Origin of the sequence: Nocardioides sp. WS12 (assembly GCF_014108865.1) — a bacterium.
GTDB lineage: Bacteria > Actinomycetota > Actinomycetes > Propionibacteriales > Nocardioidaceae > Nocardioides.
Genome location: NZ_CP053928.1, coordinates 3,918,438 through 3,974,161, shown reverse-complemented (window position 1 = coordinate 3,974,161; position 55,724 = coordinate 3,918,438). Strand labels below are relative to the sequence as shown.

The window sequence follows — 55,724 nt, the reverse complement described above, 5'->3', positions numbered from 1 at the left end:
GGCGGCGCCCTGGACCGTCGCGATGGTCCAGGTCCACACGCTCAGGCCGCTCATCGCATGCACGTCGTGCCGCTTGTCGATGGTCCTGCGTGCGTGCGGCATGAACTGGGCGACGTCGATGACGCCCACCAGCAGGCCCAGGGCAACGCTCATGCCGTCCGCCTCCTCGCCCGCTGGAGCAGGCCGAAGATCAGCGTCGCGCAGACCAGATTGAGCACCCCGGCGGCCACCACGGGCACCGCGTGGGCACTGTGCCCGTAGACCACCAGCAGGGCGTTGAACACGATCGCAATGGCGTACGCCGACGCGCTGATCGCCGCGAGGGCGTCGACGTCGCGCCGCAACCTCACGACCCGCACGGCCTGCGGGGCCCACATGCTGGCGGAGCCCACCGCGCCGACGTACCCGATGGCTTCGAACATGGGACAAAGCCTGACACGGGGCCTGAAGCCCCGACTCGTCAGTCCGTGGCGTTCTCCTCGCGCAGTCGCGGCTCGGTGCGGTTCTCCGGACGAACGCCCAACTTGTCGGCGTAGAACTCGCGCACGAAGTCCATGTCCTTGACGACGTCGTCGGACGGGCTGAAGGTCGGGCCCATGCCGAGGGTTCGGGTGGGGGAGTCGATGAAGCCGAGGCTGATCGGGAGACCGGTCTGCTGGGAGATCTTGTAGAAACCGGGCTTCCAGTACTCGCCCTTGCCGCGGGTGCCCTCGGCCGCGATCACGAGCAGGAAGGGCTGGTCGCCCTCGGCCTCCTGGAGCAGGGCGCGGATCGTGGCGCCGGGGTTCTTGCGGTCCAGCGGGATGCCGCCGGTCTTGCGCATCAACCAGCCGACGGGCCCCTTGAAGAAACTCTCCTTGATCAGGACCTGGGGGCTCCTGCCCCCGGACCACGCGATCAGCAGCATCGCGACCCAGTCCCAGTTCGACGTGTGCGGAGCGCCGACGAGGATGCCGGTTTCCGGTACCTCGCCGACGAGGCGCCACCTCGTCGTACGCAGTGCGCCGCGGGCGAAGGCGCGTCGGACCCTCATCTTGTGTGCCATGTCGCGACGCTATCGGCTCGCGCCGTCGGCAAGGAGATCGGGGACTCGCCGAAACTAGTCTTGACTCATTCAAGATTAGTGGCAGACTGGCCGACATGACCCAGCCCGACTTCTCGCACCAACTGCGGGACGTCGCGCTCCGGGTCACCCAGCCGCGGCTGGCCGTGCTGCAGGCGGTCCACGCGAACCCGCACGCCGACACCGAGTCGGTGATCGCCGCCTCGCGCACCCTGCTGCCGGAGGTTTCCCACCAGGCCGTCTACGACTGCCTGCGCACCCTCACCGAGGCCGGCCTGGTGCGCCGGATCATGCCCGCCAACTCGGTGGCGCGCTACGAGACGCGCACTGGCGACAACCACCACCACGCGGTCTGCCGCTCCTGCGGCGAGATCGCCGACGTGGACTGCGCGGTCGGCCACGTGCCCTGCCTCACCGCATCGAACTCCCACGGTTTCGTCATCAACGAGGCCGAGGTCATCTATTGGGGCCTGTGCCCCGACTGTTCCATCGCATCTCCCCGCCCCTGATAGGTCTCCCGAAAGGAAACCCATGTCCGACGAGTCTGCCCCCCTGGTCACCGATGAGCCCCAGGACGGTGGCGGTGCTGCGAAGTGCCCCGTGATGAACGGTGGTCTCACCCACCCCACGCAGGGAGCTCCGAACCACCAGTGGTGGCCGAACAAGCTGAACCTCAAGATCCTGGCGAAGAACCCGACCGTCACCGACCCGTACGGCGGTGACTTCGACTACAAGAGCGCCTTCCTTGCCCTGGACCTGGCGGCCGTCAAGGCCGACATCGCCGCGACGCTGACCGACTCGAAGGACTTCTGGCCGGCCGACTTCGGCCACTACGGCCCGCTCTACGTGCGGATGGCCTGGCACTCGGCCGGCACCTACCGTGCCCAGGACGGTCGCGGCGGCGGCGGCACCGGCCAGCAGCGCTTCGCCCCGATCAACTCGTGGCCGGACAACGGCAACCTCGACAAGGCCCGTCGCCTGCTGTGGCCGGTGAAGAAGAAGTACGGCCGCTCCCTCTCGTGGGGTGACCTGATGATCCTCGCCGGCAACGTCGCGATGGAGGACATGGGCTTCCCGACCGCAGGCTTCGCCGGCGGCCGTCCCGACGTGTGGGAGGCCGACGACGACATCTACTGGGGTCCGGAGTCGGAGTGGCTCGAGGACGAGCGCTACACCGGTGAGCGCGACCTCGAGGACCCGCTCGCGGCGGTCCAGATGGGCCTGATCTACGTCAACCCGGAAGGCCCGAGCGGCAACCCGGACCCGCTGGCCTCGGCCATCGACATCAAGGACACCTTCGGCCGGATGGGTATGACCGTCGAGGAGACCGTCGCGCTGATCGCCGGCGGCCACACCTTCGGCAAGACCCACGGTGCGGGGGACGCCGACCTCGTCGGTGCGGAGCCGGAAGCCGGCTTGATCGAGCAGCAGGGCCTGGGCTGGAAGTCGGAATACGCCTCGGGCAAGGGGATCGACGCGATCACTTCCGGCCTCGAGGTCACCTGGACCTACCACCCGACCCGCTGGGACAACGAGTTCTTCCACATCCTGTTCGCCTACGAGTGGGAGCTGTTCAAGTCCCCGGCCGGCGCGAACCAGTGGCGCCCGGTCAACGGCGGCGGCGCGGACCTCGTCCCCGAGTCCTTCGGTGACGGCAAGCGCGAGCCGCGGATGCTCACCTCCGACATCGCGTTGCGGGTCGACCCGGAGATGGAAGCCATCTCGCGCAAGTTCAAGGAGGACCAGGCCGCGTTCACCGACGCGTTCGGCCGCGCCTGGTTCAAGCTGACCCACCGCGACATGGGCCCGAAGGCGCGCTACCTCGGCCCCGAGGTGCCCGCCGAGGACTTCATCTGGCAGGACCCGATCCCCGCCGGTGCACCCCTCGACGACGCCGCCGTGGCCGCGCTCAAGCAGGCTGTCGCCGACTCGGGCCTCACCGTCTCCCAGCTGGTCTCGACGGCCTGGGCGTCGGCGTCGACCTTCCGGACCTCCGACAAGCGCGGTGGCGCCAACGGTGCCCGGATCGCCCTCGAGCCGCAGAAGTCGTGGGCGATCAACCAGCCGGCCGCGCTGGCCACCGTGCTCGCGAAGCTCCAGGAGATCGCGACCGCGAACGGCGCCTCGCTGGCCGACACGATCGTGCTCGCCGGCTCGGTGGGTGTCGAGCAGGCAGCCCGTGCGGGTGGCGTCGAGGTCGCCGTCACCACGACGACCGGCCGTGGGGACGCGACCCAGGAGCAGACCGACATCGAGCTCACGAACTTCCTCGAGCCGAAGGCGGACGGCTTCCGGAACTACCTCGCCAAGTCGAGCAAGTTCCCTGCCGAGTTCACCCTCATCGACCGGGCGAACCTGCTCGGCGTGAGCGCTCCGGAGCTGACCGCCCTCATCGGTGGCCTGCGGATGCTGGGCACCAACTGGGACGGCTCCGACCTGGGTGTGTTCACCACGACGCCGGGCGCGCTGACGAACGACTTCTTCGTCAACCTGCTCGAACTCGGCACCACGTGGACCGCCACGGACGACTCGCAGGAGGTCTTCACGGCCACCACCGAGTCGGGTGCGACCTGGACCGGCAGCCGCAACGACCTGGTCTTCGGCTCGAACTCCGAACTGCGCGCCCTCGCCGAGGTCTACGCCAGCGACGACGCGAAGGAGAAGTTCGTCAACGACTTCGTCGCCGCGTGGGTCAAGGTCATGGACGCCGACCGGTTCGACCTGCGCTGATCCACCCTTCCTGAAAACGGTGCTGGCATGCTGGGTGCATGACCGAGGCTCCTGACAACAGCACCATCAGCTACGTCCACGTCCCGGATCTCCGTCGTTACGAGATCCGGGACGTCGACGTTCTGGCCGGTTTCACGCAGTACCGGCTGCCCGACGACGTCCACGTCGACTTCGTCCACACGGAGGTCGACGACGCGTACGGCGGCCGCGGCCTTGCCGGCGAGCTCGTGGCGTTCGCGCTCGCCGACGTACGCGCCCAGGGGAAGCGGATCATCGCGCACTGCCCCTACGTGGCGCGGTGGCTGACGAAGCACCCGGAGTACGACGACATCACGGACCCGGTCGCGTGAGGAAGGGCTTCTATCTCGACAAGGCCGCACCAGCGGTCTACCAGGCCGCCACCGGGCTCTCCCAGGCTGCCGGTGACGCAGCAGAGGCTGCCGGGATCGGTCGGGTCCTGGTCGAACTGATCAACATGCGGGTCTCCCAGATCAACGGCTGTGCCTACTGTCTCGACCTGCACCACCGCCAGGCCGTGGAGGCCGGCGAGACGGAACGGCGCCTCGCTGTCCTGTCGACCTGGTCGGAGACCAGCCTGTTCACCGAGCAGGAGCAGGCCGCGTTGCAGTTGGCGGAATCGATCACTCAGTTGCCCGAACTCCTCGAGCGTCGCTACGTCGAGGACGAGGCGCGTGCCGTGTTGGGCGATGCGGCCTATGCCGCGGTGGCCTGGGTGGCCATCACGATGAATGCCTTCAACCGGATCTCGATCACCAGCCACCATCCGGTCAGATGAGGACGTGGGCGACGCCCACCAGTGCACCCGCGGCGATGAACCACACGCTGTTGAGTTTCGTGCGCCACAGCAGCCCGAGGGTGGCGAGGAACAGCGCGATCGTCAGCGGATCGACCAGTGAGGTCCGTCCGAGCTGAAGCGAGACGCCTGCCATCAGCGCCAGCGCAGTGGCGTTGACGCCATCGAGCAGCGCCGACGTCCAGGCGCGGGAACGCAGCCAGTCGGTGAGCCGGGTGAGCAGCCCGACGAACACGAACGACGGCAGGAAGATCGCCACGGTGGCGAGGAACGCGCCGGGGAAGCCTGCGACGACGTAGCCGAGGAAGGTCGCAGCCGTGAACAGCGGCCCGGGGGTCACCTGCCCGATCGACACGGCGTCGATCAGTTGTTGCTGGGTGACCCAGCCGAGGCGGTCGACGAAGTCGCCCTCGAGGAACGTGAGCAGGACGTAGCCGCTGCCGTAGAGCACCGAGCCGATCTTGAGCATCGTGAAGAACAACTGGGCCAGCTGGGTGCTGCTCGGATCGGTGAAGACGGGCGAGCCGGCGAGCAGCGGGATTCCCAGCAGGTGGTGTCGCTCGCCGCGGCCCTGGAACAGCGTCTGACCGGCCCTGGCGACGGCGGCCAGCACGGCACCGGCGAACAGGACGATGAGCTCGTTCACCCCCAGCAGGTACGACGCCAGGGCGGCCGCCGCGAGCAGGACCAGCCACGGCGACTTGAGCACCGTCTTCCCGAGACCCACGAGCGCCCACGCGATGATCGCGACGACGACTGGCACGACGCCGTACAGGACACCCTCGATGGCAGGAGTGTCGCCGTACTCGACGTAGGCCCACGCGAGCGCGGTGACCATCAGCGCCGCCGGGAGGATGAAGCCGAGGCCGGCCAGGACCAGTCCGCGCCAACGGGCCCGCTCGTGGCCCAGGTGCATGGCGAGCTCGGTCGAGTTGGGCCCCGGGATCAGGTTGGTGGCGCCCATCAGGTCGGCGAAGCGCTGGTCCGTGACCCACTTTCGGCGGCGTACGAATTCCTCGCGCATCAGCGCGACGTGCGCCGCCGGACCGCCGAACGCGATGACGCCGAGCCGCAGGAAGACGCCCGCCACCTCCCGCGCCGAGCCGGTGGGTCGGGGGTCCATGGGCGCCATCATGCCGTGCCGCGCCGGGTGATCAGGCACGGCCTTCCGTGCTTCACCGACACGCAACCTGCTGGCCCGGAGGGGTTCACCGGCGACTGGTCGGCTGCGCCCATGACCTCCGTCGTTCCCGAGAACCGGCCCCTGCTCGCGCTCGCCCCGATGGGCAACCGCCACGGATCCCGGTCGCACCTGACCTGCTTCTTCCGCTGCGGCAACGCCTGTGACCAGCCCGAGCCGAACACGACCAACCACGCCCACATCCAGGACGAGATCGCCAAGGCCGTCGGCCGTCGCAGCGTCCTGCGTGGCGGCGCCGTCACCGCGGGCGCGCTCCTCGTCGGTGGCCTCGTGCACTCCGCCGGCCCGGCCGCCGCTGGACCCGGCGCCCAGCGCCCCGGCGCTCCGTCGGGCCGCGGCTCCCTCGGCCAGGCGCTCTTCACATCGGTCGAGCCGAACAAGCGTGACGCGTTCACGACCGCCAAGGGCTTCGACCACAGCGTCGTCATCCGCTGGGGTGACCCGGTGGTCAAGGGTGCGCCCGACTTCGACGCCCACGCCCAGACGGTCGAGTCCGCCCGGTCGCAGTTCGGCTACAACTGCGACTACGTCGGCCTGCTGCCGCTCAACGACGACGAGGCCCTGCTGGTAGTCAACCACGAGTACACCGACGAGAACCTGATGTTCCCGACGGGCGAGTACACCGCGGACGAGGTCAAGCGGATCGCGATCGCGAACCACGGCATGTCGGTCGTCCGCGTCCGCCGCCACAACCTCCCGGGTTCGTGGAAGCGCGCCGGCCTCGGCCAGGCGAAGGAGAACCGCCGTATCCACGACGCGACGACCTTCGAGCTCGTCGGCCCGGCCGCGGGCGACGCCCGCCTGAAGACCACCGCGGACAGCGAGGGTCGCTGGGTCCTCGGCACCTTCAACAACTGCGCAGGCGGCACCACCCCGTGGGGCACGGTCCTGTCGGGCGAGGAGAATTTCAACCAGTACTTCGACAAGGGCGCCGGCCTCGACACCCGCTACACGGCGCAGTACGCGCGCTACGGCGTGAACGGCTCCGGTCGCGGCTGGAGCAGCGTCGACCCGCGCTTCGACCTGTCGAAGGAGCCGCACGAGCCCCACCGCTTCGGCTGGATCGTGGAGATCGACCCGTTCGACCCGAGCTCCACGCCCAGGAAGCACACGATGCTGGGCCGCTTCAAGCACGAGGGCGCCAACATCGCCATCTCGGACGAGGGCTACGCCGTCGCCTACATGGGTGACGACGAGCGGGGCGACTACCTCTACAAGTTCGTCTCGGCCGAGAAGTACGACGGCGCCGGCACCAAGGCCGCGAAGCAGCACAACCTGACGCTGCTCACCCAGGGCACCCTGTACGTCGCCAAGCTGGTCGGCGACGGCACCGAGGACGGTCTCTTCGACGGCACCGGCACCTGGCTGCCGCTCACGACGGACACGCAGTCCTTCGTGCCCGGCATGTCTGTCGCCGACGTACTCCTCTTCACGCGGCAGGCCTCCGACAAGCTGACGCCGACCAAGATGGACCGTCCCGAGGACGTCGAGGCCAACCCGATCAACGGCAAGGTCTACGCGGCGCTGACCAACAACTCGAACCGCGGCTCGGGCTCGATGCCGGTCGACGAGGCCAACCCGCTCGCGACCTCGCAGGTCCGGGCGAGCATCGCGGCGCCGCTGACGAATGCCAGCGGCAACCGCAACGGCTACGTCCTCGAGATGACGCCGGATGGCAGCGACCACGCGTCGCTCACGTTCACCTGGGACCTGTTCCTGGTGTGCGGTGACCCGGCCGCGCCGGAGACCTGGTTCGGTGGCTTCGACAAGACCAAGGTCAGCCCGATCAGCTGCCCGGACAATGTCTCGTTCGACACCGTCGGCAACCTGTGGATCTCCACCGACGGCAACGTCCTCGGCAGCAACGACGGCGTCTTCCGGGTGCCGGTCGCCGGCCCGAACCGTGGCCAGGTGCAGCAGATCTGCACCGTGCCCAAGGGCGCGGAGGCCTGCGGCCCGCTGGTCACCGACAACGACCGCTCGCTGTTCGTCGCGGTGCAGCACCCCGGCGAGATCGACGGCGCCACGTTCGAGGACCAGGCCAGCACGTGGCCGCACACCGACGCGTTCCCGCGTCCGTCCGTCGTGGTCGTCTACGCGAGTCGTTGATTGATCAGGTGATCGTCATCCCGCCGTCGACGGCGAGTGTCTGGCCGGTGATGTAGCCGGCCGCGTCGGAGGCGAGGAAGACCGCCGTTGCCGCGAGTTCCCGCGGGTCGCCCTTGCGGCCCGCGGGAATCCGCGGTGCCTGGGATTCGAGGTAGCCCGGGGGATAGGTGTCGGTCATCTCCGACAGGAAGAAGCCGGGTGCGATCGCGTTGACGCGGATGCCCTTGCGTCCGGTCCACTGCTGCGCGAGGTCGCGGGTCAGGCCGATGATCGCGGCCTTCGAGGCGGCGTAGGCGGCCTGGGGGAGTCCGGCGGTCGTGAGACCGAGGACGGACGAGATGTTGATGATGCTCGATCCGGGCTGCATCACCCGGCCGCAGGCCTGGGCCATCCAGTAGCTGCCGTTGAGGTTGATGTCGATGACCTGGCGGAACTGCTCCGGGGTCTCGCGTGTCGCGGGGACCGCTGTGCCCACGCCTGCGTTGTTGATGAGGATGTCGACGCGACCGAACTCGGCCATCGCGGCGTCGATCAGGGCCTGGCAGGACGCCGGGTCGGCCACGTCGGTCGCCACGCTCAGGGCTCGGCGACCGGCCGCCTCGATCAGTGCGGCGGTGTCGGCGAGGCGTTCGACGCGACGGGCACCGATCGCGACGTCGGCGCCGGCCTCGGCCAGCGCCTTCGCGAAGTCGACGCCGAGCCCCGAGCTGGCGCCGGTGACGACGGCAACCTTGCCGTCGAGCCTGAACATGGAGGAGAGATCGCTCATGAACGGCACGGTAGCCGTTCCATGGGCCGGGAGACCGGGCGCGGGCGTGCAGACGCGCGACAGTAAGGTTCACCTAACCAGTTGTCGAACCCGGGAGCGCCGTGCAGCCCATTGATCGTCCGCTCCGCGCGTTGTGGAATCGCTACGACCGACTCCGTGGGCGGTTCCTGCTCGCCGTCCTGATGTCGACGATCAACAAGGTCGCCGACGTGATGCCCGAGTTGCTCATCGGAGCGGCGGTCGACGTCGTCGTACGCGGGTCGGATTCGTTCGCCGGTGAACTGCTGGGCGTGGAGTCGCGGTACGCGCAGTTGGCCTGGATCGCGGCCTTCAATGTCGTGGTCTGGGTCATCGAGTCCGCGTCCGAGTACGTCGCCAGCCTGCTGTGGCGCGGACTGGCGCAGACCGTCGAGCACGAGTTGCGGGTCGACGCCTACGACCATGCGCAGCACCTGCACCTGGGCTGGCACGAGTCGCGGCCGCAGGGCACCACGCTCGCGACGCTCAACGACGACGTGAACCAGTTGGAGCGGTTCCTCGACGTCGGGTTCCCGGCGATCCTGCAGACCTTCCTCAACATCGTGCTCGTCGGTGCCGTGTTCGCGATCGCGTCGTGGGAGTTGCTTCTCTACGCGTTCCTCCCGATCCCGATCATCGTGCTGGGTTCACTGGTCTTCCAGAAGCGCCTGGAGCCTCTCTACGACAAGGTTCGAGGGGCCGTTGCCGACCTGTCCGGCGCGCTCAGCGCCAACCTCGCCGGTATCGCCACGATCAAGGCCTTCACTGCCGAGGACCGCGAACGCGAGCGGATCGAAGGCGTGTCAGCGGCGTACCGCGACGCCAACGTGCGGGCGATCCGCTCGTCGGCGGCCTTCGTGCCGCTGGTGCGGATGGCAATCCTCGCCGGCTTCACCTGCACCCTGCTGCTGGGCGGATGGGCGACGCTCCGTGGAGACCTCGAGATCGGGCTCTACTCCGTACTGGTCTTCATGACCCAGCGCCTGCTCTGGCCGATGACCGACGTCGCCGAGGTGCTCGACCTCTACCAGCGCGGTCGCGCGTCGACCGCCCGCATCCTTGCGCTGCTGCACGAGCCGGTGACCGTGCCGGCCGGGACCGCGACGTTGACCAAGCCGGTCGGTGGCCGGGTCGAGTTGAAGGGTGTCCGGGCCGGGTACGCCGACGGGCCGGACGTGTTGCACGGCATCGATCTCGTCGTCCCTGCAGGGGAGACGCATGCGATCGTCGGTTCCACCGGTGCCGGCAAGTCCACGCTGTTGCGACTGGTGCTGCGCTTCGACGACGCGCGGGAGGGCCAGGTGTTGCTCGACGGCGCCGATGTGCGCGATCTCGACTGGGACTCGCTCCGCGGTTCCATGGGGTACGTCGCCCAGGACGTCTATCTCTTCTCCGGCACCATCGGCGAGAACATCGCCTACGGCCGCCCGGGCGCGACGCAGGCCGAGATCCGCGAAGCCGCCGACGCGGCTGCCGTGGCTGACTTCATCGAAGGCCTGGCCGAGGGCTATGACACGTGGGTGGGGGAGCGCGGGATCACCCTGTCCGGTGGCCAGCGCCAGCGGATCGCGCTGGCCCGTGCCCTGCTGCGCGATCCGGCCATCCTGGTGCTCGACGAGGCCACCAGCGCGGTCGACAACGAGACCGAAGCGGCCATCCAGTCATCCCTGCGGCGGGCGGCCGAACGGTGCACCACGATCGTGGTCGCCCACCGGCTGTCGACCGTCAGGCACGCCCACCGGATCTGGGTCCTGGACGGCGGCCGGGTCGCCGAAGCGGGCACCCACGATGAACTGGTCGCGCTCGGCGGCAGCTATGCCGCCCTGTGGCGCGTCCAGACGGGTGAGGCCGTGGCCTGACTCAGGCCTCGTCACGACTATCCTTTGGCCGTGAGTGAAACGGTCGCGCCCTCCCCTTCGCCCTCCTCCAATGTGATGGCAGAAGTCCACTACGACGTCCATGCCGTCGAGGAGAAGTGGCTTCCGGTCTGGGAAGAGCTCGATCCCTTCCGTGCCGACGACGCCGCCGTCCTGTCCGGTGAGCGGGAGAAGCGCTACGCGCTGACGATGTTCCCGTACCCGAGCGGTGACCTGCACATGGGCCACGCCGAGGTGTTCGCGCTGCACGACGTGATCTCCCGTTACTGGCGGTTCCGTGGCTACGAAGTGCTCAACCCGATGGGCTGGGACTCCTTCGGCCTGCCCGCCGAGAACGCCGCCATCAAGAACAACGAGCACCCGGCGACGTACACCTATGCCAACATCGAGACGCAGTTCGAGTCGATGAAGCGCTACGGCATCAGCTTCGACTGGTCCCGTCGGCTGCACACCTCGGACCCCGAGTACTACAAGTGGACCCAGTGGCTGTTCCTGAAGTTCCGCGAGAAGGGCCTGGCCTACCGCAAGAACAGCCCGGTCAACTGGTGCCCCAACGACCAGACCGTGCTGGCCAACGAGCAGGTCCTGGCCGACGGCACCTGCGAGCGCTGTGGCGCCGAGGTCACCAAGCGCGAGCTGACCCAGTGGTACTTCAAGACCACCCAGTACGCCCAGGAACTGCACGACTCCCTCGATGACATGCAGGACCGCTGGATCGGCAAGGTCATCAACGCTCAGCGCAACTGGATCGGCCGTTCCGAGGGTGCGCACGTCACGTTCCCCGTGGTCGGCACCGACCAGGAGATCGACGTCTTCACGACCCGCCCGGACACGCTGTTCGGCGCGACGTTCATGGTCGTGGCGGCCGACGCCCCGCTGGCCGCGACGCTGGTGACCGACGAGAACCGGTCGGCGTACGAGACCTACCTGGACGGCATCCGCAAGGCATCCGACATCGACCGGCTGGCGACGGACCGACCGAAGACCGGTGTCTTCCTCGGTGTCCACGCGGTCAACCCGGTCGACGGCCGGGAGATCCCGGTGTGGGCGTCCGACTACGTGCTGGCCGACTACGGCACCGGCGCGATCATGGCCGTGCCCGGACAGGACCAGCGCGACTGGGACTTCGCGACGGCGTATGACCTGCCGATCATCCGGACCGTGCGGCCGCCCGAGGACTTCGAGGGCGACGCGTTCACCGGCATCGGTCCCGCGATCAACTCGGCCAACGACGAGATCTCGCTCGACGGGCTGGCAGTCGCCGAGGCCAAGGCTGCGATCATCGACTGGCTCGAGGCCAAGGCCAGTGGTGAGCGGACGGTCAACTTCCGGCTGCGTGACTGGCTGCTGTCGCGCCAGCGCTACTGGGGTGCGCCCATCCCGATCATCCACTGCCCGGTGGACGGCGAAGTGGCGGTCCCCGAGGACCAGCTGCCCGTCGAACTGCCCGAGCTGCGCGGCGCCGACCTGAAGCCGAAGGGCACCTCGCCCCTCGGTGCGGCGACCGAGTGGGTCAACGTCAGCTGTCCGACCTGTGGCGGTCCGGCCCAGCGGGACACCGACACGATGGACACCTTCGTCGACTCGTCCTGGTACTTCTTCCGCTACCTGTCGGCCCACGACGCCACGCAGGCGTTCGACACGACGCTCGCCAACGCGTGGGGTCCCATCGACCTCTACATCGGTGGGTCCGAACACGCCGTCCTGCACCTGCTCTACGCGCGCTTCTTCACCAAGGTGCTGCGCGACCTGGGCATGATCGACTGGGACGAGCCGTTCTCGGCGTACCTCTCCCAGGGCACGGTCATCAACGACGGCCACAAGATGAGCAAGTCGCTCGGCAACGGCGTCAACCTCGGTGAGCAGCTGGAGAAGTTCGGCGTCGACGCGGTGCGCCTGACCCTGGTCTTTGCGAGCCCGCCCGAGGACGACATCGACTGGGCCGACATGTCGCCGGCCGGTTCGGCGAAGTTCCTGCAGCGCGCCTGGCGCCTGTCCGGCGACGTGACGTCAGCTCCGGGTGTCGACGCCGCGGGTGGTGACGTCGCGCTGCGCAAGGTGACGCACAAGACCGTCAACGAGGCGGCGATCCTGCTCGAGTCGTACCGCTTCAACGTGATGGTCGCGCGCACCATGGAGCTGGTCAACGCCACCCGCAAGGCCATCGACTCGGGCTGCGGCCCGGCCGACCCGGCGGTGCGCGAGGCGGCGGAGACCGTCGCGATCCTGCTGTCGCTGGTGGCGCCGTACACGGCCGAGGAGATGTGGGACCGGCTCGGCCACCAGCCGTCCGTCGCCCAGGTCGCGTGGCCGGTCGTCGATCCCGCGCTGCTGGTCGAGGACTCCGTCACTGCCGTCGTCCAGATCCAGGGCAAGGTCCGCGGTCGCCTCGAGGTCTCGCCGGACATCAGTGAGGCCGACCTCGAAGCCCTCGCCCTGGCCGACGACGCGGTGATCAAGGCCATCGACGGCCGCGAGGTCCGCAAGGTCATCGTCCGGGCGCCCAAGCTCGTCAACATCGTGGTGTAGCCGTGGGTTCGTCCATCGCCATCGTCACCGACTCGACGGCTCACCTGCAGCCCGGCGCCGAAGAGGCGTGCGGTGTCACGGTCGTGCCGTTGCAGGTCGTCATCGACGACGAGGTGTACGACGAGGGGTCGCCCGAGGCGACGCCCGCGAAGGTGGCGGAGGCGCTGCGGGAGAAGCGTGCGGTCAGCACCTCGCGACCGCCGCCGGCCGTGTTCTCCGACCTCTACGAGAAGCTCGCGGCTGACGGGGCGACGGAGATCATCTCCATCCACCTCTCGGCCGAGGTCAGCGGGACCTTCGAGTCGGCGGTCGTGGCCTCGCGGAACGCGCCGGTGCCCGTGACATGCATCGACACCCGTCAGGTCGGCATTGCCATCGGCTACGCAGTGGAGTCGGCGGCGGCAGTCCTGGAGGCCGGCGGTACGGCGGCAGCCGCAGCCGAAGCGGCCCGCACGCGCGCGGCGGCGGCAACCTCGCTGTTCTACGTCGACACCCTGGAGTACCTCCGCCGGGGCGGGCGCGTCGGCGGCGCGGCAGCCGTCTTCGGTGGCGCACTCGCGGTCAAGCCGTTGCTCGGGATCGTCGACGGTGTGATCGCACCTCGCGCAAAGGTCCGCACCTCGGGCAAGGCGATCGCCCGCCTGGAGGCGATGGCGATCGAGGCCGCCGGTGACCACTTCGTCGAACTGTGCGTGGCCCACCTCGAGGCGGAGGACCGCGCCGCGGCCCTCGCCGAGCGACTCGCGGATCGCCTCGGCGAGCAACTGGTGCCGACCCGCGACGGCCGCCGGGTGCGGCGCATGGAGTTCGGCGGGGTGCTCGGCGCCCACGTCGGCCCCGGCATGCTCGCGGTCTGCGTTGCCCCGCTGACCTGACGGCCATCTGTTGTCCACAGCCCGCTGGTTCCGGCGGAGTTGTCCACAGGGGTGAGGGCGCGGGCCGCAGCGGTCGGTGAATCCTGCCTACCGTGCGGGCATGCATCCTCGACTCGCGTTGATCGCCGACGGACTCGCGCCGGACGGTCCGCCGTCTCCGCAGGTCGAGCCGGTCGAGCCGGTCGAGAACTGGTGGGCCGACCACACCCGGGTGGCCGAGGAGGCCGCTCCGTCACCTCCTGCCGGTGACCTGCCGCCTGCGCTTCCCGTGCCCGGTCGGCACGCCGCGCGGCGGCGCGTTCGGCTGGTGCCGCGCGGGTTGCCGGTGCTCGCTCCCGTCCACGTCGCGGTGGTCGCCGTGATGGTCGCGGTCGCGCTTGCGGTCACGACGTGGTGGGTTGCCCGGGATCAGCCCGTGAGTTCCGGCCCGCCTGCCGCGGCGGGGGAGTCGGTGGAACCGCTGCTCGCCGCCGCGACACCGACCGCGACACCGACCGGGTCGCCGGGAGTGGCCGACGGCACGGTGACCGTGGATGTTGCCGGCAAGGTACGACGCCCCGGCATCGTCGTACTCGACAAGGGGGCGCGGGTGACCGATGCGCTCTCCGCTGCCGGCGGTGCCAAGCGGGGCGTCGACGTGACGCCGCTCAATCTCGCGCGGGTGCTTGTCGACGGTGAGCAGATCGTGGTCGGGGCGCCTGCCGGTGCCGCGCCTGCCCCTGCGCCAGGTGGTGGTGCGGCGGCGCCGGGTGCGGCCGGCCCGCTGGTCAACCTGAACCTGGCGAGCCAGACCGAGCTGGAGGGGCTGCCGCAGGTCGGGCCGGTCACTGCACAGTCGATCATCGCGTGGCGCGAGCAGCGGGGCGGGTTCACCAGCGTCGACGAGCTCCTCGAGGTGGACGGCATCGGCCAGAAGACCCTCGAGCGACTCGCTCCCCACGTCACGGTCTGATCGGGTGGTTCGCTCAGGTGGCGCCGAGCAGGGCCCGGTGCAGCACCGCGATCAGTTCGCCGCGGGTGATCATGCCGACCAGACGCCCGTCGTCGTCGACGACCGGCACGTTCTTGTAGCCCTCGCTGGTCATCACCGGCACCAGGTCGGCGACCGGGGTGCTGGCCAGGATGGTGGTGACGTCGGGGCGCATGATCGAGTCGACGGTCTCGAGTTCGACCAGGTCGCGGGTGAAGAGGTCGATGATCGACAGCACGCCGATGACGCGGCGCTCGCTGTCGATGACGGGGAGCGTCTTGACCTGGCGCTGCACGATGAGGGCGCGGGCCCGGTAGATCGACTCGAACGGGTGGGCCACGGCCACGTCGGTGTTCATGATCCGGGAGACGGGGATGGAGCCCAGCCGCCGGTCGAGGGCGTGCGTCTCGGCGTCGCGCACGATGGCGACGATGTCGGCGGGGAGGACGTCGAGACGGTCGGCGAGCCGCTTCATGGCCTCTTCCACGTCGGGGGTGGTGATGCCGAGTTCGCTCGCCGCGGAGGCCGGTGTGGGTGCGGGCGGTCGGTGGGGGTAGCGGCGGCCGGTCAGGTTGTTGACCACCAGCGCGATCACCAGGAGCGCGAGGGTGTTGACGGCAACCGGGGCAAACACGAACAGCGGCCCCTGGTCGGCGATCGCGGGGGTCGCGGTCGCTGCGAGCAGCGCGCAGGCGCCGCCGGGTGGGTGCAGGCAGTTGAGCAGCATCATCACGCCGATCGCGGCCCCGACGCCGACCGCCGCGGCGATCAGGACGTCATCGATCAGCCAGTACGCCGTGAGGCCCACCGCGGTCGAGATCAGGTTGCCGCCGACCACCGGCCACGGCTGGGCGAGCGGGCTCGCCGGCACGGCGAAGAGCAGCACGGCGCAGGCACCCATCGGGGCCACGATGAACGGCAGCAACTCCGGTCCGCCGGGCACCGCCCGCGCGGTCGCGCCGGCCACCGCGATGCCCAACAAGGCCCCCGCGGCACCACGGGCCATTTCCGACGTCGAGTAGCGGCTCACCCGGGGAACCCTAGGTGGTGACCGCGGACCCCGCGGTGACGGCCGAGCCCCGACCGGTGCGCCACGACTTCCGGATGCCCGCGCTCGCTGCCGCCGCCTGGGGCGCCGGGGTGGCGGCTGCCGGGTTGGACACGTCGGCCGTCTGGCTGCTCCTGGCGCTGGTCCTCGGGGTGGTCGTCGCCGCGGTGGGTGGCTCCCGGTTCGCGACCGCGGCGCTGCTCCTGGCCGCTGCGGTCGTGACGAGCACCCTGCTGCGCCACGCATCGGTGTCGGCGAGCCCGCTCCACCACTGGGCGGCGGACCGGGCCACTGCGGAACTGGTGGCGACCGTCGTCTCCGACCCGCGGCGGGTCGAGGGGCAATGGGGCGACCAGGTCGTCGTACGACTGCGGGTGGAGGAGGTGACCGCGCGCGGGGTCCGGCAGCGACTCGGTGGCACGGTGGTGGTGCTGGGCGATCCGGCGTGGGCGGAGGTGACGCTGGGGGAGCGTGTCGAGGCCAAGGGCCGCCTGGCGCCGTCGGACCGGGCCGAGGAGGCGGCTCTGCTGACCGGAGCCCGCCCGCCGGTACGGATCCGGGGCCCCGACGTCTGGTGGCGGGCGTCGGCCGCCTTGCGGGCCTCGATCCGGGAGGCCGTGGCGCACCGTCCGACTGATCAGGCAGGTCTGGTGCCCGCGCTGGTCGACGGGGACGACGCCAGCCTGCCCGCTGCGGTCGAGGAGGACTTCCGGACGACCGGTCTGACGCATCTGACCGCGGTCAGCGGAACGAACCTCACCCTCGTGGTGGGCGCATTGCTGTTGCTCGCCCGCGCTCTCGGCGTACGACGACGCTGGCTGGTGCTCGTCGGGTTGCTCGGGATCGTGGGCTTCGTCCTGCTCGCCCGGACCGAACCGAGCGTGCTCCGTGCGGCCGCCATGGGCACCGTCGGGCTCTTCGCCTTCGGACCCGACGGACGACGCCGCGGCCTCCGCGCGCTCGGGGTGGCCGTGACTGCCCTCGTGCTCGTGCAGCCAGCGCTCGCCGTGTCCGCTGGCTTCGCCCTGTCCGTGCTGGCGACGGCCGGCATCGTGCTGCTCGGTCCGCCCCTGTCGGAGGCCCTTGCGCGCTGGCTGCCGCGGGGCCTGGCCGAGGCGATCGCCGTACCCACTGCGGCGCAACTGGCCTGCACGCCGGTCATCGCGGTGTTGTCCGGACAGGTGAGCCTGGTGGCGGTCGTGGCCAACCTGCTGGCCGGGCCACTGGTGGGGCCGGCGACGGTGCTGGGCCTGCTCGGCGGCCTGGTCGGCCTCGTCCTGCCCGTCCTGGGACGGCTGTGCGGCACGGGCGCCGGTTGGTGCGTCGGCTGGATCATCGCGGTGGCCCGCCACGGGGCTGCGCTGCCGGGCGCCACGATCGGGTGGGGCACGAGCGCGCTCGCGATCGCGCTGCTCGTGGTGCTGTGCGTGCTGGTGGCCGTGGTCCTGCCGGCGGTCCTGCGTCGACGCGGGCTGGGGGCTGCCCTCGGGGTGGGCCTGCTCTTGATCGTGCTGGGCGTCCCCGGCCGGATCTGGTCGGCACCCGGCTTCGGGTGGCCGCCCGAGGGCTGGGTCCTGGTGGCCTGCGACGTGGGGCAGGGCGACGGGCTGGTTCTGTCGGTCGCACCCCGCACCGCGATCGTGATCGACGCGGGGCCCGACCCGGATGCGATCGATGGCTGTCTGGACCGGTTGTCGATCGACCGGGTACCACTGGTGGTGCTCACGCACTTCCACGCCGACCATGTCGACGGGCTCGAGGGGGTGCTGCACGGCCGACGTGTCTCCGCGATCGAGACGACGCCCGTCCTCGATCCGCCGGAATCGGTCCGCGATGTCCAGCGGATCGCGGATGCAGCGCGGATCCCGGTCGCGCCGGCGTCGTACGCGTCCACCCGGAGGTACGGCGCCGCGGTGCTCCAGGTCCTGCACCCCGACATTCCCGTACCGGTCAACGGTGCGGGCGACGGGAGTTCGGCCAATGACGCCAGTGTCGTGCTGCTCGCGGAGGTGGCCGGCGTACGGATCCTGCTCACCGGCGATGTGGAGCCGCCCGGTCAGGCGGAGCTGTCGCGACGGGTCCCGGACCTCGACATCGACGTCCTCAAGGTCCCGCATCACGGCAGCGCCCACCAGGACTACGCCTGGCTGGCATCCCTGGACCCCGAGTTCGCGCTCGTGTCCGTGGGTGCCGACAACGACTACGGCCACCCGGCGCCGCGGGTCCTGGACACCCTCGACCACGCCGAGGCAGAAGTCCTGCGCACCGACACCGGTGGCGACGTCGCGATCGTGGTCGGACCTGACGGCACGATCGCCACCGCCACCCGGAGGTGACGTCGGAGGCGTATGGGAAGGTGGGCGCATGCGGGCCGAGGACGTGTTGGGACGGGTCATCCTGGTCACCGGCAAGGAGGAGTTCCTCGGCGCCCGGACGGTCGATGACGTGAAGGCTGCTGTCCGTGCGTTCGACGCCGAGACCGAGTTCGCGGACAGCGCTGCCGCCGACCTGACGCTTGCCTCGCTCGGCGAGATGTCCGCCCCGTCGCTGTTCTCGGCGATCCGCTGCGTCGTGGTACGCGGGTTCGAGAATCTCCCCGACGAGTCCGTCGAGGGCGTGCTGAGCTACGCCGCCGCACCCGTCGAGGACGTTGCGCTGGTGCTCGTGCATGGCGGTGGTCCCAAGGGCAGCGGCGTGCTGACCAAGCTGCGCAAGCTCCCCGCCGTCACCGAGCACAAGTCCGAGGAGCTCAAGCCGGGGGACTTCCCCGCCTTCGTCGCCAACGAGGTACGACGATGGGGCGCCACGATCGAGCGCGACGCCGCCGACGTGCTGATCGAGTCGATCGGCCGCGACCTGCGCTCGCTCGCCGGCGGCGCCCACCAGTTGGCCAACGACTTCCCGGGGGAGCGGATCAGCGAAGCGCAGGTCCGCCGCTACTTCGGTGGCCGGGCCGAGGCCAAGTCCTTCGCCGTCGCCGACGCTGCGTTCGCCGGCCGCGACCGGGCCGCGCTCGAAGAGCTGCGCTGGGCCCTCGACGCTGGCACCCCGGCGGTGCTGGTCACCTCGGCGTTCGCGGGCAGCGCCCGCGGACTGGCGCGGCTGGTGAGTGCGCCGCGCGGCATGCGGGAGGCGGACCTGGCCCGCGAGGTCGGCGTACCGCCGTGGAAGCTGCGCTCGCTGCGCGATCAGGCTCGCGGCTGGAACGAACCCGGACTGGCCCGCGCGATCCGCGCGGTCGCCCAGGCCGACGCCGACATCAAGGGCGCGGCCAGCGATGCGTCGTACGCCCTTGAGCGACTGGTGTTGACCATCACGTCGCTGCGTCGGGGCTGACCCGAAGGTCAGGCTTCAGGAAAACGGAAAGGGAGCCCTCGCACAGCGAGGACTCCCTTGAACTCCGGACCGGAGTGGATCAGAGAGAAGCAGCCTTCTTGGAGATCGAGGACTTGCGGTTCGCGGCCTGGTTCTTGTGAATGACGCCCTTGGACGCGGCCTTGTCGAGCTTCTTGGTGGCCTCGCGCGCGGCGGCGATGGCCTTGTCCTTGTCGCCGGACTCGGCGGCCTCACGGAACTTGCGGATCGCAGACTTCAGGCCGGTCTTGACGGCCTTGTTGCGCTCGTGCGCCTTCTCGTTCTGCTTGTTGCGCTTGATCTGGCTCTTGATGTTCGCCACGGTTAACTGCCTCTGTGTCGTATGGAAATGCTGGTCTGGTCCGGAGTGCGTGCCCCGGTGGGCCGTGCCCGAGGGGCAGGCGACAACACAGGAGACGCGACCAGTAAGGCTAACAGCGGGGGAACACCGCCCCCAAATCGGGCGAGGCGCTCGTCCGGCGTGGCTGTTGTGCCCGACCGGCCCAGTCTGCGAGATTGCGCGCGTGCCCGCACCATCGCCGCCGCCGTTCCCCCTCGGTGCCCTCATGATCCTGCCCGGCACCCTCTTCTGGGTCCTGGTGATTCTCGGCGCGACGCGGGAGGACAACCGGTACGTCGCGGCCGCGTTCGTGGTCGGTGGCGCCGGCCTGGCCGTCTTCGCCGTGCTCAAGGTGCGTGAGTCCCGCGCCAGGCGGGTGCACCGCGACCGGGCCATCGAGTCCGGCACGCGCACGACGGCCAGGATCGCCGCCACCCGGGTGCGCGGCAGCCTCAACAACGACCCGTACGTCGTCTTCACCCTCGACGTGAACGCTGAGTCGGGGGATCCGTACCGCGTCGAACTCACCGAGCTGGTCTCCCAGCTCGCCATCCCGCGGATCCTGCCGGACACCGTGATCGACGTGTGGGTGCACCCGGAGGACCGGGAGTACGTCGTCATCGACCCGGCCGCGCTCGGCCGTGGCTGAGCGCGGCCAGGACGGTCAGCTCGGGAGGCCGAACGCGTACAACTTGTTGTTCGGGGTGCCGAACCCGAAGTTGCTGTAGCCCGAACCCAGTAGACGGTTCCGTTGGAGATCGCGGCGCCGGACAGGCACGAGCCGCCGCTCGCGAACTCCCACAGCACTGCACCCGTCGCCCCGTTCATCGCGTACATGTAGCCGTCGGGGTCGAGGGAGCAACCGAACACGATGCCGTTCGCAGTCGTCACCGGACCGGAGGCGCCACCTCCGTGCGGCGGGGTCGTCTGCCACAGGATCTGGCCGGTCGCGGCGTTGAGCCCGGTCCACACGCCGTTGGTCGTCACCGTGTCATCGGGGAGCGTCCATGGCACGAGGTTGCTGTTCGCGTTCGCGGTGTAGATCCGCCCGGCGTCCACGGCCGAGCCCCACTGCAGGCCTCCCGCCGTTCCTCCGGGGCCGGCCTGGGTGACCCAGCGAACGGTTCCTGTGGCCGCGTCGAGCGCCCAGTACTGGCCGCTCTTCTGCCCGGCTCCGACGACGTCGACCGATTTGCCTCCGCTCGTCTTGACGGTGAAGAGCGCGGGCGCCTGCCCGAAGTCGTAGTCGGGACCTGCCGGGTCGGGGCAGAGGTCGCCGTCTCCGAAGAACGGGATGCAGTCGACGGTCCAGGCGTCGTAGGGAATGGCCCGGGTCGCCCACTTCACCGCGCCGGTGTTCAGGTCGAGCGCCAGGATCGAGTCGAAGAAGTCGTTGGCAGGCAGGCACGCCGCTTGCTCCGTGCTGCTGCTCGCGTCCTTGACGCACTGGAGCACGTCCGGGGGCACCGAGTAGTTGTTGCCGGTGGCGATCAGCACCTGCTTGCGCTTGGTGTCGATGGCCGGCGAACTGCCCCACAACGCGTTGCCGGTGTAGCCGTCCGGTGCCATGTAGGTCTTCCAGACAATGGCGCCGGTGGCGAGGTCGATCGCCAGCATGCTGCCGCGGAACGAGAGCTGATAACCCGGTACGAAGGCAGCGAGCGCCTCCTCCTGGGACGCGACGCCGACGTACAACAGACCACCGAAGGCGGTCGGGGACTGCGTGATGATCGCCGCGGGATGCGCGTCGGCGACGGTGCTCCAGACGAGTTCACCGGTGGCGCGGCTGAAGGCCATCACCTTGCCGCCGGGACCGCCGCCGGGTACGAGGATGCTGCCCTGCGTGCCCACGATCACCAGCGACTCGGTCACTGTCGGCGTCGCCCGCACCTTGTCGAACGGAACACCGCTCGCCGCCGCGATGCTGACCTGCCACTCCTGCAGACCTGTCTTCGCGTTGATCGCGTACAGGTTGCCGGCCCAGTCAGGCACGTAGACGTGACCGTTGTAGATCGCGGGCGTCGCCGACACGTCGCCCCCGGTCGTGAACTCCCATTTCCTCGTCAGTCCACTGACGTTGCTGACCGTCAACTTCGACTCGGACGGCTGCGACCTCGTGTTCCGGTAGTCGCCACCAGCGTTGGTCCAGTTGGCACCCCCCGGTGCGGCATCGGCCACCGTCAGCGGGATGAGCAGGAGCGCCGCCGCTGCGGCGCCCATCGACATCAGACTCTTCTTCATGGTCCATGGCTCCCTCGGTTGGGATCCCCCGACGGGGGACCCTCGGGCCCGAGATCCTCGGCGCCGACCGAGGCGTTTTGACACGACGCCGCATCGAATCGAAAGGAAGGTCCTCACAAACGACCACGGCTTGGCACGGGCGAGGCCGCGGACCGGGCGCGACGTCGTACTGCGATACCTCGCCGATGAGCTGACGGCTTCTGAACGCGGCGCGACCTACACTGGATGTGTGGCGTCGCGATCCGAAAGACTCGAACTGGCAATCGCTGTCTCAGCGCTGGTTCTGGTCTTCGCAAGCTGGGCAATAAATGGCTTCGAGAGTGATTGGCTGTACCTGTACGCAGGGCTCACAACCTTGTTGATCCCAGGTTTCTGGTTTCTCAGGAAGAGGGCCAAGAGCTTGCGCGGATAGGCGGTCGGTTTCGGCTCGATGAGTTTGCCTGCCGCGTCCGGTCTCCCCGCGTATGACTGAGCAGACCAGCCCCCAGCCGAACGGCCCGGCGTCGTACTTCCCGTCGATTGAGAAGAAGTACGGCCGATCGATCGCCGACTGGCAGCAGATCCTGCGGACTCATCCCGAGTACGGCGCCGGCGCGCGGCACACCGATCTCGTCGCGTTCCTCAAGACCGAGCACGAACTGGGGCACGGACATGCGAACGCCCTGGTGGCGCACACGCTCCGCGAGGACGCCTGAGCGCCCACCCCCTCAGTACTGCCAGCCCCGCCGCTCGGCCAGCCAGTCGTCGATGACGTTGCGCTGCCACGCCTGGGCCTGGCGGATGTACGGCGACGTGGACGGCACCGGTTGCGCGGCCGACACGGAGAAGTAGGCGAGCACGAGGGCCAGCACCACATCGATGTCCTCAGCAGGCACGAGGGACAGCAGGGGGTGCGCGGCGATGTGGGCCTCGACGTCGAGCCCGTCGCCGCGGGGGCCGATCAGCAAGAACAGCGAGTCGAGCCAGGCGGCGCCGACCACGGGCCAGTTCCAGTCGCACAGCACCGCACGGCCATCGGACAGAACAAGGATGTTGTCGTCGCGGATGTCGGTGTGGACGAGCGTGTCTCCACCGACCACCTCCAGGTAGCGGTCAGCCAGCACCTTGAGATCGGCAGCCCGCGGGTGGTCGATCTGGTCCCACAGCGCCGGCCAGTCGCCGAACTCCTCCGCCGCACTGCTCAGATCGCCCGGAGCCGGGGTCAGCACCTTCGCCATCGTCATGGCCATGGCCGATGCGGCAGCCAGGTCGTCCTCAGTCCAGGGACGCAGCGGCGCCCGCCCGTCGACGTACTCGGTCGAGAGGAGGACCCACTCACCGTCGTCCTCGGCCCACAGGAGTCGCGGCGCCGGCACTTCCCGAGGCAGCAACCGCAGCTTCCGCGTCTCCTCGCGGTACGACTCGGCGAACATCCGCTGGGCCTTCGTCGACGCAGCCTTGACGAAGTGCACGGACCCGTCGGCGCACGTCAGAACCGACGCGAAGCCCGGTGTGAATCCGCCGCCCTGGGAGACGTCTTCGACGACTGCGGAGCCGAGGTGGCCCTCCACCATTGACCGGATGTACGGCGGCAGGTGGACCCAGTCGAGGCGTCGGGCCGTCCGGCCGTGGGGGATCCGGTTCGGAATCACCCGCACATCATGTCGCCCGCGGTGGGCTCAGCGCGGCGCCGGGTCCAGCGTCCGCGTGTACAGGGCCACGCCGGAGACGTCGCGAAGGTGCACCGTCAACTGCCCCGACGAACCCGAGATCTCCACTTCGCCGAAGTACTGGTGTCCCAGGGCCGGTGACGTGTTCGCGGTCGGCGGCGCTGCGACGAAGTCCGCGACCGGCCCGAACGTGCGGTCGAGAGCATTCGGTCCGAAGGCGCCAGCGTTGAGTGGACCCGACACGAACTCCCAGAACGGGTCGAACTCCTGGTAGGCAGCGCGGTCGGGGGAGTAGTGGTGCGCTGCCGTGTAGTGGACGTCGGCGGTCAGCCAGACGTGGTTGCGGATCCCGGCCCGCGACAGGGCCGTCAACACGCGGGCGATGTCGATCTCGCGGCCCAGCGGAGCGCCGGGATCGCCCTGTGCGATGCCCTCCTGCGCGGCAGAACCGTCGGGCACGATCAGTCCCAGGGGCAGGTCGGCGGCGATCACCTTCCACGTTGCCCGCGACTTCTTGAGTTCCTCGATGAGCCAGGAGGTCTGACGGTCGCCGAGCACGCCACCGTCGCCGACGGGCTCCTTGTCGGCGCTGTTCGCGTCCTTGTGGGTGCGCATGTCGAGGACGAACACGTCCAGGTGCGGGCCGTAGTGGATGACCCGGTAGACCCGGCCCTCAGGATCCGGCGAGATGTCGGCCACCGGTACGTACTCGTGGAACGCCCGGCTCGCCCGGGCAGCGAGGACGTCGACCCGCTTCTCCGTGTAACGCGCGTCCTCGAGGATCTCGCCGGGGTACCAGTTGTTGGTGACCTCGTGGTCGTCCCACTGCCCGACCTGTGAGGTCTCGGCGAGGAATGCCCGCCAGTTGTCGGCCATCAGGTTGTAGCGGAATTGGCCGCGGTACTCGTCCAGCGTCTCCGCGACCTTGGTCTTCTCCGGGATGACCAGGTTGTGCCAGGTGGAGCCGTCCGGCAGCGCCACCGACGACTGCACCGGCCCGTCGGCGTACACGGTGTCGCCGCTGCAGAGGAAGAAGTCGGCGTCGCGGGCCCGCATCGCGTCGGCGATCCGGAAGCCGCCGTACTCCGGGTTGACGCCCCAGCCCTGGCCGGCGATGTCGCCGGACCACAGGAACCGGACGTCGTCATGGTCGGCGGGGGCAGTCCGGAACCGGCCGACGGTCGGGGCGCTGGCGACGTGACTGGAGGAGAGGTCGACGGCGCGGATCCGGTAGTGGACGTCGGTGCCGGCGGGCAGGCCGCGCAGCGGGATCGTGCCGGTGAGGTCGGTCGCCGGCGTCACCACGGGTCCGGGGACCCGGCGGACGCGACGGAAGTCGGGGTCGCGGCTGATCTCGGCGACCAGGCGCGAGGGCCGGTCGGCCTTCGACCACAACAGGGCCGAGCCGGCGCGGACATCACCGGACTGCACGCCGAGCGGCAACACGGGCCGACCGCTGTGCACGAGCAGGGGTGCGGCCGCGGAGCGGCTGCTGAACAGCGCAATTCCACCGGTGACGAGACCGGCTCCGGCTGCTCCGCGGAGCAGCGTGCGGCGGTCGGTACGGGTAGGGGCGGGGGTCTGGGGGATGGCCGAGTCCATGGCTCCAACCTGACGTCGTACGACGAACGCGGAGCCGCCCTGCAGGCGAGGGCGGGGTGAACCGGCGGCGAACGGTTGAGGCGCCGACGCACTGGGTAGCCTCGCGGCTGTGAATGACCAGCAGTCGTCCGGACAAATGCCAGCACCGCCCGTGGTCTACCTGCCCGTGGAGACCGATGCCGACGGCAAGGTCACGGACTTCAAGATGCTCCAGCTCGGCGACGGCCGCATTGCCCTGCTGGGCTACACCGCACTCGACCGCTTCATCGACGCGTGGGGCGACTACCAGTCCTGGTTGCTGTTCGAGACCAGCAAGGTCGACGAGATCAAGGAAGCGAAGCACTTCGACGTGAAGCTGCTCGATGTCGAGGTGCCTGCAGAGTTCCGTCCCGGTCCGCCGGCGGAGGCCCAGGCATGACGCTGCGTCTCGACGCGGGCGCCGCGGCCACCATCTCCGGGGGTCACGACGACGCCGCCGCCAAGATCGACGAAGCGGCCACGGGCGCGCCCGCAGAGGTCGACGCCGGCTACGGCGCTGCCCACGTCGCCGACATCCTCGCTGCCGTCAGTGAGACGGCGGGCGAGATCGCGGTGATCAACACCGGCATCGCCCTGCTCGTGCGCGACTGTGCCGACGACCTCGGCCTCACCGAGGAAGCGATTTCTGCTGAGTTCGACCGGATGGGCAGGCTCGCGTGAGCCTGGACACCAAGGTCGAGGGTTCGCCGGCGGCGGTGACGACCGCGGCCAACTGGCTGCGCGACACACTCGCGAGCAAGCTCGAGAAGGCTGGCGACGAGCAGCAGGACGCCCGCAACTACGCCCAGGGCGCGTGGGAGGGCGAGACCTATTCGTCGTACCGGAACGTCTCCGGCGACATCATGCGCGCCAACGACAAGCACGAGGACCGCGTCAAGCGGGCCGCGACGGCTCTCGACGACTACGCCGCCAAGCTCAAGCGCCTCGAGAGCGACATGAAGGCGATCCGGACCCGTGCGACCGAGGGCGGGTTGACGGTCACCGGCACCGTGATCTCGGAGCCGGCGGCTGCGCCGACGACTCCGTACGAGGTCGGCTCGCCCGAAGAGACGGCGTACAACACCGCGATCGCCCGGATCGAGGTCTGGAACGGCCTCGTCACGGACGCGGCCGAGGACTACCAGACCTTCGTCGACTGGGTCGACGCGAACATGCCGGCCGACGTCGCCGACGCCAAGAAGAAGGACGCCTCGGACACCCTCTTCGAGGCGATCGCCGCGCTGTTCCCCAACTTCGCGGGTGGAGCAGGAGCGGGCCTCGCAGGGGGCAAACTGCTCAACAAGGCCAACGACTACAAGGCAGCCGCGACCGAGTTCCGCCGCAAGACCCGGGTGTCGGGCAACCCGGCGATCCGCAACCGCCTCAAGACGCCCGCGGGACAGTCCCAACTTGATGACCTGCTCAAGAACGCAGACCTGTTCGGGAAGGGCGCCAAGTTCCTGGGCGGCCCGGCCGGCATCCTGATCGACGTCGGCTTCGGCATCTACGAGGGGACGCAGACGGGCGACTGGACCCGCGTCGCGGTGACCACCGGGACCAGCATCGCCGTCGGGGTCGGGGTCGGCCTCCTCGTTGCGGCTGGCGTCGTGACGGCACCCGCGTGGGCCGTCGTCCTCGCCGGCGGCGCGCTGGCCGCGGGCGCCTCCTGGGTGGCCGGCACGGTCTACGACAACTGGGACGACATCACCGACTGGACCTCGAACACCTGGGACGACGCGACGGGCGCCATCGGCGACGCGTGGGACTCGGTGACTCCGTGGTGAGCCAGGCGCGACTGATTCCCCGATGGTGGGTGGCGATCGTGGTCACAATGCTGTTCCTGGCGACGCTGGTCGGTCTGGTCATCACCCTTGTGGCCAACGGTGCGCTCGCCTGGTCCGGCGCGAGCATGTTGGTCGCCTTCGCTGCCCTCCTCGTCGCGGCCGTCTCCGCGCTGGTTCGTCCGCGGCGACGTCGGGAGCCTGAGGTGGCGGTCGACGGCACCCGGATCTTCCGTGCTCCGATGCTCACCGTGGTGGGACTGCTCGTGGCCTGGTTGATGCTCCTGGCGACGGCCGCGCTGTGGGCCTACCTGGCGCTGACGGACTTCGCGGCCCTCGAGTCACCCGGGTTCTCCCTCGTGACGATCGTCGCGGCGCTCGCCTCGCTCCCCGACGTCCTCCGTCTGGTCACCGGCCGACTTCACCGCTGGACCCTCGAGTTGGGTCCCGAGACGCTGACCTACCGCGGCTACCGGGCCGATGTCACGGTGCGTTGCCGCGACATCCGTGGCGCCGCGATCCAGCAGCGCAACCCTGCCGGGGTCCGGATCGACCTACGCGCGAGCGCCGACGACATCGTGGTGCCGATCACCGCGTTCGCCGTCCCGGCCGAGCAGTTGGTCGAGGAGATCCATCGCGCCCGCAAGGCGGCCTCGGCCCGCTGAGCCCCGAACCGGGTTCCACGGATGCAGCGTGGAATTAGCGAACCCGCCAGCCTCGGCGACAATGGGTGGACCATGGCAGCCTCCACTCCGAAGCCCGGTCGTACCGACCCCGCGATCATCCGCAACTTCTGCATCATCGCGCACATTGATCACGGCAAGTCGACCCTCGCGGACCAGATGCTCCGGCTCACCGGAGTCGTCGACGCGCGGGCTGCCCGGGCGCAGTACCTCGACCGGATGGACATCGAGCGCGAGCGCGGCATCACGATCAAGAGCCAGGCCGTGCGGATGCCGTGGACGGTTCCGGACGCCAACGAGGAAGGCGCCGAGCCCGGCACCTACATCCTCAACATGATCGACACCCCTGGCCACGTGGACTTCACCTACGAGGTGTCCCGTTCGCTCGAGGCGTGCGAGGCCGCCGTACTCCTCGTCGACGCGGCGCAGGGCATCGAGGCGCAGACCCTCGCGAACCTCTACCTCGCGATGGGCGCCGATCTCCACATCATCCCGGTGCTCAACAAGATCGACCTGCCGAGCGCCAACGTCGAGAAGTACGCCGCCGAACTGGCCGGACTCGTCGGCTGCGACGTGTCTGACGTGCTGCTCACCAGCGCCAAGACCGGCGTGGGCGTCGAGACGCTGCTCAACGAGATCGTCAAGCAGACACCGCCGCCCGTCGGCGACGCCGACAAGCCGGCTCGCGCGCTGATCTTCGACTCGGTCTACGACACCTACCGCGGCGTGGTCACCTACGTCCGGGTCGTCGACGGCAGCCTCAGCCACCGCGACCGGATCAAGATGATGTCGACCGGTGCCGTGCACGAGATGCTCGAGGTCGGCGTGATCAGCCCCGAGCCCGTGAAGTCCGGCGAGATCGGGGTCGGCGAGGTCGGCTACCTGATCACCGGTGTGAAGGATGTCCGTCAGTCGCGGGTCGGTGACACGGTCACCTCCCAGCACCACGGCGCGACCGAGGCGCTCGGTGGCTACAAGCACCCGAACCCGATGGTCTACGCCGGTCTGTACCCGATCGACGGCGACGACTACCCGGTCCTGCGTGACGCCCTGGAGAAGCTGCAGCTCAACGACGCTGCCCTGACCTTCGAGCCCGAGACCTCCGGCGCCCTCGGCTTCGGCTTCCGGGTCGGCTTCCTCGGCCTGCTCCACATGGAGATCACCCGGGACCGCCTCGAGCGCGAGTCCAACCTCGACCTGATCTCGACCGCGCCCAACGTGGTCTACGAGGTCGTGATGGAGGACGGCAAGAAGATCGAGGTCACGAACCCGAGCGAGTACCCCGACGGCGGCAAGATCGCCGAGGTGCGCGAGCCGGTCGTGCGGGCCACGATCCTGTCGCCGTCCGACTACATCGGCACGATCATGGAGCTGTGCCAGACCAAGCGCGGCACGCTGCAGGGCATGGACTACCTCTCCGAGGACCGCGTCGAGATGCGCTACGTCCTGCCGATGGGCGAGATCGTCTTCGACTTCTTCGACCAGCTCAAGTCCCGCACCAAGGGCTACGCCTCGCTCGACTACGAACGCACCGGCGAGCAGGCCGCCGACCTGGTGAAGGTCGACATCCTGCTGCAGGGCGAGCCCGTCGACGCCTTCTCCGCGATCATCCACAAGGACGCTGCCTACGCGTACGGCGTGATGATGGCCGGCAAGCTCAAGGACCTCATCCCGCGCCAGCAGTTCGAGGTGCCGATCCAGGCCGCGATCGGTGCCCGCGTGATCGCCCGCGAGAACATCCGCGCGATCCGCAAGGACGTCCTTGCCAAGTGCTACGGCGGTGACATCACCCGTAAGCGCAAGCTGCTCGAGAAGCAGAAGGAAGGCAAGAAGCGGATGAAGATGGTCGGCCGCGTCGAGGTGCCCCAGGAGGCCTTCGTCGCTGCGCTGTCCACCACCGGTCCTGCCGGGGACAAGCCGAAGAAGTAGGCACAGTGACCGAAGAGGCGCGCCGGTGGCGCAGTGCTGCCGTCGTGGTCGGCCTGACCGGCCTGGTCGCAGCGAGCTTCGTCAGTTGCGAGGACAACCCCGACAACCGGGCTGTCTGCGTCGACCCGACGGAGCAGGTGCGGGTCGATGACGCCCAGTGCGACGACTCCGCCGATGACTACGACGGCCATTCGACCGGTCACTACTGGTACTACCTGCGCTCGGGGAGCACCGCCCCCGGCGTGGGCGACAGCTATCGGCCCGGCGCCGGCACCTACGACTCGTCGTCGCTGAGCGGCTCGGTGGAACGTGGTGGGGTGGATGCCAATGGCGGCACCATCAAGCGCGGCGGTTTCGGCGGCTTCCACTTCTCCGGATCCTGAACGGCTCGGCTTCGGACAAACGAAGAGACAAGGATTCCCATGGACGATCTCCTTCCCGCCCTCGGGTACGGCATGGCGTACGGCCTTCTCGGCACGATCGTGCTGACGGCCGGCTGGTTCGTGCTCGATCTGCTGACCCCGGGCCGTCTCGGAGAGCACCTGCGGGTGTCCCACAGCGCCGGGCTCGTCGCGGCCACGTGGATGGTGGCGCAGGGAGCGATCATCTTCACTGCGATCTGGACGAACGCTTCGTCCGGTTTCGGTGACGCGCTGGTGTGGACCTTGGCGTTCAGCGTGCTGGGGGTCCTGCTGCAGACCGCGGCCTGGCGCCTCGTCGACCTGGTCACGCCGGGCAGCCTGGGCGAGGAGATATGCGTGGCGGGGGAGACCCAACCCTTGGCGAAGGTCACGGCGGGGGTGGTCGTCGCGGTCGCGCTGGTCGTCATCGCGAGCATCGCCTGATGTGGCGCCACGTCACGAGTCCGCGTGAAGGGTGGCAGGACACGGTGATCGGGCAGGGCCTGGTCTTTCCGATGACGCCGTTGGCGGACGGTTCCGGCGAGGTCGTCTACTGGAACGAGTCTGCCTGGTACGAGTTCACCTCTGCCGAGATCGAACGGCTCGAGGCCGTCACCGACGAGCTCTACGCGATGTGCCTGCACGCCGGAGCCGTGATGGCTGAGCGCTTCACTGATCAGGAGCTGATGCTGCCCAGCGGCACCATGGAGCTGGTCCGGGAGTCGCTGCGCGCCGAGCAGCCGGCCGCGCACGCCCGCTTCGACCTGTCGTACGACGGCGAGCTGCCGGCGAAGATGCTCGAGATTAATGGCGACACGCCCACAGGCCTCATCGAGACGGCAGTGGCGCAGTGGAACTGGCTCGAGGAGGTGTTCCCCGACCGCGACCAGTGGAACTCGGTCCACGACCGGTTGGTCCGCTGGTGGCAGGAACAGGACGCACGAGGGCTGTTTCCCGACCACGCTGTGCACTTCTTCCACTCCGCGACCGACACCAGCGGGGAGGAGGAGATGACGACGACCTACATGCGCGACACCGCAGCGATGGCGGGCCTGCGCACCTACGGCCACGTGATCGAGCACGTCGGCTGGGACGAGGCACCCGAGGCCCAGCGGTTCGTCGACATCGAGGACCTGCCGATCCGTGCGGCCTACAAGCTCTACCCCTGGGAGAGCATGTTGGCCGAGGAGTTCGGTCCGCACCTGCTCGAACGCCACGAGCGCGAGCCGGTCCGGTGGGTCGAGCCCGTGTGGAAGCTGATGCTGTCCACCAAGGCGATCCTCCCCGTGCTGTGGGAGCTCTACCCCGACCACCCGAACCTGTTGCCCGCGTACCTCGGTCACCCGGGGGACCTGACCGAATGGGTTGCCAAGCCGTTGCAGGGTCGCGAGGGCGACAACGTCTGGATCCACACGCACGACGGTGATGACCGACGGCCCGGTCACTACGACGGCCAGACCCTCGTCTACCAGCAGTGGAACCCGGTCCCCTCGTTCGACGGGAACCGGGCCGTGATCGGTTCCTGGGTCGTGGGTGGCGTGTCAGCGGGATGCATTGTGCGCGAGTCCGACGGACCGGTCACCGACTACTTCTCGCGGGTTGTCCCGCACGTGATCACCGACGCTGATCGTCCCGACGAGGCACAGGTGCAGCGGTGGCTGGACGAGTGAGGTAGCGGGTCAGGACCAGTCCCCACGCGGTCGCGAGCACGAACATGACGATCGAGTAGACCGCCGCCGGCACCGAGATCTCGGTGCTGTCGAGGATCTCGACCGCCACGAAGATCGCCAGCGTGCCGTTGTGCACCCCGATCTCCATGGACGACGCGATCGCCTGGTCGTCGCGTACGCCGAGCGCCCGCGGGACGACGTACCCGATGACGAGGCTGAGCGCGCAGAACAGCGCTGCAACGATGCCGACCTCGGCGAGGTAGTCGGCGACATTCTCGCGCTGGTCGAGCAGGATTCCCAGCACCAGCACGGCGAGGATGACGGCCGAGCCGATCCGGACAGGTCGGTCCATCCGGTCCGCGAAGGTGGGGCGCGTGGCCTTGACCGCCATGCCGATCCCGACCGGGATCAGCACGATCGCGAAGACCTGCAGCACCTCTCCGAAGGGCAGGGACACGGAGTCGCCCTGGTCGAAGTGGTCGATGGCCGCGTTGGTGATCAGCGGCAGCGTGAGCAGCGCCAGGATCGAGTTGATCGCGGTGAGGCTGATGTTGAGCGCGACGTCGCCTCGGAACAGGTGGCTGAACAGGTTGGCCGTCGTCCCGCCCGGGGAGGCCGCGAGCAGGATCATGCCGATGGCCAGCAGCGGATCGAGGTCGAAGGCCTTCACCAGGCCGAAGCAGATCGCCGGCAGCACCACGATCTGGCAGACCAAGGCGATGGCGACGACCTTCGGGTTCTTCCCGATGCGCTGGAAGTCGGCGACGGTCAGGCCGAGCCCGAGGCCGAACATGATGATCGCGAGCGCGATCGGCAGGCCGACGGTGGTGAGTGCACTGTCCATGGATGTCCCTCCCTCAAGGGTGAGAGCACCGTAGCCGAGGATGTCCCGGTGAGTGTTCGGATCCCTGAGGGCCTGCTCGACGAGTGGGAACTCGTTGCGGGCGACGACAGGTGGCACGGGGCCTGCTCCATCGTGCTGCCCGTCACCACTCGTGAAGGACGACCTGCCGCCCTCAAGATCGCGCTGCCTGACGACGAATCGGAGCACGAGCACCTTGCCCTGCGGCGCTGGCAGGGCGACGGGACGGTTCACCTGCTGCGTGCCGACCCGTCGCGTCGTGCCCTGCTGCTGGAGCGGCTGGACCGCGAGGACCTGTCGGACGTCTGGGACGAGGAGGCGTGCGTGATCGTTGCCGGCCTGTACGGCCGTCTCCACGTGCCGCCGATGCCGCAGCTCCGCGATCAGGCGTCGTACGTCGCCCGCTGGGTCGACGCGCTCCAACGGGACGCGGCGACGGTGCCGGTGCCGCGACGCCTCGTCGACCAGACGATCGCGCTGGCGCGCGAACTCTGCGCCGAGCCGGCGTCGGCGGTGCTGCACGCTGATCTCCACTACGAGAACGTGCTCCGCGGCGAGCGGGCGGGGGAGCCGGCGTGGCTTGCGATCGACCCGAAGCCGACCAACGGTGACCCGCACTACGAACTCGAGCCGATGCTGCGCAACCGGTTCGAGGAGTACGCGCTGCCCGGTGCCTTCGGATCGGTGCGCGACGGCATCCGTCGGCGCTTCCACGCCCTGGTCGACACGGCCGGGTTCGACGAGGCCCGCGCCCGCGACTGGGTCGTCGTCCGGTCGGTCATCAACGCGCACTGGGCCCACGAGGACGCCGTACACGCCGGCCGCAGGCCGACTGCGGAGGAACGCGAGCACGTGACTGCCTGCATCACGATCGCGAAGGCCGTCCAGGACTGAGGGCGGTCAGGCAAACTGGATCCATGCCACGTGTTCTTTCCGTCAGCGTCGGTCGTCCGCAGGACAAGGAGTGGGCCGGGATCGGCCGCACTTCCATCGACAAGCGCAACCTGGACGCGCCCGTCGTCGTCCACGAACTCGGGATCGAGGGAGACCAGGTCTCCGACACCGAGCACCACGGCGGCCCGCACCAGGCCGTCTATGCCTACGCCCGGGAGGACCTCGACTTCTGGGAGGCCGAGCTGGGCCAGACCATCCGCAACGGGCAGTTCGGGGAGAACCTCACGACCGAAGGGCTCGACCTCACGCACATGGAGGTCGGCACGCGGCTCCAGGTCGGAGGGCCCGACGGACCGCTGCTCGAGGTCGCCCACGTGCGGACGCCGTGCAACGACTTCAAGGGCTGGATGGGGGAGAGCGGCTACGACCCGAAGGCGTGGGTGAAGCGCTTCACCGCCGAGGCCCGGCCCGGCCCGTATCTCCGCGTGCTCCGGCCCGGAACGCTCGCGCCCGGCGATCCGGTCGAGGTGGTCCACCGGCCCGGACACGGCGTCACGGTGCGCGACATGTTCGTTGCGTTGAACACCGATCGGGCCCGCCTGCCTGAACTCGCGGCGGTCGAGGTCTTGCCGCCGAAGGTCCGCGAGAAGGTCCAGCAGTTCGTCCGGGACGCCGGGGTCGGGTACCAACCGGCTACCGAGTGATCTAAGTTACTAACCAGTCACCGCCGGTCTCGGAACAGTTTTTCAGGAGCGACATGCCCGTCAACCATGACACCAGTTTCCTCGAGCACCTTCCCCAGAACTGCGCCGTGCAGTTCCTGGACCGGGTGAAGGCGAGCAGCTCGCGCGAAGCGTTCCGCTTCCCGGTGGGCGACGCGTGGGAATCGGTGACGTGGGGCGAGGCCGGTGACCGCGTACGACGTCTTGCGGCCGGTCTGCTGGCCCTAGGCCTCGAGCGGGAGCAGCGCGTCGCGATCGCCTCGTCGACCCGCTACGAGTGGATCCTCGCGGATCTCGCCGTGATGTGTGCCGGTGGCGCGACCACCACGGTCTATCCCTCGACCAACGGTGAGGACACCGCCTACATCGTCAGTGACTCCGGCAGCCGCGTCCTCTTCGCTGAGGACGAGACCCAGCTCGCCAAGCTCCGCGAGCACCGCGACGAGCTCCCCGAGCTGGGCAAGGTCGTCTCCTTCGACCCCGCCCTCGCCGATGGCGACTGGGTGATCTCGCTCGACCAACTTGGCGAACTGGGCGACGCGCACCTCGCGGCCAACCCGGACGCAGTGGACGCCGTCGCACAGAGCATCCAGCCCGAGGACCTCGCGACCCTGATCTACACCTCCGGCACGACCGGCAAGCCCAAGGGCGTGCGCACCCTGCACAAGGCCTGGGTCTTCGAGGGTGAGGCCATCAAGGCCCAGAACATCCTCAACGAGGACGACCTGCAGTTCCTGTGGCTGCCCATGGCGCACTCCTTCGGCAAGGTGCTCCTCTCGACCCAGCTGGCGTGCGGCTTCGCCACCGCCATCGACGGCCGCGTCGACAAGATCGTCGACAACCTGGGCATCGTGAAGCCGACCTTCATGGGCGCCGCGCCGCGCATCTTCGAGAAGGCGCACGCCCGGATCGTCACCATGCAGGCAGCCGAGGGCGGCCTGAAGGAAAAGATCTTCAAGACGGCCTTCTCCGTCGGCACCAAGGTCGACGCCCTCAAGCGTGAGGGCAAGTCGGTCCCGCTGCTGCTCAAGCTCCAGCACGGCCTCTTCGACAAGCTGGTGTTCAGCAAGGTCCGCGACCGCTTCGGCGGCCGGGTCAAGTTCTTCATCTCCGGCTCGGCCGCCCTCAACGCCGAGATCGCGCAGTGGTTCCACGCCGCGGGCATTCTCATCCTCGAGGGCTACGGCATGACCGAGAACGCTGCGGGCGCCACCGTCAACCACCCCGACGGCTACAAGATCGGCTCCGTCGGCCAGCCCTTCCCGGGCACCGAGGTGCGGATCGCTGCCGACGGCGAGGTGCAGCTCAAGGGTCCGCACGTCATGGCCGGCTACCACAACCGTCCCGAGGCGACCGCCGAGGCGCTGACCGAGGACGGCTGGCTGCGCACCGGCGACAAGGGCGAGCTGGACAGCGAGGGCTACCTCAAGATCACCGGCCGGATCAAGGAACTCTTCAAGACCTCCGGCGGCAAGTACATCGCTCCGCCGGCCATCGAGGCCAAGTTCAAGGCGATCTGCCCCTACGTCAGCCAGTTCATGGTGTTCGGCGCCGAGCGCAACTTCGTCTCCGCGCTGATCACGCTCGACCCTGACTCCATCGCCGGCTGGGCCGCGGAGAACGGCAAGGAGAGCACGTCCTACACCGACCTGGTGCGCGACGACGCCGTCCTGGCCATGGTGGGCGAGTACGTCGACGCCCTCAACGCGCAGCTCAACCGCTGGGAGACCGTGAAGAAGTGGCGTCTGCTCGACCACGACCTCACCATCGAGTCCGGTGAGCTCACCCCGTCGCTGAAGGTGAAGCGCAACGTCGTCGAGGCCAACAACAAGGCCCTGATCGACGGTTTCTACACGGGTTCGTAGAGAGCACACAGGAGACGCACAGACTGCCCGTCTTCACTGAGGACATGAGCCACAGTGAAGACATCGAAGACCACGACCTCGGGCTGTCCCACGACCTGCCGCGCATCATGGCGCGTCGTGGGCTGCTCGGCCTCCTCGGCGGCGTCGGTGCTGCCGCTGCACTGACCGCCTGCGGCTCGGACGCTGGTACGACGGACAGTGCATCGAGCACGACCTCGGCTGCCACCGGCGGCGGACCGGGCGGCGCACCGCCTGCGGGCGGGGCTCCGGGCGGCGACTCGAACGTCACCGTCGCCGATGGCGAAATCCCGGAGGAGACGGCTGGTCCTTATCCGGGGGACGGCAGCAACGGCCCGAACGTGCTGACCGAGTCGGGCGTCGTCCGCAGCGACATCACCAGCAGCTTCGGTTCGGCCTCCGGCGTGGCCGCCGGTGTCCCGACGACCGTGAAGCTCAAGATCTACGACCTCAACGGCGACTCGATCACGGCACTCGCCGGCGCGGCCGTCTACCTGTGGCACTGCGACCGGGACGGCTACTACTCGCTCTACGACGACGAGATCTCCGGCGAGAACTACCTGCGCGGGGTGCAGGAGGCCGATGCCGACGGCAACCTGACCTTCACCACGATCTTCCCGGCCTGCTATTCCGGGCGCTGGCCGCACATGCACTTCGAGGTCTACGAGAGCCTCGACGCGGCCACCAACGCGAGCAACAAGTTGCGCACCTCGCAGTTGGCGCTGCCGGAGGACGTCTGCAACGACGTCTACAACAACGCGGACGGCTACGACAGCAGCGTGTCGACCTTCCAGGGTGTCTCCCTGGACTCCGACAACGTGTTCAGCGACGGGCACTCACTGCAACTGGCCACGGTCACCGGTTCGATCGACGACGGCTACACCGTCACCCTCAACGTGCCCGTGTAGGCAATCGGTCGATGGCTCGGGGAGACTGGGCGCATGCCGTCCGCGCTCCCCGAGGGGGACCTTGCCCCCACCGACGGAGCGCTCCCTGCTGCAGCGCTCGTGGAGTTCGGCACCCGCCCGTTCGGTGTCTATGTCCACGTTCCGTTCTGCCGGGTGCGGTGCGGGTACTGCGACTTCAACACCTACACGGCCGAGGAACTCGGCGGCGGCGTCTCCCGGTCGTCGTACGCCGACCAGGCGGTCGCCGAGATACGGCTGGCCCGCACGGTGCTCGGTCAGACCGACGCTCCCGTCGAGACTGTGTTCCTCGGCGGCGGCACGCCCACCCTGCTGGCACCCGAGGACCTCGGCCGGATGCTGGCTGCGATCGACGACGAGTTCGGCCTGGCGCCGGGCGCCGAGGTGACGACCGAGGCCAATCCTGACTCCGTCGACGCCGACTCGCTGGCGCGGTTGCGGGACGCCGGCTTCACCCGGATCTCGTTCGGCATGCAGTCCGCAGTCCCGCACGTGCTCGCGGTGCTCGACCGCACCCATGACCCCGAACGGGTGCCGGTCGTCTTCGAGGCGGCTCGCGCTGCCGGGTTCGACCAGATCAGCCTGGACCTGATCTACGGCACACCGGGGGAGTCCGCGGCCGACTGGTCGACGACCCTGGATGCGGCGCTGGCCTGCGCGCCCGATCACGTGTCGGCGTACTCGCTCATCGTGGAGGACGGCACCGCCTTGGCACGGCGGGTCCGCCGCGGCGAACTCCCGATGCCGGACGACGACGACCTCGCGGACAAGTACGTCCAGGCGGACGAGCGCCTCAGTGCCGCCGGCCTCGGCTGGTACGAGGTCTCCAACTGGGCACGCGATGACGCCGCCCGGTGCCGCCACAACCTCGCCTACTGGCGCGGCACCGACTGGTGGGGGATCGGTCCCGGTGCGCACTCGCACGTCGGAGGTGTGCGGTGGTGGAACGTCAAGCACCCGACGGCCTACGCCGCACGACTCGCCGATGGGCTCAGTCCCGCCCACGCGCGGGAGGTGCTCGACGAGGAGACCCGTGCCGTGGAGCGGGTCCTGCTGGAAGTCCGCCTGAGGGAGGGCCTCTCGCTGGACGTCCTGGGCACCCGAACCGGCACGGAAACGGTGCTGCACGAGCTCGTCACCGATGGCCTCGTGGAGGATCGATCCGACCGTGTGGTGTTGACGCGTCGCGGCAGATTGCTCGCCGACGGCGTGGTGCGGCGCCTACTGGGATAGGCAGTTTTCGCTAGGCTTTCGATAAGGTTCTGCAACGACGAACAGGTGGAGCGCCGACAGTCGGCGCCTGTGCAAGAGGAAATGAGGGTCCTGGTGGGAAACGTGATCGGCTACGTACCCGGGGCCTTCGACCTCTTCCACATCGGTCACCTGAACGCCCTCCGGCAGGCGCGCCAGTGGTGTGACGTCCTCGTCGCCGGCGTCGTGGCGGACGACATCTGCCTGCAGACCAAGGGCGTCGAGCCGACCGTTCCGTTGGCCGAGCGCATCGAGATCGTCGAGGCGATCGGCATCGTCGACGCCGTCTACGCCGAAGAGACGGTCAGCAAGACCGACTCGTGGCGCGACATCGGCTTCCACCAGATCTTCAAGGGTGATGACTGGAAGGGCACGCCGAAGGGCATCCGCCTCGAAGCGGAGATGGCCCTCCTCGGTGTCGAAGTGACCTACTTCCCCTACACGTTGCAGACCTCGTCGACCGCGTTGCGCAAGGCGATCGCGCACCGCGGGGTCTCATGACTGCGGTCGTTTCGGACGACGGTCTCCTTCTTCCTGCCGACACCCGGCCGCTCCTGGTCGAGATCGATGGCCACTACGTGTGGTCGACGACGCCGGTGCGTGACGGCGAACCCCGCGAGGGTGGCGTCCTGGTCCCGTGGCCCGGCGTGCTGCGCCCGTTCTTGAACGGCCGTGGCCGGATCCGGGTCACGGACACCTCCGGTGATGACGTCCTGTACGACGACGAGGTCGGCCTGGGCGACGGGGAAGGCACGCTCGCTGTGGTCGACAAGGCGGGCAACCGCCTCTCGGTCGACAAGGTCGGCCACCTGGCGCGTTCCTTCGCCGACACCGGTGAGGCGATCCGCGAAGAGATCATGGCCGGCACCAGTCGGGCGATCGAGGACCTGCGCACCTACGCCAAGGTCGACGCCTACCTCAACTACGGTGCCCTGCTCGGAGCGATCCGGGAGGGGCGGATGCTCGCGCACGACTCCGACACCGACCTGTGTTACCTCTCGCCGCACTCCTCGCCGGCCGACATCATCACCGAGTCCTACAGGATCGGGCGCGCGATGCGTGCGCGCGGCTGGAACCTGCTCCGGATGTCCGGTGGCGACATCAAGCTCCTGTTGCCCCTGTCCGACGGCCGGACCTGCCACATCGACGTGTTCGTGGCCTTCCACGTCGGCGACACGTTCTTCCAGCTCGGCAACCGCAGCGGGGACCTGCCCCGCGACACGATCGTCCCGTTCTCGACGATCGAGCTCCACGGCTACGAGTTCCCGGCGCCGCGTGACACCGACGCGATGCTGTCCTTCCTGTACGGCCCGCAGTGGCGCACGCCGGACCCGTCCTTCCGCTACGCCGACCCGGCGGCCGGCGTACGACGCCTCGACGGCTGGCTCCGCGGTTTCCGCGCCGAGATGGGTCGCTGGACGGAGTTCTTCGCCAGCCCCGACGTCCGGAGGGTGCCGAACACGTCATCGTCCTTCGCGCACTGGGCAGAGAAGCGCTTCGGGGACCTGCCCGTGGTCGAACTCGGCCCCGGGACCGGTCGCGACGCCCTGTGGTTCTCGCGCCGCGGGCACCGGGTCGCCGCTCTCGACTTCTCGCGCGGTGCGCTCGGCTTCATCCGGCGCCGCAACCGCAAGCGCGAACTCACCGTCAAGGTCGATCAGCTGATCCTCGGCGAGCTCCGATCCACCCTGATGCACGGCACCCGGCTGGCTCGCGATCCCCACCACCTCTATGCCCGACACCTGATCGGTTGCCTCGACGAGCCGGCGCTCGACCAGTTGTGGCTGCTGGCGCGGATGGCGCTGCGGCCCGGAGGTGGCCGGTTGTTCCTCGAGTTCTCCGCTGCTGCCGCGGGAGACGCGGCCGAGGACGGTACGCCCGGTGAACCGCACGGACTCGTGCGCCGGGTGGCCCCGGCCACGATCCAGGCAGCCATCGAGCGCGCCGGAGGTGTCGTCGAGCACCTGTCCGTCGATCCCGGTGAAGACATGTACGACGCGCCGGATCCCGCCGTGTGCCGGATCCGCGCCCACTGGCCGCAACCGAAGGAGACCACATGAGCGAGCGCAAGAACCGCCTGCGTGCCCAGGCCAGGGACAAGGTCCCGGAGCCCGTGGCGAAGCGACTTCGTGACCCCAGCGGCCTGCGCGCCCGCGTGGCTGCGCTCGAGATCGAGGTCCAGGAGAACCGTCAGCTCAACCGACGGATCGCCGAACTCACCGATGTCGTGGCCGAGTTGCTGATCCCGCTCGAGGCCCGTGACCAGGCCCGCGTCGACGAGGTGCTCAAGCAGTTCCGCGCGGGTCTCTGACCCCTCAGGGGCCGGCGACGAAGTCGATCAGTTCCTCGACCCGGCCCAGCAGGGCGGGTTCGAGGTCGGCGTACGAGTCCACCTTCGACAAGATGTGCTTCCACGCGCGGGCGATGTCGGCCTGATCGCGGTGCGGCCAGCCGAGGTGCTGGCACACGCCCTTCTTCCACTCGATCGAGCGGGGGATGGTCGGCCATTCCCGGAGGCCGATCCGGTCCGGCTTGACCGCCTGCCACACATCGATGAACGGGTGGCCGACGATCCGGACGTGCTTGCCGTTGGGGCCGCGCGCGATGGCGTCGGCGATCCGGGACTCCTTGGAGCCACGCACCAGGTGGTCGACGAGAACGCCGACCTTGCGTTGCGGACCCGGCTTGAAGGACACCAGGTGGTCGGCGAGGTCGTCGACGCCGCCGAGGTACTCGACCACCACGCCCTCGATGCGCAGGTCGTCGCCCCAGACCTTCTCGACCAGTTCGGCGTCGTGGCGTCCCTCGACGAAGATCCGGCTGGCCCGCGCCACGCGGGCCTGGGCGTCGTGGACGGCGATCGATCCACTTGCGGTGCGCGTCGGCTTCGCCGGGCCGGACGCGCCGGCCCGTAGGGGAGCGGTGAGGATCACGGGCTTGCCCTCGAGCAGGAAGCCCGGGCCGAGCGGGAAGGTACGACGCTTGCCGCGTCGGTCCTCGAGGGTCAGCGTGTCGAGGTCGCGGTCGACGGCCACGATCTCGCCGCACCAGTCGGTGGTCACCTCTTCGACGACCAGGCCGATGTCTCCGGCTGTCTCCACGGCGCGGCCCCGTTTGGGGACCTTCCAGTCGCCGGCCATCACGTCGGTCCCGTAGCGATCCACGACAGACGAGCCTAAGGCGGTCAGGCCATGGGGAGGTGGCGCCGCGCCCGGGGGAGTTGCGCATAGCCCCGCGGTACGGCGTGCTTCAGTGCCTCGGCAGGGAAGGGCCACTCCGCAGCGGCGATCGCCTCGGCCTCGGGGACGCCGCGGCCGGCCAGGTCGCGGATCGTCTCGGCCACTGCACGCAGTTGGTCGCACTGATCCTCGACGAAGCGGCGATCGACGATCGCACCGTGGCCGGGCACCACCACCGAGCCCGGCGTCAACAGCCCGACCACGAGGTCGAGGGTGCCGGGCCAATCCATCGGCCAACAGTCCGCGCCGAGCCCCGGCGGGGCCGATTCCTCGATCAGGTCCCCGGCCAGGAGGACGTCGGCGTCGGGGATCCGGACGACGAGATCGCCCCCGGTGTGGCCGCGTCCCGGGTGCACCAGTTCGACCTGGCGGTCGCCGAGGTCGATCACGGCGGCGCTGGAGAACGTCTGGTCGGCCGGCCGGATGCTGGTGCCCAGCACTTCCTCGGCGCGTGGCTCGTCGTCGGCAGCGCGGTAGATGCCCTTGATCCGCTCCCCGGCGGGGACGGTGCGTTCGGCCGCCTCTTCCGTCGCGTGGATCGGCAGGTCGCCGTACTCCTGCAGGAAGGTGGCGTTGCCGAAGGTGTGGTCGAAGTGTTCGTGCGTGTTGACGACGGCGACGAGGTCACCGCGGTCGAGCTTGCGCAGTTCGCCGATCACCTCGGTCGCGGCGACGGACGAGGCGTGCGTGTCGACGACCACCAAGCCGCGCTCGCCGCCGACCACGGTGACGTTGAGGTCGAACCAGGGGTGGCGCAGGACCCAGACGCGGTCGGCTACTTCGGTGAAAGGCACTCGGTCAGGCTAGTCCGACCTCAACAGAGACCCGCGTGCAGTTCGGAGCGCAGGAGCTCGCCGAGGTCCGCGGCGCTCGTGGCTGCGCGGGGGAAGCTGAGTGCGGCGTCGTGGGCGCCGTCGATGTCGACCCACTGCAGCGCCACGGCGGTGGTCTGGAGGTCGGCGAGGCTGACGCCGACGATGTCGCCGAGGCGCGTGTTGGTCCGGGTCGCGATCGCACGGCGGAGTTCGTCCTGGTGGCAGACGTTGGCGTGCTCGACCGAGCGCTGGAGGAAGCCGCGGTTGAGGTCGTGGGCGCGCGAGCCGAAGGCGGCCAGCGGCACCCGCAGCCGGGTCTCGTCGGGGGCGACGTCGGGGGTGCTCTCGCGGGCGAGGACGGCGAAGTCGAGGTGCAGGCTGACCCGCAGGCGAACCTCGCAGCAGCACTCGCACTCCTCGAGCCCGCTGGCCTCGAGCCGGCCGGACAGGGTGAGGGTCGCGTCGCGATCGGAGGAGCCCGGGCGGCCCAGCCCGCTGCGCAGGGTGAGCAGGGCGCCACGCCGGTCGTGGGCGGCGAGCGCGAGGTCCGAGTCGGCCGGGCAGGCGAAGACCGGACGCCCGCTGTGGTCCTGCATCTCGAGGTGGTCCTGGTCGAGTCCCGCGGTGATGTCGTCGATCCCGTCGACCACGAGGGTGACGTCGTCCGGGCAGGCCAGGATGCTGCGGGCCGCGGCGGCGAGACGGTGGACGTCGACGCGACCAGCGTCGATACCGGTATCGAGGGACACGGTGGGGTTCTCCTTCGACGATCTGATTTAGGTGAGCCTAACCTACATGGGAGACCGGATGCGGGGAAGGTCTCGGTCCGGCGGTCCGGGCTTTCGGGGTCTCCACGGGTAGCATTGGCACTCGCCGGAGTGGAGTGCCAGACGAAACCGACGCGACAACACCAGGGACGACAGGGAGGTGGGGCATGCAGGAGGACCGCAGGCTCGCCGTACTGCGCGCCATCGTCGAGGACTACGTCGCGACCGAGGAGCCCGTGGGCTCGAAGGCGCTCGTCGAACGCCACCACCTCAACGTGTCCCCGGCGACCATCCGCAACGACATGGCGGCACTGGAGGACGAGGGCTACCTCGCCCAACCGCACACCAGCGCCGGCCGGGTGCCGACGGACAAGGGCTACCGACTCTTCGTCGACCGCCTCTCGACCGTCAAGCCCACGTCGTCCGCAGAGCGCCGCGCGATCGCGACCTTCCTGGACGGGGCGGTCGACCTCGACGACGTCGTCCACCGCTCGGTGCGGGTGCTGGCCCAGTTGACCCGTCAGGTCGCGGTGGTGCAGTACCCCTCGCTGTCGCACTCGACCGTGCGCCACGTCGAGATCGTCGCGCTGACCCCGACGCGCCTGCTGGTCGTGCTGATCCTCAGCTCGGGTCGGGTCGAGCAGCGCCTGGTCGAGCTCGAGAGCGACCTGGCCGAGGCCGACCTCGCCGCACTGCGCTCGCGCGTCAACCTGGCCGCGACCGGCGAGGTCATCGCCGAGGCGGCGGCCGCCCTCAACGGCCTGATCCGTCCCGAGGAGGGAGCCCCGGCTCCGTCCGCGGTGACGGTCTCGGTCGTCGACACCCTTGTCGACGCGATGAGTGACCACCGATCGGATGAGCGGGTGGTCGTCGGCGGTACGGCGAACCTCGCCCGCTTCGGTGACAATTTCGACACCTCGGTCCGTCCCCTCCTCGAGGCGCTGGAGGAGCAGGTCGTCCTGCTCAAGCTCCTCGGGGAAGCCACCGGCAGTGGCGCAGTGACGGTCCGGATCGGTGCCGAAGGGCCCTACCAGGAACTGGCGTCCACCAGCGTCGTCGCGACGGGCTACGGCCCCGACGACGCGCTCGCGTCCCTCGGCATCGTGGGCCCGACCCGCATGGACTACCCCGGATCGATGGCGGCGGTGCGCGCGGTTGCGCGCTACATGTCGCGCATCCTCGACGAGAACTGATGGCGCTCCCGGCGCCTCAGGAATGATGGAGAAGAAGTGAGCACGGACCTCTACGAACTGCTGGGTGTTGCCCGCGACGCGGACGCCGACACCCTGAAGAAGGCCTACCGGCGCCTGGCCCGGCAGCTCCACCCGGACGTCAACCCGGACCCGGAGAGCCAGGAGCAGTTCAAGCTGGTCACTGCGGCCTACGAAGTCCTGTCCGACCCACAGAAGCGCGCGGCGTACGACCGCGGCGGCGACCCGTTCAGCGGCGGCTTCGGCGGCGGTCAGGGTGCCGGGTTCTCCTTCACCGACATCATGGACGCCTTCTTCGGCGGCCAGGGCGGTGGCGGCCAGGGTGGCGGCCGCGGCCCGCGCCCCCGTGTGCGCCGTGGGCAGGACGCCCTCATCCGGATCGAGATCGAGCTCGCGGAGGCCGCCTTCGGCGTCTCGCGTGAGCTCAAGGTCGACACCGCCATCCGCTGTACGACGTGCAGCGGCGCCGGTGCGGCTCCGGGCACCCAGCCGGTGCCCTGCGAGACCTGTCGCGGCGTCGGCGAGGTCGCGCACGTGCAGCGCTCGTTCCTCGGCGAGATCCGGACCCTGCGCCCCTGTGCCGCGTGCCGCGGCTTCGGCTCCGTCATCGCCGACCCCTGCCGCGACTGCGCGGGCGACGGTCGGATCCGGTCGCGTCGCAGCCTGACGGTGAAGATCCCCGCGGGCGTCGACACCGGTACCCGCGTCCAGCTCACCGAGCAGGGCGAGGTCGGCCCGGGCGGCGGTCCCGCCGGAGACCTCTACGTCGAGATCCACGTCGCGCCGCACGCCACGTTCGAGCGCAACGGCAACGACCTGCACTGCACCGTGTCGGTCCCGATGACCGCAGCGGCCCTGGGCACCACCATCGCGCTCCCGACCCTCGAGGCCGACCTCGAGCAGGACGAGGACTCCGGTGTCGAGACCAGCTTCGACCTGCCGATCCCGGCCGGCACCCAGTCCGGCCACCAGGTGCTGTTGCGTGGTCGCGGTGTGCCCGGTCTGCGCGGTGGCCGGGGCGACCTCGTCGTCTCGATCGCGGTCGAGACCCCCGGTCGCCTCGATGCGCGGCAGGAGGAGTTGCTGCGCGAACTGGCGGCCATCCGGGGCGAGGAGCAGCCGACCGGTGACGTGCGACCGACCCACAAGTCGATGTTCGGCCGACTTCGCGACGCGTTCACCGCGCACTGACCTGGTCGTTCAATGACGCTTCCGCAGCACCTCGTCGCCTCGCTGGCCGGCGTCACTGCCGGAGCGACCGTGACGGTCGAGGGTGACGAAGCCCACCACGCTGTCGTCGTACGACGACTGCGGGTGGGGGAGCCGCTCCAACTGTCCGACGGTGTCGGTCGGGTGGCCACCGGTGACGTCAGCGCGACCGCGAAGCGGGAGTTCTCCGTGCTGGTCCGCGACGTCGCGGAACTCCCCGAGCCGTCGCCGCGCTTCACCGTCGTGCAAGCCCTGCCCAAGGGTGAGCGTGGCGAGCTCGCCGTCGAGGTGCTGACCGAGATCGGCGTTGCCCGGATCGTGCCGTGGGCCGCGTCGCGCAGCGTCGCTGTCTGGAAGGGCGAGCGCGCCGCGAAGTCGCACGCCAAGTGGCAGGCGACGGCGCGCGAAGCGGCGAAGCAGGCGCGTCGCGCCTGGCATCCCGACGTCGACCCCCTGGCCACGACCGACGACGTGGCGGGCCTGATCGAGGGTGTCGACGTGGCTGTCGTGCTCCATGAAGAAGCCACCGAGCCGTTGTCCGCGCTGGCCCTGCCGCGTGACGGCGACATCCTGGTCGTGGTCGGACCCGAGGGTGGGCTCACCGACGACGAGGTGGCCCGCTTCGTCAACGCGGGTGCCGTGGCCGTGGGTCTGGGCGCCGAAGTGCTCCGGACCTCCACGGCCGGCCTGGCTGCGGTGTCGGCGTTGCTCGCGCGCACGCCACGCTGGGGCGGCTAGCGCGCTCAGCGCGCCAGCAGGGCCTCGGTCCGGGCGATCTCCTCGTCCAGTTCGGCCTTTTCGGTCTTCGTCAGCGGCCGCAGGACCTCCCCGACGACGATCCGGTCGTCCTCGATCCGCCACAGGCCTTCGAGCCACCCGTCGACGTACAACGACATCATCTGGGCGCCGTTGACGCCGAACCAGGCGTTGCGGCGTTCGGGTGCGGTGACCCGGTCGCGCGATGCGTGGGAGAGCCACACGTTGTCGTAGGTGCCGAGCAGGCGGACCGGCGCGGGCGCGTCCTCGTCGGCGATCGGCGCATCGGCGAGGTCGTAGAGGGTGCGGCCGTTCTCGTCCTCGTGCTGCACGAGGTCGTCCATGCCCTTGACGATCGGCACCAGGCGCGTGATGCCCGACCAGGTGGTGACATCGGCCGCCGTCGCGGGGCCGAAGGCCCGGAGATAACGCCGAATCAGGTCAGGGACGTCGGGCTCGGCGAGCGGAGCATCGAGCCAGCGGTCCAGGAAGTCGTAGGCCACGGCGGTCGAACCGGTGGGCTTCCAGCAGCCGCGCGGTGGCAGTTGCGCCAGCACCTCGGCGACGCGTGCGACCTGGCCCAGTTGGCCCGACGTGAATGCGGGGAAGCGCTCGGCGAGGCCGGCGCCCAGGGCGCGCTGAGGAAGGGGGCCGTCGGCCAGCACCTCGCGGATGGCCGCAGCGAAGGCGCCGCGATCGACGGTCCGTGCCGACCCGATCGTCTGGCTCTGTTTCATCTCGCGCTCGCGAACGGGGGCGGCCCAGACCGGCAACCGCAGCGCATCGGCGGGGACATGCAGATGGACCGTGTCGCGCAGGCTGAGCACACGCGCCAGGCTGCGGTCCTCGATCGCGCCGCTGACCGCATGCGGGTCGACGTCGGTCAGCCGCGCCGCCAGGGAGAGGTACGGCGGCAGGGACTCCTGCGCCTGCAGGCCGATCAGGTGCTCGACCATCGCGGCCGGCGTGCTGTCCACCCTGGCCAGCAGGTGCTGGCGGAGCAACAGGGTGCGGTTGAGTCGCTTCCGGCTGAACTTCACGCGTCGGTCGTCCTCACTCGACAATGATCCGTTTCGTGTCCTCGGTCGGGCCGCCGCCTTCACCGCCCGAGGGATCATCGGTGCGGGCGATGAACGTGTACGAGCCGGCGTCCAGGCTGCTGACGTCGATCTTCGTCGTCCACGGGTAGAGCTTGTCGATCCAGCCGTCGGCGGTCGTGAATCCTTCGAGGACCACCGTGCCGGTCGAGTCCTCGATCGTCCACCCCACGGTGGCTTCGAAGGAGCTGGCGCGGCCGTTCGCGGTGAACGAGTCCGGCACCGTGGTGCCTTCGGCGGGTTCGGTGACGTTCATGAACGCGAGCACGTCGAGCTGCGGCGCTGCCTTGAGACCGCCCGCTGTGCTGACGCCGAGCAGCGTGTCGGCCGGCCGGCCGTCGTACTCGACGGTGACGGGGAGCCGCTTCCCGATGGTGCCCTGGAGCGTGTAGACGAGCTGTTGGACGGCGAGTTCGGCCAGGGCCGTGTCGAGCGAACCGGCCTCGAGCCAGCTCTCCTCGGCCACCTCGACCACGATCGCCGTGCTGGTCTGCGTGATCGACACGAAACGGCCGCTGGGCCACGGCGTGCGGTAGTCGGGGTCGACCGGGTCGCCCTCGGTGACCGCGGCGCCGGCGGCGACGAGCGGTGCGACGCCCGAGGACTGCGTGAACTCGCGGTACAGGCGGTCCCCTTGGGGGGTGTCGCCGACGTAGTAGACCGGGATCACCTTCGGTTCGGCGGTGCCGCTGGATCCGTCGGTGCTCGGATCGGACGCCGTCGCACCGCTCGTCGGCGTGCCCGGGCTGCCCGGACTGGTGGTCGCGTTGGCGTCGTCGACATCGGAGGGAGCGTCGTCGCCGCAACCGACGAGCAGACCCAGGCTGAGCACGGCGCCCGCCAGGGCGGCGAGGGTACGGCGGGGGGAAGCGGGGTGGGTCATGACAGCGATCCTTCCGTGAGTGGCCGGTGGGTCAGCGGACCGTGACGGTCCGCGTGTCGGTCGTCGTGCCGGTCGTCGTGCCGCTGTCGAGATGGGCGTTGCTGACGGTGAGGACGTAACGGCCGGGGGCGAGGGAGTCGATGTTGGCGGTCGTCTCCCAGGTGGTGCCCGTGGCCGGGGCGACGCCCGAGAGCGCGAGATCGCCGTCCGTGGACCGGAGTGACCAGGGGACGTCGTCGACGTCGTTGGTCCCGGGCGACCGCACCGTCCCGCGCATCGTGAGAACGCCGCTGACCGAGTGACCTTCCGCAGGATCGGAGATGTTGACCGGCGTGAGGACGGTGTTGTCGCGCGCCACGCTGTCGCGGACCATGCGGTCAGCGGTCATGAACGAGACGGGGAGGGTCTCGCCGACCGCGGCCTGCGCAGTGAACACGGCTTGCTGAAGGCCGTTCGTGCCCATCGTGGCGGCGTCGTTCGACGCCTCGTCGCTGATGGTCAACCGGATGCCGTCGTCGTTGAGAGCAACGTCGAGGAAGGAGTCGTCCGGCCACACAGTCGCGTAGTCGGGGTCGTTCGCACCGGCACTGGATTCCAGGAGCCGGACCGCCTCCAGTGTGCGGGAAGCGGCGTCCTCGGTTGCCTCGACGGACTGGAACTCGCGGTAGAGCCGGTCGCCGTCGGGCGTCTGTCCGAGGAAGTACGCCGCCACGGCCGTCGGCTGATCACCGGGGCCGGCGACGTCGTCGCCCTTCGGCAGGCCGAACTGGCTGAGGGCGGCTCCTGCTCCCACGACGGCTGCCGTCGCCGTACCAGCGGCGAGGACGAGGGCCCAGCGGCGCGGCTTGCGGGCGGCACCCTGTGCCGTGGCACGACGGATCTCGCCCAGACGGTCACCGGGTACGACGTCCGAGACGGTGTCCTCGAACAGGTTCTTGAGGTCCCGGTCGGTCGGGCGGTCGTTCATCGTTCGCCTTCCTTCAGGTCGCGGGACTCCAGCAGTGGTCGCAGCGCAGCAGCGCCGCGGGACGCGTGGCTCTTCACGGCTCCCTTGCTGATCCCGAGGGTCTCGGCGATCTCCGCTTCGGACAGGTCGAGGTAGTAGCGCAGCGCGAGAACCTCGCGCTGACGCCGAGGCAGGTGCTGAAGGGCGTGGAGCACGGCCTGGCGGCGGCTCGCGGCCAGCACCGGTTCGTCGGCCGGGGGAGCGGTGTCGACACCGTGCTGCCGCGCCAGGTGACGTTGTACGACGACGCGGTGGCGCAGCGTCGAACGGGACCGGTTGACGACCGTCTGCCGCAGGTAGGCCAGCGCCTTGTCGGGGTCCTCGAGCCGCGACCACCGCCGGTGCAACTCGATGAACGCGTCCTGCACGACCTCCTCGGCCTGGCCGCGGTCGCGGACCAGCAGCACGGACAGCCGGACGAGACGGTCCCAGTGGTCGACGTACAAGCGCTCGATGGCGGTGTCGGCATCGAGCGAGTCGTTCATCGCGTGCTCCATCACGACACCCGTACCGGGGGTCGGGAAGGGCGAAGCGCCGAACACCGCATGGATGGTCACGCTAGTTCCACGCGCGAGACCGCCGACGGGTTGACACGAGATCGTGACCACAATCTTGAGGCGTCTATCTTGGGCTTCGTGACTGCCGATCCCGACTGCCTGTTCTGCAAGATCATCGCCGGTGCCATCCCGGCCCAGATCGTCCACGACGGCGAGCGCACCTTCGCCTTCCGCGACATCCATCCTCAGGCGCCGCTGCACGTGCTCGTGGTCCCGCGTGACCACGCTCCGAACGCCGCGGCCACGGCAGAGAGTGACGCAACGGTGTTCGCCGAGATCGCCCTCACTGCCCGCGCCATCGCTGCTGCCGAGGGGTACGACGACTACCGCCTCGTGTTCAACACGGGACCGGGTGCGGGCCAGACCGTGTTCCACACGCACGCGCATGTCCTCGCCGGTGGACCGCTGCCCATGTCGGCGGGCTGACCACCGCCTGGCCAGTACCCACAAACCGGGTGGGCCGAGCGCAGGCGCTCCCGTAGCATGGAGGGGTCATGACAGATTCCCCTTCCGCAGAGTCCGCAGCGCCCATCCGGCACACCGTCGTGGTGCCCAACAGCATCGACATGGTCACCCTGTTCGGGCCGGGTGACGAGCACCTCGGGCTGATCGAGAAGCGGCTCAACGTCGAGGTCCACGTCCGCGGCAACCGGATCACCCTCGCCGGCGAGACCCGGGACGTCACCCTCGCCGATCGCGTCATCGGTGAACTCGTCGCGATCCTCCGCACCGGCCAGGGCATCACGCTCGAGGTCGTCGAGCGGGTGGAGGCGATGCTGCGGGCCGAGACCGCGACGTCCGAGCGACCGGCCGACGTACTCTCCCTCAACATCTTGAGCAACCGGGGCCGTTCGATCCGTCCCAAGACGCTCAACCAGAAGCGCTACGTCGAGACCATCGACCAGCACACGATCACGTTCGGTATCGGGCCGGCCGGTACGGGCAAGACTTATCTGGCCATGGCCAAGGCCGTGCAGGCGCTGCAGGCCAAGCAGGTCAACCGGATCATCCTGACCCGCCCGGCGGTCGAGGCCGGCGAGCGACTCGGCTATCTCCCCGGCACGCTGAGCGAGAAGATCGACCCGTACCTGCGCCCGCTCTACGACGCCCTGCACGACATGCTCGACCCCGACTCGATCCCGAAGCTGCTGGCTGCCGGCACGATCGAGGTCGCGCCGCTGGCCTACATGCGCGGCCGCTCGCTCAACGACTCCTTCATCATTCTCGACGAGGCGCAGAACACCACGCCCGAGCAGATGAAGATGTTCCTGACCCGCCTCGGCTTCGGTTCGAAGATCGTCGTCACCGGTGACGTCACCCAGGTGGACCTGCCGTCCGGCACCACGTCGGGGCTGCGGATCATCGAGGGCATCCTCGACGGCGTCGAGGACCTCGCGTTCGTCAAGCTCACCAGCCACGACGTCGTCCGTCACAAACTCGTGGCGCGGATCGTCGCCGCCTACGAGGAGTTCGACGCGACCACCCAGCAGAAGGGCCACTTCACCAAGTGAGCATCGAGATCCTCGACGAGTCCGGCTCCGGACTCGACGTCAAGCACTTCTCCAAGCTGGCCCGGTTCGTGATGGACCAGATGCGCGTGCACCCGCTCGCTGAGCTCTGCATCAAGGCGGTCGACGAAGCCACCATCGCCGAGCTCAACGAGAAGTGGATGGAGAAGGAGGGCCCGACCGACGTGCTCGCCTTCCCGATGGACGAACTGCGGCCCGGACTGGTCAACGAGGAGCCCGAAGAGGGCATGCTCGGCGACCTGGTCCTGTGCCCGACCATCGCCGAGCGCCAGGGCGCGACGGCCGGCCACGGCACCCTCGCCGAGCTCGAACTGCTCACCACGCACGGGATCCTGCACCTGCTCGGCTACGACCACGCCGAGCCGGACGAGCACAAGGAGATGTTCGGGCTCCAGGACCAGTTGCTCGCCCAATGGCGCGCGCTGTAACCCGATGATCGCCGGCAGTCTGTGGCCGCTCCTCGTAGCGGCGGTCCTGGTGGTGCTGGCGGGTCTCTTCGCGGCAGCGGATGCGGCCCTCGCAGGGTTCTCGCGCGCTCGCGCGCAGGAGATGCTGCAGGACGGTCGCAGCGGTGCGCGGCGCCTGGTCGCCGTACTCGATGACGCGCCGCAGCACCTCAACACGGCGCTGTTGTTGCAGTTGTTGTGCGAGATCGCGGCCGTCGTCCTCGTCACGCTCTACATCGACGAGCGACTGGATGCGTCGTGGTGGGCGCGCGCCGGGCTCGCGCTCGGCGTGATGCTGGTGGTGACCTTCGTGGTCATCGGCGTCGCTCCGCGCACGGTTGGCCGGCAGCACGCCGAGACCGTCGCCATCTGGTCGTCGTGGCCGCTCTCGGCCCTGACCACCGTGCTGGGGCCGCTGCCCAAGCTGCTGATCCTGGTCGGCAACGCGATCACGCCTGGTCGTGGCTTCAGCGAGGGTCCGTTCTCGACGGAGACCGAACTGCGCGAGATGGTCGACATCGCCGAGGCCTCCGAGCTGATCGAGGCCGAGGAACGGCGGATGATCCATTCCGTCTTCGAGTTCGGCGACACGACCGTGCGCGAGGTGATGGTGCCGCGCGGCGACGTGGTCTACATCGAGTCGTACAAGAACCTGCGCCAGACGATGTCGCTGTTCCTGCGCACCGGCTACTCCCGCGTGCCTGTCATCGGCGAGAACCTGGATGACGTCCGCGGCATCGCCTATCTCAAGGACGTCGTCCGCCGTGACTTCGAGGCGCCTGACGTCGAACTGACGCAGCGGGTCGAGGAGATCATGCGCCCGGCGCTGTGGGTGCCCGAGTCGAAGCCGGTCGACGACCTGCTGCGCGAGATGCAGGTCCGCCACCAGCACGTCGCTGTCGTCGTCGACGAGTACGGCGGCACGGCCGGCCTGATCACCATCGAGGACCTGCTCGAGGAGATCGTCGGCGAGATCACCGACGAGTACGACGAAGCCGAGATCGAGGTCGAGCACCTCACCGGGTCCGGCGACGGAGTCGTCCGCGTCTCGTCGCGCTACCCGGTCGACGACCTCGACGAGATCTTCGGCTTCCACATCGAGGAGGAGGACGTCGACTCGGTCGGCGGCCTGCTCGCCAAGCACCTGGGCAAGGTGCCGATCCCCGGCTCCATCGTCGAGGCCTACGGCCTGCGCTTCGAGGCCGAGGAACCGTCCGGTCGTCGCAAGAAGATCGGCACCGTGCTGATTTCCCGGATCAGTACGTCGTCCGGGCCGCCAGGCTCTTGAGGAACTCCTCGAGGTCGGTGCCGTGGTCGGCGTACTCGCCGTTTCCGCACAGCGCGATCGCCCGCAGCGCGAAGTCGCCCGCGCGGTAGCCGTAGGACTGGCCCTCGAGGCCGCCGGTACCGGTGAAGTGCACGCCGGCGAACTGGCTCTGGACCTGCAGTTCCTCGCTGTTGACGTGGTTCGTGAACAGCTGCTGGGTCGCCGGTTCGAGGTCCGCGGTCGCGCCGGTCTGCTTCACGCTGATCCCGACGTAGTCCTTCGCGACGTCCTCCGAGGTCGGCGTCGGGCCGGTCCCGAGACCGGCAGGCTGGTTCACGGTGACGATGCAGCGCGAGTCACCAACCTGCCACTGCCGCGTGCCCGCCTCCGTCTTGAGCTCACGCCAGTCCGAGGGCGCGGGCTGGACCACCCAGGTCAGGTCCTTCGGCGGTGCGCCGGTGACGATCTTCGCCTGGAGCTCCTCCTCCGACAGCCCGCCGGAGTCTGTTCCGGTGCTGTCGGTGGACTCGGTGGACTCGGTGGAGTCGCTGGAGTCGCTGGAGTCGCTGGAGTCGCTGGAGTCGCTGGTCTTGGTGTCGGTGCCGCCTGAGCCTCCGTCGTCCTCACAAGCCGTGAAGGTGAAGAGCATGCTGGCAGCGAGGACCCCGAGAAGTGAGCGATTCATGGGGGAGTCCCTGCCCTTGCGTGCGCTGGCCAAACGGACCGAGGCCGACCCGGTGGTTGAGGTGCGAGCGGATTCTCGCGAGCCCGGTGGTTGAGCTGCGAGCGGATTCTGGCGGGCCCGGTGGTTGAGGTGCGAGCGAAGCGAGCCTCGAAACCCCCGGGACTGACCACGAACTCTCCACAGCCCGGTCGGGGACTTTGCCCTGTCCACAGGCGGGTTTCCGCCGCTTCGCGATGTCGGTGGTCGGTGATGTAATACATGTATGGATCTCGGAACCGACACCCGCTCTGATCGGGCCTTGCTGTCCGATCTCAGCAAGGGCGTCAAGTCCCGTCAGGCTGCGTTGGTCAAGGAATGGGTCGACATCGCGACCTGGGCCACGCGCAACATCGTCACGAGCCCCGAGCAGGCCGCGACCATCGTCGACGGTGTCATCGACACCGGTGTCCCGATCGCCGGCGTCGGTGCTCCGTTGGTGTCCGAGTTCAACCTGATGGAACTCGTCGCCGTGCTCGGCAGGTCCCCTGATGGTGGTCGTGGGTACGTCGGGCGGATCATCGAGTGCGCCTGGCGCCTCCCCGGCATCTACGCGGCAGTGGTCGAGGGCAGGTTGGAGCCCTGGCGGGCCGAACGGATCGCCGACCTCACCCGGTCGTTGAATGCTGACGCGGCTGCGTTCGTGGACCGCCAACTCGCTGCCGTCGGCGGCGTCGGCTGGGCTCAACTCGAACGCCTCGTCACCGAAGCGGTGATCAGGTTCGACCCCGAACGCGCCGAAGCCGAACGCCAGGCAGCCGCCGACGCCCGGCGGGTCGACGTCGGTGAGGTCGACACGAACGGGCAGGTCGAGTCCCACTCGGTTCTGGACGCCGCGGATGCCCATGACTTCGACCTCGCGTTGTCGCGTCGAGCCAAGATCCGCGGACAGCTCGGCGACACCGACTCCTTCGACGTCCGCCGCTCCAAGTCCGTTGGCGACATGGCCCGCCAGGACCTGTCCCTGGACCTGCTGTTCACCGACGAGGAAACCGGCGAAGTCGTGGCCGAGTCACCCGGGCGGAAGGTTGAGTTGAGTGTCCACATCACCGACACCGCCCTCACCTCGGACGACGTGGACAACCCGTTCGCGAACCCCGTCGGCCGGTGGGACGAGGGCCGTGCACCGATCTCGACGGCGCAGATCAAGGAATGGCTCCGCGCAAGGGACACCACGATCATCGTCCGGCCCGTGATCGACCTTGCCGATTGCGTCCCGGTCGATTCCTACGAGATCCCCGACCGCATCCGCAGACGGGTCGAGCTCCGCGACCATTCGTGCCGGTTCCCCTGGTGCAGCCGGCCAGCGGCGAAGTGCGATCTCGATCATGTGGTCCCGCACAACAAGGGCGGCCCAACCTGCCCGTGCAACCTCGCGCCCGGATGCCGACGACATCACCGCGCCAAAACCTTCAGCAACTGGCGCTACGTGATCGTCCTACCCGGGCATTACCTGTGGATCAGCCCCCACGGCCACCACTTCCTCGTCGGACCCGACGGCACCCGCGCCCTCGACCCACCCGGCCTCGTCGACCCCGACGAATAGCTCCCCCGCCCCCCGCACCCCGCCCACCAGCGGGGTCAGTGGCATGCGCGCTCATGTCGATGTGCGCGCTAGTCCTGAACCCTCATGACTTGCGTACGTTGAGCACATGCCAAGCACTCGCACCATCGTCATCGATGGCGACCTAGATCCGCTGCCCGTCGTGTTCGAGATGCGTGGGCCGACCATCACGGTGCAGCCCGGGGAGCGGTTGCGCCTGGTCGTTAGCGGGCCAGAGGACGCGGAACTGACTATCGGCGTCGGTCGCAACGGCATCTCTGTGTTTCGAGGCCAGGCTCTGAACGTCGACGTGTACGGACCCGACGGCACCCGCGTCGAAATGGACGGCTTCGCCTGACCTCGAAAGCTCGCCCGACTCTGCCGCGATCCGCTCAGTCGTGCCGATGTGCGGTCAGGTCACCGCGGTCGCCAACTCTTGACGGCCGTCGCGGCAAGGCTCGCGGCCGTG

56 protein-coding genes and 1 pseudogene (2 of these 57 cut by a window edge) are annotated in these 55,724 nt (G+C 69.3%); 37 read left to right on the top strand and 20 right to left on the bottom strand.

The genetic code is table 11. The annotated features are described in order from the left end of the window. The 3 genes in view from HRC28_RS19225 to HRC28_RS19215 are tightly spaced (at most 38 nt apart) and all read right to left on the bottom strand, a layout consistent with a single transcriptional unit that may run on beyond the window. Positions 1 to 153, bottom strand: partial view of a hypothetical protein gene (locus tag HRC28_RS19225; protein ID WP_182377019.1) — the 5' portion only. The gene continues 129 nt to the left of window position 1, outside the view; the window shows 153 of its 282 coding nt (coding positions 1–153); its start codon is at positions 151 to 153; the stop codon falls past the left edge of the window. Next, complete coding sequence (locus HRC28_RS19220) at positions 150 to 422, bottom strand: hypothetical protein (RefSeq protein WP_182377018.1); 273 nt, start codon at positions 420 to 422, stop codon at positions 150 to 152. The genes HRC28_RS19225 and HRC28_RS19220 overlap by 4 nt, the downstream gene beginning before the upstream one ends. A 38-nt stretch (positions 423 to 460) precedes the next feature. Next, positions 461 to 1,045, bottom strand: a complete 585-nt coding sequence (locus HRC28_RS19215) for a 1-acyl-sn-glycerol-3-phosphate acyltransferase (RefSeq protein WP_202033122.1) — start codon at positions 1,043 to 1,045, stop codon at positions 461 to 463. 95 nt (positions 1,046 to 1,140) lie between these two features. On the opposite strand from HRC28_RS19215, the gene HRC28_RS19210 reads away from it, so the two are divergent. The 4 genes from HRC28_RS19210 to HRC28_RS19195 are packed head-to-tail and all read left to right on the top strand — an operon-like array spanning position 1,141 to position 4,589. Next, a complete protein-coding gene (locus tag HRC28_RS19210; protein WP_182377017.1) occupies positions 1,141 to 1,572 on the top strand; it encodes a Fur family transcriptional regulator in 432 nt (143 codons plus the stop codon). 22 nt (positions 1,573 to 1,594) lie between these two features. After that, entirely contained in the window at positions 1,595 to 3,793 is a 2,199-nt protein-coding gene (katG, locus tag HRC28_RS19205; RefSeq protein ID WP_182377016.1) for a catalase/peroxidase HPI, read from the top strand. A gap of 38 nt (positions 3,794 to 3,831) precedes the next feature. After that, positions 3,832 to 4,143 carry a GNAT family N-acetyltransferase gene (locus HRC28_RS19200; RefSeq protein WP_182377015.1) on the top strand — a complete coding sequence of 104 codons (312 nt, stop codon included), beginning with the start codon at positions 3,832 to 3,834 and terminating at the stop codon, positions 4,141 to 4,143. Beyond that, positions 4,140 to 4,589 carry a carboxymuconolactone decarboxylase family protein gene (locus HRC28_RS19195; protein ID WP_182377014.1) on the top strand — a complete coding sequence of 150 codons (450 nt, stop codon included), beginning with the start codon at positions 4,140 to 4,142 and terminating at the stop codon, positions 4,587 to 4,589. The genes HRC28_RS19200 and HRC28_RS19195 overlap by 4 nt, the downstream gene beginning before the upstream one ends. On the opposite strand, the gene chrA is transcribed toward HRC28_RS19195, so the two are convergent. Beyond that, positions 4,582 to 5,730, bottom strand: coding sequence for a chromate efflux transporter (gene chrA, locus HRC28_RS19190; RefSeq protein WP_182377013.1), 1,149 nt, complete (start codon positions 5,728 to 5,730; stop codon positions 4,582 to 4,584). The genes HRC28_RS19195 and chrA overlap by 8 nt on opposite strands. Before the next feature lie 111 nt (positions 5,731 to 5,841). Between chrA and HRC28_RS19185 the strand changes: the two genes are divergently transcribed. Continuing rightward, on the top strand, positions 5,842 to 7,917 hold the full coding sequence (locus HRC28_RS19185; RefSeq protein WP_182377012.1) for a PhoX family phosphatase: 2,076 nt from the start codon (positions 5,842 to 5,844) through the stop codon (positions 7,915 to 7,917). A 4-nt stretch (positions 7,918 to 7,921) separates the two neighbouring features. Here the strand turns inward: HRC28_RS19185 and HRC28_RS19180 are convergent, their stop codons facing one another. After that, on the bottom strand, positions 7,922 to 8,686 hold the full coding sequence (locus tag HRC28_RS19180; RefSeq protein ID WP_182377011.1) for a glucose 1-dehydrogenase: 765 nt from the start codon (positions 8,684 to 8,686) through the stop codon (positions 7,922 to 7,924). A gap of 101 nt (positions 8,687 to 8,787) precedes the next feature. Here HRC28_RS19180 and HRC28_RS19175 point away from each other — a divergent pair, with 101 nt between their 5' ends. The 4 genes from HRC28_RS19175 (at position 8,788) to HRC28_RS19160 (ending at position 14,937) form a co-directional block, all read left to right on the top strand. Further along, positions 8,788 to 10,563 carry an ABC transporter ATP-binding protein gene (locus HRC28_RS19175; RefSeq protein WP_237111569.1) on the top strand — a complete coding sequence of 592 codons (1,776 nt, stop codon included), beginning with the start codon at positions 8,788 to 8,790 and terminating at the stop codon, positions 10,561 to 10,563. A 75-nt stretch (positions 10,564 to 10,638) separates the two neighbouring features. Then, the gene (gene leuS, locus HRC28_RS19170) at positions 10,639 to 13,110 is read left to right on the top strand and encodes a leucine--tRNA ligase (protein ID WP_182380760.1); all 2,472 of its coding nucleotides are present in this window, start codon (positions 10,639 to 10,641) and stop codon (positions 13,108 to 13,110) included. A 2-nt stretch (positions 13,111 to 13,112) separates the two neighbouring features. Continuing rightward, on the top strand, positions 13,113 to 13,985 hold the full coding sequence (locus tag HRC28_RS19165; RefSeq protein ID WP_182377010.1) for a DegV family protein: 873 nt from the start codon (positions 13,113 to 13,115) through the stop codon (positions 13,983 to 13,985). Positions 13,986 to 14,085: 100 nt separating this feature from the next. Continuing rightward, positions 14,086 to 14,937 carry a helix-hairpin-helix domain-containing protein gene (locus tag HRC28_RS19160; protein WP_202033121.1) on the top strand — a complete coding sequence of 284 codons (852 nt, stop codon included), beginning with the start codon at positions 14,086 to 14,088 and terminating at the stop codon, positions 14,935 to 14,937. 13 nt (positions 14,938 to 14,950) lie between these two features. On the opposite strand, the gene HRC28_RS19155 is transcribed toward HRC28_RS19160, so the two are convergent. Beyond that, complete coding sequence (locus HRC28_RS19155; RefSeq protein ID WP_182377009.1) at positions 14,951 to 15,985, bottom strand: HPP family protein; 1,035 nt, start codon at positions 15,983 to 15,985, stop codon at positions 14,951 to 14,953. Positions 15,986 to 15,999: 14 nt separating this feature from the next. Here HRC28_RS19155 and HRC28_RS19150 point away from each other — a divergent pair, with 14 nt between their 5' ends. Together HRC28_RS19150 and holA are read left to right on the top strand one after the other, a co-directional pair. Further along, complete coding sequence (locus HRC28_RS19150; protein WP_237111568.1) at positions 16,000 to 18,339, top strand: ComEC/Rec2 family competence protein; 2,340 nt, start codon at positions 16,000 to 16,002, stop codon at positions 18,337 to 18,339. 28 nt (positions 18,340 to 18,367) lie between these two features. Next, a complete protein-coding gene (gene holA, locus HRC28_RS19145) occupies positions 18,368 to 19,339 on the top strand; it encodes a DNA polymerase III subunit delta (protein WP_182377008.1) in 972 nt (323 codons plus the stop codon). Between the two features lie 79 nt (positions 19,340 to 19,418). On the opposite strand, the gene rpsT is transcribed toward holA, so the two are convergent. Both rpsT and HRC28_RS25455 read right to left on the bottom strand, forming a co-directional pair. After that, complete coding sequence (gene rpsT / locus HRC28_RS25460) at positions 19,419 to 19,679, bottom strand: 30S ribosomal protein S20 (protein WP_182377007.1); 261 nt, start codon at positions 19,677 to 19,679, stop codon at positions 19,419 to 19,421. Between the two features lie 762 nt (positions 19,680 to 20,441). Next, positions 20,442 to 21,917 (bottom strand): annotated as a pseudogene (locus HRC28_RS25455) (PQQ-binding-like beta-propeller repeat protein); the annotation flags it as partial. 485 nt (positions 21,918 to 22,402) lie between these two features. On the opposite strand from HRC28_RS25455, the gene HRC28_RS19125 reads away from it, so the two are divergent. Next, positions 22,403 to 22,633, top strand: coding sequence for a DUF4287 domain-containing protein (locus HRC28_RS19125; RefSeq protein WP_182377005.1), 231 nt, complete (start codon positions 22,403 to 22,405; stop codon positions 22,631 to 22,633). A 12-nt stretch (positions 22,634 to 22,645) separates the two neighbouring features. Here HRC28_RS19125 and HRC28_RS19120 read toward each other — a convergent pair whose 3' ends face one another. Together HRC28_RS19120 and HRC28_RS19115 are read right to left on the bottom strand one after the other, a co-directional pair. Then, a complete protein-coding gene (locus HRC28_RS19120) occupies positions 22,646 to 23,569 on the bottom strand; it encodes a phosphotransferase (RefSeq protein ID WP_237111567.1) in 924 nt (307 codons plus the stop codon). A 27-nt stretch (positions 23,570 to 23,596) separates the two neighbouring features. Then, positions 23,597 to 25,189, bottom strand: coding sequence for an alkaline phosphatase D family protein (locus HRC28_RS19115; protein ID WP_182377003.1), 1,593 nt, complete (start codon positions 25,187 to 25,189; stop codon positions 23,597 to 23,599). 109 nt (positions 25,190 to 25,298) lie between these two features. Between HRC28_RS19115 and HRC28_RS19110 the strand changes: the two genes are divergently transcribed. The 8 genes from HRC28_RS19110 (at position 25,299) to HRC28_RS19075 (ending at position 31,671) form a co-directional block, all read left to right on the top strand. After that, positions 25,299 to 25,607, top strand: a complete 309-nt coding sequence (locus HRC28_RS19110) for an SAV_915 family protein (RefSeq protein ID WP_182377002.1) — start codon at positions 25,299 to 25,301, stop codon at positions 25,605 to 25,607. Further along, positions 25,604 to 25,888, top strand: coding sequence for a hypothetical protein (locus HRC28_RS19105; protein WP_182377001.1), 285 nt, complete (start codon positions 25,604 to 25,606; stop codon positions 25,886 to 25,888). The genes HRC28_RS19110 and HRC28_RS19105 overlap by 4 nt, the downstream gene beginning before the upstream one ends. Further along, positions 25,885 to 26,991, top strand: a complete 1,107-nt coding sequence (locus HRC28_RS19100) for a hypothetical protein (RefSeq protein ID WP_182377000.1) — start codon at positions 25,885 to 25,887, stop codon at positions 26,989 to 26,991. The genes HRC28_RS19105 and HRC28_RS19100 overlap by 4 nt, the downstream gene beginning before the upstream one ends. Then, complete coding sequence (locus HRC28_RS19095; protein ID WP_182376999.1) at positions 26,967 to 27,653, top strand: hypothetical protein; 687 nt, start codon at positions 26,967 to 26,969, stop codon at positions 27,651 to 27,653. Before HRC28_RS19100 ends, HRC28_RS19095 begins: the two co-directional genes overlap by 25 nt. A 72-nt stretch (positions 27,654 to 27,725) precedes the next feature. Then, positions 27,726 to 29,600, top strand: coding sequence for a translation elongation factor 4 (gene lepA, locus HRC28_RS19090; protein ID WP_182376998.1), 1,875 nt, complete (start codon positions 27,726 to 27,728; stop codon positions 29,598 to 29,600). A gap of 5 nt (positions 29,601 to 29,605) precedes the next feature. Continuing rightward, the gene (locus tag HRC28_RS19085) at positions 29,606 to 29,983 is read left to right on the top strand and encodes a hypothetical protein (RefSeq protein ID WP_182376997.1); all 378 of its coding nucleotides are present in this window, start codon (positions 29,606 to 29,608) and stop codon (positions 29,981 to 29,983) included. A 39-nt stretch (positions 29,984 to 30,022) separates the two neighbouring features. Beyond that, positions 30,023 to 30,445 (top strand): DUF350 domain-containing protein, encoded by a 423-nt coding sequence (locus tag HRC28_RS19080; protein ID WP_182376996.1) that lies wholly within the window; start codon positions 30,023 to 30,025, stop codon positions 30,443 to 30,445. Next, positions 30,445 to 31,671 (top strand): glutathionylspermidine synthase family protein, encoded by a 1,227-nt coding sequence (locus HRC28_RS19075; protein WP_182376995.1) that lies wholly within the window; start codon positions 30,445 to 30,447, stop codon positions 31,669 to 31,671. Before HRC28_RS19080 ends, HRC28_RS19075 begins: the two co-directional genes overlap by 1 nt. On the opposite strand, the gene HRC28_RS19070 is transcribed toward HRC28_RS19075, so the two are convergent. Continuing rightward, entirely contained in the window at positions 31,616 to 32,515 is a 900-nt protein-coding gene (locus tag HRC28_RS19070; RefSeq protein WP_182376994.1) for a bile acid:sodium symporter family protein, read from the bottom strand. The genes HRC28_RS19075 and HRC28_RS19070 overlap by 56 nt on opposite strands. A gap of 48 nt (positions 32,516 to 32,563) precedes the next feature. Here HRC28_RS19070 and HRC28_RS19065 point away from each other — a divergent pair, with 48 nt between their 5' ends. From HRC28_RS19065 to HRC28_RS19030, 8 genes are all read left to right on the top strand, one after another. Then, complete coding sequence (locus HRC28_RS19065) at positions 32,564 to 33,427, top strand: aminoglycoside phosphotransferase family protein (protein WP_182376993.1); 864 nt, start codon at positions 32,564 to 32,566, stop codon at positions 33,425 to 33,427. A 23-nt stretch (positions 33,428 to 33,450) separates the two neighbouring features. Further along, complete coding sequence (locus HRC28_RS19060; RefSeq protein ID WP_182376992.1) at positions 33,451 to 34,131, top strand: MOSC domain-containing protein; 681 nt, start codon at positions 33,451 to 33,453, stop codon at positions 34,129 to 34,131. 53 nt (positions 34,132 to 34,184) lie between these two features. Then, positions 34,185 to 36,014, top strand: coding sequence for an AMP-dependent synthetase/ligase (locus tag HRC28_RS19055; protein WP_182376991.1), 1,830 nt, complete (start codon positions 34,185 to 34,187; stop codon positions 36,012 to 36,014). Between the two features lie 44 nt (positions 36,015 to 36,058). Next, entirely contained in the window at positions 36,059 to 36,940 is an 882-nt protein-coding gene (locus HRC28_RS19050) for a 3,4-dioxygenase subunit beta (protein ID WP_182376990.1), read from the top strand. 33 nt (positions 36,941 to 36,973) lie between these two features. Next, positions 36,974 to 38,191: a radical SAM family heme chaperone HemW gene (gene hemW, locus HRC28_RS19045; RefSeq protein WP_182376989.1), complete on the top strand. Its 1,218-nt coding sequence runs from the start codon at positions 36,974 to 36,976 to the stop codon at positions 38,189 to 38,191. A gap of 93 nt (positions 38,192 to 38,284) precedes the next feature. Continuing rightward, positions 38,285 to 38,710, top strand: a complete 426-nt coding sequence (locus HRC28_RS19040; protein ID WP_182376988.1) for an adenylyltransferase/cytidyltransferase family protein — start codon at positions 38,285 to 38,287, stop codon at positions 38,708 to 38,710. After that, complete coding sequence (locus HRC28_RS19035) at positions 38,707 to 40,269, top strand: class I SAM-dependent methyltransferase (RefSeq protein ID WP_182376987.1); 1,563 nt, start codon at positions 38,707 to 38,709, stop codon at positions 40,267 to 40,269. The genes HRC28_RS19040 and HRC28_RS19035 overlap by 4 nt, the downstream gene beginning before the upstream one ends. Beyond that, positions 40,266 to 40,520 (top strand): DUF6752 domain-containing protein, encoded by a 255-nt coding sequence (locus HRC28_RS19030; RefSeq protein ID WP_182376986.1) that lies wholly within the window; start codon positions 40,266 to 40,268, stop codon positions 40,518 to 40,520. Before HRC28_RS19035 ends, HRC28_RS19030 begins: the two co-directional genes overlap by 4 nt. Positions 40,521 to 40,524: 4 nt before the next feature. On the opposite strand, the gene HRC28_RS19025 is transcribed toward HRC28_RS19030, so the two are convergent. The 3 genes from HRC28_RS19025 to HRC28_RS19015 are packed head-to-tail and all read right to left on the bottom strand — an operon-like array spanning position 40,525 to position 43,012. Then, the gene (locus tag HRC28_RS19025) at positions 40,525 to 41,373 is read right to left on the bottom strand and encodes a DUF3097 domain-containing protein (protein WP_272902641.1); all 849 of its coding nucleotides are present in this window, start codon (positions 41,371 to 41,373) and stop codon (positions 40,525 to 40,527) included. 20 nt (positions 41,374 to 41,393) lie between these two features. Beyond that, positions 41,394 to 42,242: an MBL fold metallo-hydrolase gene (locus HRC28_RS19020; RefSeq protein WP_182376985.1), complete on the bottom strand. Its 849-nt coding sequence runs from the start codon at positions 42,240 to 42,242 to the stop codon at positions 41,394 to 41,396. A gap of 20 nt (positions 42,243 to 42,262) precedes the next feature. Beyond that, positions 42,263 to 43,012 (bottom strand): hypothetical protein, encoded by a 750-nt coding sequence (locus tag HRC28_RS19015; RefSeq protein ID WP_182376984.1) that lies wholly within the window; start codon positions 43,010 to 43,012, stop codon positions 42,263 to 42,265. A 185-nt stretch (positions 43,013 to 43,197) separates the two neighbouring features. Here HRC28_RS19015 and hrcA point away from each other — a divergent pair, with 185 nt between their 5' ends. Genes hrcA through HRC28_RS19000 form a run of 3 tightly spaced genes read left to right on the top strand, consistent with a single transcriptional unit; the run spans position 43,198 to position 46,188 of the window. Beyond that, positions 43,198 to 44,223 (top strand): heat-inducible transcriptional repressor HrcA, encoded by a 1,026-nt coding sequence (hrcA, locus tag HRC28_RS19010; RefSeq protein ID WP_182376983.1) that lies wholly within the window; start codon positions 43,198 to 43,200, stop codon positions 44,221 to 44,223. 36 nt (positions 44,224 to 44,259) lie between these two features. After that, complete coding sequence (gene dnaJ, locus HRC28_RS19005; RefSeq protein ID WP_182376982.1) at positions 44,260 to 45,432, top strand: molecular chaperone DnaJ; 1,173 nt, start codon at positions 44,260 to 44,262, stop codon at positions 45,430 to 45,432. A 12-nt stretch (positions 45,433 to 45,444) separates the two neighbouring features. Further along, a complete protein-coding gene (locus HRC28_RS19000; protein WP_182376981.1) occupies positions 45,445 to 46,188 on the top strand; it encodes a 16S rRNA (uracil(1498)-N(3))-methyltransferase in 744 nt (247 codons plus the stop codon). Between the two features lie 5 nt (positions 46,189 to 46,193). Here HRC28_RS19000 and HRC28_RS18995 read toward each other — a convergent pair whose 3' ends face one another. From HRC28_RS18995 to HRC28_RS18980, 4 genes are read right to left on the bottom strand one after another with little or no spacing between them, the layout of a single operon-like run. After that, positions 46,194 to 47,246 carry a winged helix DNA-binding domain-containing protein gene (locus tag HRC28_RS18995; RefSeq protein WP_182376980.1) on the bottom strand — a complete coding sequence of 351 codons (1,053 nt, stop codon included), beginning with the start codon at positions 47,244 to 47,246 and terminating at the stop codon, positions 46,194 to 46,196. Between the two features lie 13 nt (positions 47,247 to 47,259). Continuing rightward, positions 47,260 to 48,186 (bottom strand): Gmad2 immunoglobulin-like domain-containing protein, encoded by a 927-nt coding sequence (locus HRC28_RS18990; protein WP_182376979.1) that lies wholly within the window; start codon positions 48,184 to 48,186, stop codon positions 47,260 to 47,262. A gap of 31 nt (positions 48,187 to 48,217) precedes the next feature. Next, on the bottom strand, positions 48,218 to 49,153 hold the full coding sequence (locus HRC28_RS18985; protein WP_182376978.1) for a hypothetical protein: 936 nt from the start codon (positions 49,151 to 49,153) through the stop codon (positions 48,218 to 48,220). Beyond that, positions 49,150 to 49,749 carry a SigE family RNA polymerase sigma factor gene (locus HRC28_RS18980; RefSeq protein WP_237111566.1) on the bottom strand — a complete coding sequence of 200 codons (600 nt, stop codon included), beginning with the start codon at positions 49,747 to 49,749 and terminating at the stop codon, positions 49,150 to 49,152. Before HRC28_RS18980 ends, HRC28_RS18985 begins: the two co-directional genes overlap by 4 nt. A gap of 78 nt (positions 49,750 to 49,827) precedes the next feature. On the opposite strand from HRC28_RS18980, the gene HRC28_RS18975 reads away from it, so the two are divergent. The 4 genes from HRC28_RS18975 (at position 49,828) to HRC28_RS18960 (ending at position 53,012) form a co-directional block, all read left to right on the top strand. After that, positions 49,828 to 50,175 carry an HIT domain-containing protein gene (locus HRC28_RS18975; RefSeq protein ID WP_237111565.1) on the top strand — a complete coding sequence of 116 codons (348 nt, stop codon included), beginning with the start codon at positions 49,828 to 49,830 and terminating at the stop codon, positions 50,173 to 50,175. 68 nt (positions 50,176 to 50,243) lie between these two features. Continuing rightward, positions 50,244 to 51,260 carry a PhoH family protein gene (locus HRC28_RS18970; protein WP_182376976.1) on the top strand — a complete coding sequence of 339 codons (1,017 nt, stop codon included), beginning with the start codon at positions 50,244 to 50,246 and terminating at the stop codon, positions 51,258 to 51,260. Further along, on the top strand, positions 51,257 to 51,706 hold the full coding sequence (gene ybeY / locus HRC28_RS18965) for an rRNA maturation RNase YbeY (protein ID WP_182376975.1): 450 nt from the start codon (positions 51,257 to 51,259) through the stop codon (positions 51,704 to 51,706). Before HRC28_RS18970 ends, ybeY begins: the two co-directional genes overlap by 4 nt. A 4-nt stretch (positions 51,707 to 51,710) precedes the next feature. After that, complete coding sequence (locus HRC28_RS18960) at positions 51,711 to 53,012, top strand: hemolysin family protein (protein ID WP_182376974.1); 1,302 nt, start codon at positions 51,711 to 51,713, stop codon at positions 53,010 to 53,012. On the opposite strand, the gene HRC28_RS18955 is transcribed toward HRC28_RS18960, so the two are convergent. Then, on the bottom strand, positions 52,981 to 53,676 hold the full coding sequence (locus HRC28_RS18955; RefSeq protein WP_182376973.1) for a hypothetical protein: 696 nt from the start codon (positions 53,674 to 53,676) through the stop codon (positions 52,981 to 52,983). The genes HRC28_RS18960 and HRC28_RS18955 overlap by 32 nt on opposite strands. 262 nt (positions 53,677 to 53,938) lie before the next feature. Here HRC28_RS18955 and HRC28_RS18950 point away from each other — a divergent pair, with 262 nt between their 5' ends. Together HRC28_RS18950 and HRC28_RS18945 are read left to right on the top strand one after the other, a co-directional pair. Beyond that, the gene (locus HRC28_RS18950; protein ID WP_182376972.1) at positions 53,939 to 55,258 is read left to right on the top strand and encodes an HNH endonuclease signature motif containing protein; all 1,320 of its coding nucleotides are present in this window, start codon (positions 53,939 to 53,941) and stop codon (positions 55,256 to 55,258) included. A 106-nt stretch (positions 55,259 to 55,364) separates the two neighbouring features. Next, the gene (locus tag HRC28_RS18945) at positions 55,365 to 55,613 is read left to right on the top strand and encodes a hypothetical protein (protein WP_182376971.1); all 249 of its coding nucleotides are present in this window, start codon (positions 55,365 to 55,367) and stop codon (positions 55,611 to 55,613) included. Positions 55,614 to 55,672: 59 nt separating this feature from the next. On the opposite strand, the gene HRC28_RS18940 is transcribed toward HRC28_RS18945, so the two are convergent. Beyond that, on the bottom strand, positions 55,673 to 55,724 hold the 3' end of the coding sequence (locus HRC28_RS18940) for a hypothetical protein (RefSeq protein WP_182376970.1). 338 nt of this gene lie beyond the right edge of the window; 52 of the gene's 390 nt are visible here — the last part of the coding sequence; its start codon lies off the right edge, out of view — the gene reads right to left on this strand; its stop codon occupies positions 55,673 to 55,675.

Bases quoted from the DNA above. Each gene is read 5' to 3' on its own strand.
- HRC28_RS19220 (WP_182377018.1), bottom strand. From the start codon at position 422: ATGTTCGAAGCCATCGGGTACGTCGGCGCGGTGGGCTCCGCCAGCATG.
- HRC28_RS19215 (WP_202033122.1), bottom strand. From the start codon at position 1,045: ATGGCACACAAGATGAGGGTCCGACGCGCCTTCGCCCGCGGCGCACTG.
- HRC28_RS19210 (WP_182377017.1), top strand. From the start codon at position 1,141: ATGACCCAGCCCGACTTCTCGCACCAACTGCGGGACGTCGCGCTCCGG.
- katG (WP_182377016.1), top strand. From the start codon at position 1,595: ATGTCCGACGAGTCTGCCCCCCTGGTCACCGATGAGCCCCAGGACGGT.
- HRC28_RS19200 (WP_182377015.1), top strand. From the start codon at position 3,832: ATGACCGAGGCTCCTGACAACAGCACCATCAGCTACGTCCACGTCCCG.
- chrA (WP_182377013.1), bottom strand. From the start codon at position 5,730: ATGGACCCCCGACCCACCGGCTCGGCGCGGGAGGTGGCGGGCGTCTTC.
- HRC28_RS19185 (WP_182377012.1), top strand. From the start codon at position 5,842: ATGACCTCCGTCGTTCCCGAGAACCGGCCCCTGCTCGCGCTCGCCCCG.
- HRC28_RS19180 (WP_182377011.1), bottom strand. From the start codon at position 8,686: ATGAGCGATCTCTCCTCCATGTTCAGGCTCGACGGCAAGGTTGCCGTC.
- leuS (WP_182380760.1), top strand. From the start codon at position 10,639: ATGGCAGAAGTCCACTACGACGTCCATGCCGTCGAGGAGAAGTGGCTT.
- HRC28_RS19160 (WP_202033121.1), top strand. From the start codon at position 14,086: ATGCATCCTCGACTCGCGTTGATCGCCGACGGACTCGCGCCGGACGGT.
- holA (WP_182377008.1), top strand. From the start codon at position 18,368: ATGCGGGCCGAGGACGTGTTGGGACGGGTCATCCTGGTCACCGGCAAG.
- HRC28_RS19125 (WP_182377005.1), top strand. From the start codon at position 22,403: ATGACTGAGCAGACCAGCCCCCAGCCGAACGGCCCGGCGTCGTACTTC.
- HRC28_RS19115 (WP_182377003.1), bottom strand. From the start codon at position 25,189: ATGGACTCGGCCATCCCCCAGACCCCCGCCCCTACCCGTACCGACCGC.
- HRC28_RS19105 (WP_182377001.1), top strand. From the start codon at position 25,604: ATGACGCTGCGTCTCGACGCGGGCGCCGCGGCCACCATCTCCGGGGGT.
- lepA (WP_182376998.1), top strand. From the start codon at position 27,726: ATGGCAGCCTCCACTCCGAAGCCCGGTCGTACCGACCCCGCGATCATC.
- HRC28_RS19080 (WP_182376996.1), top strand. From the start codon at position 30,023: ATGGACGATCTCCTTCCCGCCCTCGGGTACGGCATGGCGTACGGCCTT.
- HRC28_RS19075 (WP_182376995.1), top strand. From the start codon at position 30,445: ATGTGGCGCCACGTCACGAGTCCGCGTGAAGGGTGGCAGGACACGGTG.
- HRC28_RS19070 (WP_182376994.1), bottom strand. From the start codon at position 32,515: ATGGACAGTGCACTCACCACCGTCGGCCTGCCGATCGCGCTCGCGATC.
- HRC28_RS19060 (WP_182376992.1), top strand. From the start codon at position 33,451: ATGCCACGTGTTCTTTCCGTCAGCGTCGGTCGTCCGCAGGACAAGGAG.
- HRC28_RS19055 (WP_182376991.1), top strand. From the start codon at position 34,185: ATGCCCGTCAACCATGACACCAGTTTCCTCGAGCACCTTCCCCAGAAC.
- HRC28_RS19050 (WP_182376990.1), top strand. From the start codon at position 36,059: ATGAGCCACAGTGAAGACATCGAAGACCACGACCTCGGGCTGTCCCAC.
- hemW (WP_182376989.1), top strand. From the start codon at position 36,974: ATGCCGTCCGCGCTCCCCGAGGGGGACCTTGCCCCCACCGACGGAGCG.
- HRC28_RS19035 (WP_182376987.1), top strand. From the start codon at position 38,707: ATGACTGCGGTCGTTTCGGACGACGGTCTCCTTCTTCCTGCCGACACC.
- HRC28_RS19030 (WP_182376986.1), top strand. From the start codon at position 40,266: ATGAGCGAGCGCAAGAACCGCCTGCGTGCCCAGGCCAGGGACAAGGTC.
- hrcA (WP_182376983.1), top strand. From the start codon at position 43,198: ATGCAGGAGGACCGCAGGCTCGCCGTACTGCGCGCCATCGTCGAGGAC.
- HRC28_RS19000 (WP_182376981.1), top strand. From the start codon at position 45,445: ATGACGCTTCCGCAGCACCTCGTCGCCTCGCTGGCCGGCGTCACTGCC.
- HRC28_RS18990 (WP_182376979.1), bottom strand. From the start codon at position 48,186: ATGACCCACCCCGCTTCCCCCCGCCGTACCCTCGCCGCCCTGGCGGGC.
- HRC28_RS18985 (WP_182376978.1), bottom strand. From the start codon at position 49,153: ATGAACGACCGCCCGACCGACCGGGACCTCAAGAACCTGTTCGAGGAC.
- HRC28_RS18970 (WP_182376976.1), top strand. From the start codon at position 50,244: ATGACAGATTCCCCTTCCGCAGAGTCCGCAGCGCCCATCCGGCACACC.
- HRC28_RS18960 (WP_182376974.1), top strand. From the start codon at position 51,711: ATGATCGCCGGCAGTCTGTGGCCGCTCCTCGTAGCGGCGGTCCTGGTG.
- HRC28_RS18955 (WP_182376973.1), bottom strand. From the start codon at position 53,676: ATGAATCGCTCACTTCTCGGGGTCCTCGCTGCCAGCATGCTCTTCACC.
- HRC28_RS18950 (WP_182376972.1), top strand. From the start codon at position 53,939: ATGGATCTCGGAACCGACACCCGCTCTGATCGGGCCTTGCTGTCCGAT.
- HRC28_RS18945 (WP_182376971.1), top strand. From the start codon at position 55,365: ATGCCAAGCACTCGCACCATCGTCATCGATGGCGACCTAGATCCGCTG.